Origin of the sequence: Shewanella sp. MM_2022_3 (assembly GCF_022557375.1) — a bacterium.
Taxonomy (GTDB): domain Bacteria; phylum Pseudomonadota; class Gammaproteobacteria; order Enterobacterales; family Shewanellaceae; genus Shewanella; species Shewanella xiamenensis.
In genome coordinates this window covers 1-57,671 of record NZ_JAKZGV010000016.1, presented here as the reverse complement: position 1 = coordinate 57,671, position 57,671 = coordinate 1, and the positions used below count along the sequence as shown (strand labels likewise).

The 57,671-nt window shown below is 47.9% G+C and carries 44 protein-coding genes (1 of these 44 running past the window's edge); 16 read left to right on the top strand and 28 right to left on the bottom strand.

Going from position 1 to position 57,671, the window contains the following annotated elements; translation table 11 throughout:
- From lpxB to rpsB, 14 genes are all read right to left on the bottom strand, one after another.
- Positions 1-604 carry the 5' portion of a lipid-A-disaccharide synthase gene (gene lpxB / locus MMG82_RS10880; protein WP_037429558.1) on the bottom strand. Its footprint begins 554 nt before the window's first position, so only the first 604 of its 1,158 coding nucleotides appear in the window; the start codon lies at positions 602-604; its stop codon lies beyond the left edge, outside the window.
- Between the two features lie 133 nt (positions 605-737).
- Positions 738-1,508, bottom strand: a complete 771-nt coding sequence (gene lpxA, locus MMG82_RS10875; protein ID WP_037416761.1) for an acyl-ACP--UDP-N-acetylglucosamine O-acyltransferase — start codon at positions 1,506-1,508, stop codon at positions 738-740.
- The gene (fabZ, locus tag MMG82_RS10870; RefSeq protein ID WP_241406843.1) at positions 1,505-1,966 is read right to left on the bottom strand and encodes a 3-hydroxyacyl-ACP dehydratase FabZ; all 462 of its coding nucleotides are present in this window, start codon (positions 1,964-1,966) and stop codon (positions 1,505-1,507) included. The genes lpxA and fabZ overlap by 4 nt, the downstream gene beginning before the upstream one ends.
- Before the next feature lie 32 nt (positions 1,967-1,998).
- Positions 1,999-3,024 carry a UDP-3-O-(3-hydroxymyristoyl)glucosamine N-acyltransferase gene (gene lpxD, locus MMG82_RS10865; RefSeq protein WP_047534654.1) on the bottom strand — a complete coding sequence of 342 codons (1,026 nt, stop codon included), beginning with the start codon at positions 3,022-3,024 and terminating at the stop codon, positions 1,999-2,001.
- A gap of 3 nt (positions 3,025-3,027) precedes the next feature.
- Complete coding sequence (locus tag MMG82_RS10860; RefSeq protein WP_037416754.1) at positions 3,028-3,525, bottom strand: OmpH family outer membrane protein; 498 nt, start codon at positions 3,523-3,525, stop codon at positions 3,028-3,030.
- A 65-nt stretch (positions 3,526-3,590) separates the two neighbouring features.
- Positions 3,591-6,071 (bottom strand): outer membrane protein assembly factor BamA, encoded by a 2,481-nt coding sequence (bamA, locus tag MMG82_RS10855; RefSeq protein ID WP_037416752.1) that lies wholly within the window; start codon positions 6,069-6,071, stop codon positions 3,591-3,593.
- A 31-nt stretch (positions 6,072-6,102) separates the two neighbouring features.
- Complete coding sequence (rseP, locus tag MMG82_RS10850) at positions 6,103-7,473, bottom strand: sigma E protease regulator RseP (RefSeq protein ID WP_037416749.1); 1,371 nt, start codon at positions 7,471-7,473, stop codon at positions 6,103-6,105.
- A 51-nt stretch (positions 7,474-7,524) separates the two neighbouring features.
- Complete coding sequence (gene ispC, locus MMG82_RS10845) at positions 7,525-8,715, bottom strand: 1-deoxy-D-xylulose-5-phosphate reductoisomerase (protein WP_037429564.1); 1,191 nt, start codon at positions 8,713-8,715, stop codon at positions 7,525-7,527.
- A gap of 4 nt (positions 8,716-8,719) precedes the next feature.
- Positions 8,720-9,577, bottom strand: coding sequence for a phosphatidate cytidylyltransferase (locus MMG82_RS10840; RefSeq protein ID WP_069454609.1), 858 nt, complete (start codon positions 9,575-9,577; stop codon positions 8,720-8,722).
- Between the two features lie 20 nt (positions 9,578-9,597).
- The gene (gene uppS / locus MMG82_RS10835) at positions 9,598-10,425 is read right to left on the bottom strand and encodes a polyprenyl diphosphate synthase (RefSeq protein ID WP_037416741.1); all 828 of its coding nucleotides are present in this window, start codon (positions 10,423-10,425) and stop codon (positions 9,598-9,600) included.
- A gap of 82 nt (positions 10,426-10,507) precedes the next feature.
- A complete protein-coding gene (frr, locus tag MMG82_RS10830; RefSeq protein ID WP_037416738.1) occupies positions 10,508-11,065 on the bottom strand; it encodes a ribosome recycling factor in 558 nt (185 codons plus the stop codon).
- Positions 11,066-11,095: 30 nt separating this feature from the next.
- Positions 11,096-11,824, bottom strand: a complete 729-nt coding sequence (pyrH, locus tag MMG82_RS10825) for a UMP kinase (RefSeq protein WP_037416734.1) — start codon at positions 11,822-11,824, stop codon at positions 11,096-11,098.
- Between the two features lie 70 nt (positions 11,825-11,894).
- Entirely contained in the window at positions 11,895-12,746 is an 852-nt protein-coding gene (tsf, locus tag MMG82_RS10820; protein ID WP_037429566.1) for a translation elongation factor Ts, read from the bottom strand.
- A 119-nt stretch (positions 12,747-12,865) separates the two neighbouring features.
- Positions 12,866-13,594, bottom strand: a complete 729-nt coding sequence (gene rpsB, locus MMG82_RS10815; RefSeq protein WP_011071784.1) for a 30S ribosomal protein S2 — start codon at positions 13,592-13,594, stop codon at positions 12,866-12,868.
- A 309-nt stretch (positions 13,595-13,903) separates the two neighbouring features.
- Between rpsB and map the strand changes: the two genes are divergently transcribed.
- From map to dapD, 3 genes are all read left to right on the top strand, one after another.
- A complete protein-coding gene (gene map, locus MMG82_RS10810) occupies positions 13,904-14,701 on the top strand; it encodes a type I methionyl aminopeptidase (protein WP_037416730.1) in 798 nt (265 codons plus the stop codon).
- A gap of 82 nt (positions 14,702-14,783) precedes the next feature.
- Positions 14,784-17,369 (top strand): bifunctional uridylyltransferase/uridylyl-removing protein GlnD, encoded by a 2,586-nt coding sequence (gene glnD, locus MMG82_RS10805; protein ID WP_047534636.1) that lies wholly within the window; start codon positions 14,784-14,786, stop codon positions 17,367-17,369.
- An 18-nt stretch (positions 17,370-17,387) separates the two neighbouring features.
- Positions 17,388-18,212: a 2,3,4,5-tetrahydropyridine-2,6-dicarboxylate N-succinyltransferase gene (gene dapD / locus MMG82_RS10800; protein ID WP_037416726.1), complete on the top strand. Its 825-nt coding sequence runs from the start codon at positions 17,388-17,390 to the stop codon at positions 18,210-18,212.
- Between the two features lie 71 nt (positions 18,213-18,283).
- On the opposite strand, the gene MMG82_RS10795 is transcribed toward dapD, so the two are convergent.
- The 4 genes from MMG82_RS10795 to MMG82_RS10780 all read right to left on the bottom strand — a co-directional run bounded on the left by MMG82_RS10795 (position 18,284) and on the right by MMG82_RS10780 (position 23,329).
- Positions 18,284-20,212, bottom strand: coding sequence for an HD domain-containing phosphohydrolase (locus MMG82_RS10795; RefSeq protein WP_047534633.1), 1,929 nt, complete (start codon positions 20,210-20,212; stop codon positions 18,284-18,286).
- Positions 20,213-20,402: 190 nt separating this feature from the next.
- The gene (gene purU, locus MMG82_RS10790; RefSeq protein ID WP_156143151.1) at positions 20,403-21,275 is read right to left on the bottom strand and encodes a formyltetrahydrofolate deformylase; all 873 of its coding nucleotides are present in this window, start codon (positions 21,273-21,275) and stop codon (positions 20,403-20,405) included.
- 156 nt (positions 21,276-21,431) lie between these two features.
- On the bottom strand, positions 21,432-22,913 hold the full coding sequence (locus MMG82_RS10785; RefSeq protein ID WP_047534631.1) for a PTS transporter subunit EIIC: 1,482 nt from the start codon (positions 22,911-22,913) through the stop codon (positions 21,432-21,434).
- Entirely contained in the window at positions 22,865-23,329 is a 465-nt protein-coding gene (locus MMG82_RS10780; RefSeq protein WP_047534629.1) for a flavodoxin, read from the bottom strand. The genes MMG82_RS10785 and MMG82_RS10780 overlap by 49 nt, the downstream gene beginning before the upstream one ends.
- A 127-nt stretch (positions 23,330-23,456) precedes the next feature.
- Here MMG82_RS10780 and MMG82_RS10775 point away from each other — a divergent pair, with 127 nt between their 5' ends.
- A complete protein-coding gene (locus MMG82_RS10775) occupies positions 23,457-23,630 on the top strand; it encodes a hypothetical protein (RefSeq protein WP_052183963.1) in 174 nt (57 codons plus the stop codon).
- An 88-nt stretch (positions 23,631-23,718) separates the two neighbouring features.
- On the opposite strand, the gene truC is transcribed toward MMG82_RS10775, so the two are convergent.
- Together truC and MMG82_RS10765 are read right to left on the bottom strand one after the other, a co-directional pair.
- Positions 23,719-24,555, bottom strand: coding sequence for a tRNA pseudouridine(65) synthase TruC (truC, locus tag MMG82_RS10770; RefSeq protein ID WP_047534626.1), 837 nt, complete (start codon positions 24,553-24,555; stop codon positions 23,719-23,721).
- Positions 24,542-24,862 (bottom strand): YqcC family protein, encoded by a 321-nt coding sequence (locus tag MMG82_RS10765; RefSeq protein ID WP_047534624.1) that lies wholly within the window; start codon positions 24,860-24,862, stop codon positions 24,542-24,544. The genes truC and MMG82_RS10765 overlap by 14 nt, the downstream gene beginning before the upstream one ends.
- A gap of 147 nt (positions 24,863-25,009) precedes the next feature.
- Here MMG82_RS10765 and MMG82_RS10760 point away from each other — a divergent pair, with 147 nt between their 5' ends.
- Positions 25,010-26,023 carry a DUF3549 family protein gene (locus MMG82_RS10760; RefSeq protein ID WP_037416706.1) on the top strand — a complete coding sequence of 338 codons (1,014 nt, stop codon included), beginning with the start codon at positions 25,010-25,012 and terminating at the stop codon, positions 26,021-26,023.
- Entirely contained in the window at positions 26,020-26,406 is a 387-nt protein-coding gene (locus MMG82_RS10755) for a DUF3301 domain-containing protein (RefSeq protein WP_047534621.1), read from the top strand. Before MMG82_RS10760 ends, MMG82_RS10755 begins: the two co-directional genes overlap by 4 nt.
- 1,831 nt (positions 26,407-28,237) lie before the next feature.
- On the opposite strand, the gene MMG82_RS10750 is transcribed toward MMG82_RS10755, so the two are convergent.
- Together MMG82_RS10750 and MMG82_RS10745 are read right to left on the bottom strand one after the other, a co-directional pair.
- The gene (locus MMG82_RS10750) at positions 28,238-28,543 is read right to left on the bottom strand and encodes a DUF962 domain-containing protein (RefSeq protein WP_037416696.1); all 306 of its coding nucleotides are present in this window, start codon (positions 28,541-28,543) and stop codon (positions 28,238-28,240) included.
- On the bottom strand, positions 28,536-29,174 hold the full coding sequence (locus tag MMG82_RS10745; protein WP_037416694.1) for a GNAT family N-acetyltransferase: 639 nt from the start codon (positions 29,172-29,174) through the stop codon (positions 28,536-28,538). The genes MMG82_RS10750 and MMG82_RS10745 overlap by 8 nt, the downstream gene beginning before the upstream one ends.
- 145 nt (positions 29,175-29,319) lie before the next feature.
- Between MMG82_RS10745 and MMG82_RS10740 the strand changes: the two genes are divergently transcribed.
- Entirely contained in the window at positions 29,320-29,553 is a 234-nt protein-coding gene (locus MMG82_RS10740; protein WP_037416690.1) for a DUF2789 domain-containing protein, read from the top strand.
- A gap of 39 nt (positions 29,554-29,592) precedes the next feature.
- On the opposite strand, the gene MMG82_RS10735 is transcribed toward MMG82_RS10740, so the two are convergent.
- Positions 29,593-29,991: a DUF3192 domain-containing protein gene (locus MMG82_RS10735; RefSeq protein WP_047534614.1), complete on the bottom strand. Its 399-nt coding sequence runs from the start codon at positions 29,989-29,991 to the stop codon at positions 29,593-29,595.
- A gap of 147 nt (positions 29,992-30,138) precedes the next feature.
- On the opposite strand from MMG82_RS10735, the gene MMG82_RS10730 reads away from it, so the two are divergent.
- A complete protein-coding gene (locus MMG82_RS10730; RefSeq protein WP_172588835.1) occupies positions 30,139-30,522 on the top strand; it encodes a hypothetical protein in 384 nt (127 codons plus the stop codon).
- Positions 30,522-31,295 (top strand): Zn-ribbon-containing protein, encoded by a 774-nt coding sequence (locus MMG82_RS10725; RefSeq protein ID WP_172588834.1) that lies wholly within the window; start codon positions 30,522-30,524, stop codon positions 31,293-31,295. The genes MMG82_RS10730 and MMG82_RS10725 overlap by 1 nt, the downstream gene beginning before the upstream one ends.
- A gap of 85 nt (positions 31,296-31,380) precedes the next feature.
- Here the strand turns inward: MMG82_RS10725 and syd are convergent, their stop codons facing one another.
- Positions 31,381-32,031, bottom strand: coding sequence for a SecY-interacting protein (gene syd, locus MMG82_RS10720; RefSeq protein ID WP_241406842.1), 651 nt, complete (start codon positions 32,029-32,031; stop codon positions 31,381-31,383).
- A gap of 59 nt (positions 32,032-32,090) precedes the next feature.
- Here syd and queF point away from each other — a divergent pair, with 59 nt between their 5' ends.
- Positions 32,091-32,951, top strand: coding sequence for an NADPH-dependent 7-cyano-7-deazaguanine reductase QueF (queF, locus tag MMG82_RS10715; RefSeq protein ID WP_037416675.1), 861 nt, complete (start codon positions 32,091-32,093; stop codon positions 32,949-32,951).
- Between the two features lie 47 nt (positions 32,952-32,998).
- On the opposite strand, the gene MMG82_RS10710 is transcribed toward queF, so the two are convergent.
- Positions 32,999-33,943, bottom strand: a complete 945-nt coding sequence (locus MMG82_RS10710; protein WP_241406841.1) for a LysR family transcriptional regulator — start codon at positions 33,941-33,943, stop codon at positions 32,999-33,001.
- Positions 33,944-34,065: 122 nt separating this feature from the next.
- On the opposite strand from MMG82_RS10710, the gene MMG82_RS10705 reads away from it, so the two are divergent.
- Complete coding sequence (locus MMG82_RS10705; RefSeq protein ID WP_241406848.1) at positions 34,066-36,057, top strand: alkyl sulfatase dimerization domain-containing protein; 1,992 nt, start codon at positions 34,066-34,068, stop codon at positions 36,055-36,057.
- Positions 36,058-36,121: 64 nt separating this feature from the next.
- Here the strand turns inward: MMG82_RS10705 and MMG82_RS10700 are convergent, their stop codons facing one another.
- Together MMG82_RS10700 and MMG82_RS10695 are read right to left on the bottom strand one after the other, a co-directional pair.
- Positions 36,122-36,667 (bottom strand): hypothetical protein, encoded by a 546-nt coding sequence (locus MMG82_RS10700; protein WP_241406840.1) that lies wholly within the window; start codon positions 36,665-36,667, stop codon positions 36,122-36,124.
- A gap of 147 nt (positions 36,668-36,814) precedes the next feature.
- Positions 36,815-37,807, bottom strand: coding sequence for a 4'-phosphopantetheinyl transferase superfamily protein (locus tag MMG82_RS10695; RefSeq protein ID WP_241406839.1), 993 nt, complete (start codon positions 37,805-37,807; stop codon positions 36,815-36,817).
- 368 nt (positions 37,808-38,175) lie between these two features.
- On the opposite strand from MMG82_RS10695, the gene MMG82_RS10690 reads away from it, so the two are divergent.
- The 5 genes from MMG82_RS10690 to pfaD all read left to right on the top strand — a co-directional run bounded on the left by MMG82_RS10690 (position 38,176) and on the right by pfaD (position 57,056).
- Positions 38,176-39,045 (top strand): transcriptional regulator, encoded by an 870-nt coding sequence (locus tag MMG82_RS10690; RefSeq protein ID WP_241406838.1) that lies wholly within the window; start codon positions 38,176-38,178, stop codon positions 39,043-39,045.
- Complete coding sequence (locus MMG82_RS10685) at positions 39,042-46,955, top strand: type I polyketide synthase (RefSeq protein ID WP_241406837.1); 7,914 nt, start codon at positions 39,042-39,044, stop codon at positions 46,953-46,955. Before MMG82_RS10690 ends, MMG82_RS10685 begins: the two co-directional genes overlap by 4 nt.
- Positions 46,952-49,324 carry a PfaB family protein gene (locus tag MMG82_RS10680; RefSeq protein ID WP_156143177.1) on the top strand — a complete coding sequence of 791 codons (2,373 nt, stop codon included), beginning with the start codon at positions 46,952-46,954 and terminating at the stop codon, positions 49,322-49,324. The genes MMG82_RS10685 and MMG82_RS10680 overlap by 4 nt, the downstream gene beginning before the upstream one ends.
- An 8-nt stretch (positions 49,325-49,332) precedes the next feature.
- The gene (locus tag MMG82_RS10675) at positions 49,333-55,260 is read left to right on the top strand and encodes a beta-ketoacyl synthase N-terminal-like domain-containing protein (RefSeq protein WP_241406847.1); all 5,928 of its coding nucleotides are present in this window, start codon (positions 49,333-49,335) and stop codon (positions 55,258-55,260) included.
- Positions 55,261-55,388: 128 nt separating this feature from the next.
- Entirely contained in the window at positions 55,389-57,056 is a 1,668-nt protein-coding gene (gene pfaD, locus MMG82_RS10670) for an eicosapentaenoate synthase subunit PfaD (protein WP_047536312.1), read from the top strand.
- A 342-nt stretch (positions 57,057-57,398) separates the two neighbouring features.
- Here the strand turns inward: pfaD and MMG82_RS10665 are convergent.
- The coding region (locus tag MMG82_RS10665) for a hypothetical protein (protein WP_241406836.1) at positions 57,399-57,671 on the bottom strand (273 nt) is incomplete at its 5' end.

Below are 57,671 nucleotides of genomic sequence, written 5' to 3'. Positions count from 1 at the left end.
CGCGCGAACCAGGTAAAATCGCGAGATATTCAGCCTCAGGATCTAACTCCAGCAATTGACGCGCACTTGCTTTATCACTCTCAAGCGGAATGTCGTCGGCTAAGGTATGACCGACAAAGGTACAAGGCACTTGATGCTTATCGTAGAAGGCTTTCTCGAAGGGCAATAATGACAGCACCATATTAGTCGCCTTGGCGATTTTAAAGATCCGCTTAGGCCGCCATGCCCACACCGAAGGACTCACATAGTGAACGGTTTTAATCCCCTGAGCCTTTAATTTAAGCTCCAGACCGATATTGAAATCCGGCGCATCAATACCGATAAAGCAATCAGGCTTAAGCTCGGTGATGGACTTAATTAACGAAGCTCGGACATGGAGCAGGCGTGGCAGGCGCGATAGCACTTCAACTATCCCCATCACGGCTAATTCTTCCATCGCGAACAGGGATTCGAAGCCTAAGGCTTCCATACGAGGTCCACCAATACCAACAAAACGGGCATTGGGATGTGCTTTTTGCAGCGCGGCCATCAAACCCGCACCTAAAATATCGCCGGAGAGTTCTCCGGCGACCATTGCAAACACTAATTGAGATTTTTTGCTCATAAACCAATCATATCTGACAAGTGAATGGCACCGCAGCGATAACCTCTGCCATGGCATTTTCTAACGCAGAATGTCACGAGCAGTGCCTATGAATGGCATAGTCTAGAGTCGAAACTCTTAACGCATCATGCCGCTAACGAATAATGCCGCGACCCGAAGATTTGACAAACTCAACGAGCAACTTAACTTGCGCGTCATTTTGTGCATCTTCGGCAAGTGCCTCAACCGCTTCTTCAACCGTCAGGCTGCTACGGTATAAGGTTTTATAAGCGCGGCGCACCGCTAATTGAGTTTCCTTAGAGAAGCCTCGGCGCTTCATACCTTCGCTGTTTAAGCCGCGAGGGATAGCTGGTTGTCCCGCAGCCATCACAAAGGGTGGTACATCCTGTAATAATAACGAACATCCCGCAGTAAAGGCGTGGGCACCGATATGCACAAACTGGTGAACGCCAGTCATGCCACCGAGAATCGCCCAGTCACCGACATGCACATGGCCTGCGATAGACGCATTATTGGCCATAATTACGTTATTGCCGACCACGCAGTCGTGGGCAATGTGCACGTAGTTCATAAACAGGTTGTTTGAACCAATACGGGTTTCGCTATTGTCTTGAACCGTTCCACGGTGAATAGTGACATGCTCACGGATAACATTGTTATCGCCAATGATAAGGCGTGTAGGCTCACCTGCGTATTTTTTATCTTGGCATTCTTCACCCACAGAGGCGAATTGAAAAATACGGTTGCCTTTACCTATCACCGTCGGCCCCTTCACCACCACGTGGGAGCTTAACCAACAATCGTCGCCAATCTCGACACCCGCGCCCACATAACTCCATGGGCCTATGGTGACATTTTTACCAATTTTTGCATCGGGATGCACAAACGCTAATGTATCTATCACTGATTAATCTCTCTGCGGGCACACATGATTTCAGCGGAACAAACCACTTCACCATCCACTTTGGCCTCACCATAGAAAACGCCAATCCCGCGGCGCTCTTTAATCATTTTGACTTCAAAATGGATTTGATCACCGGGTTCGACTACACGTCTAAAACGTGCATTATCGATACCCGCAAAATAATACAACACACCAGGTGGCACATCGTCACTCATGGTCTTAAAAGCAAGCAGACCAGTGGCCTGCGCCATGGCTTCTAAAATCAGCACGCCGGGCATCACAGGCTGGATCGGGAAATGCCCCTGAAAGAAGGGCTCATTAATCGTCACGTTTTTAATCGCATGGAGACTCTCACCGGGGGTGAAATCCAGTACGCGATCGATTAATAGGAATGGATATCTATGGGGCAGATACTTAAGGATCTCCGAAATATCCATAGTGTTCATTTGATTAGACACGAACCTAGTTCCTCAAAATTGCCTTAGGGCAATTACTCTGGTGTATTTAAATTTTTTTCCAACGTCTTCACGCGCTGGAACAGTTCATCCAATTGACGGAAGCGAACTGTGTTTTTACGCCACGTTTTGTTATCCATAGCAACCGTGGCTGATGAATACAAACCAGGCTCACGCATATTACCAGTAATGTTGGTCGCGCCAGAAATATGCACACCATCGGCAATGGATAAATGGCCAGCAATGGCACAATTTCCACCAATAATACAGTACTTACCAATAGTGACACTGCCCGCAATCGTGGTACTGCCTGCAATAGCTGTATTTTCACCAATAATATCGTTATGGGCGACCTGCACTTGGTTGTCGATAATCACACCATTGTGGATTTCGGTATGGCCTAATGCACCGCGGTCAATCGTTGAATTAGCACCGATTTCGACGCGATCACCAATGCGCACACCACCCGTTTGGGGGATCTTAACCCACTGTCCGCGCTCATTAGCGTAACCAAATCCATCGGAGCCAATAACGGCACCGGAATGAATAATACAGTCTTGGCCTAAATGGACATTGTGATACAGGGTGACATTGGCCCATAAACGGCTATTTGAGCCTATGATGGAGTCTTGTCCAATCACAGTACCCGCACCAATTTGTACATTTTCACCGAGGATAACATTGGCACCAATCACCACATTAGCACCAATTGCCACACCTTCACCTAACTGGGCAGAAGGGTCAATTTGCGCTGAGGGATGAATACCCATCGCTGCCTTGGGCGTGGTATCTAACAACTGCGCCACACGAGCAAACCCCACATAGGGATCTTTTACAACTAACGCAGTGCCAGGATAGTCCTGCGCATCTTTAGCCGACAATAACACCGCGCTCGCTTGAGTTGACTCAAGCTGAGCACGGTATTTGCTGTTGGCTAAAAAAGAGATTTGTCCCGCTGTGGCATGTTCAAGCGTTGCAACACTGTTGATCACTAAGGTTTCATCGCCTTGGACAACGCCATCTAATATCAGGCTTAGCTCTTTTAAAGTCACACTCTTCATCAATTACTTGCCTTTGCTTAAGGCTTCAACCACTTTGCCACTGATGTCAGCATTTGGCTTAACATAAATGACTGCACCACGCTGTAAAACTAAATCGTATTTTTCTTTTTCAGCGATAGTGTTAATGGCTTTTTGAACCTTAACTAACAGTTTGTTTTGCTCTTCGCCTTGGCGACGACGTAAGTCCTCATCCAACGCCTTACCTTTCAACTGATATTCAGATTTTAGCGCTTCCATTTTACGAACCAGCTCAGTTTTTTGCGTGTCATTCATTAACGCGCCATCACGTTGCTGCTTCTCCATCAGAGAGCGCATTTCTTCTTGCATTTTCTGAACTTCAGACATGCGATCACCAAACTCTGACTTCAGAGACTGCATGATTTGCTCACGTTGAGGTAACTGCTCAAACACAGCGCCCATATCAACTACAGCAATATTTTCCGCCTGCGCAGCTAAAGGTGCACCTAATAAAGCTAACGTCACCAGGGCACGGTTTACCATCTTGTTCAAAATAGACTCCTTGTTACCTTTGTTATATTCAGCAAAACTTGCCGAGTGTATGCCTTTTAAAAAGTTTTGCCAATATTGAACGAGAAGATCTCTGTTTGATCGCCTTCGTACTCTTTAATCGGCCATGCCAAGCTGAATACCATAGGGCCCATTGGTGATAACCACTGTAAGCTTACCCCCCAAGATGCTCTTATACGCGCAGGGTCACTGTAGTCTTGTAACTTATCAAACTCTTCAGCGGGTAAGGTTTGATATTTCGCAAAGTCAAACTCGGTATCCCACACGTTACCGGCATCGAGGAAGAAGCTGGTACGTACAGAGTTGGTATAAGCCTCATCCAAGAATGGCGTCGGTACAATAAACTCTAAACTCGCAGTTGCGATAGCGTTACCACCGATTGAACGGCCAGAGCTTACCTGAATACTGTTTGGATCGCCCGGTAAACTACAACCATCGCCCGATGGATCCGGCGCACAGGGTTCACTTCCACGGAAAAGATAGAAGGAACGCGGACCTACGGAGTTAGACTTAAAGCCACGCAGTGAGGTGCTACCGCCTGAGTAATAGTTTTCCCAGAATGGAAGGATCTGGTCATTATCGTTAAATTGACCATAACCATTACCATAGCCTAAACGACCACGTGCCAAGACCACAAAACTTTGACTGCGGTTGAGAGGGAAATAGTAGTTGGTATCGAAGTCAGTCTTGAAGTACTGCAGATCTGATCCAGGTACAGTCATCTTACCGCTTAAACGCTGTGATGAACCGTCTGTTGGGAAGGTTCCTCGGTTTAAGGTACTGCGATACCAACCTAAACTCAGCTCAAAGTTATCAAAACTTAAGTCTGCATTTGGATCATCTTCACGGTAAATATTGTAGAAACGCAACGCCTGTTCATAGGCAGAGATTTCTGAAATCGTGTTATGACGATAACCAATACCGCCGTTGATACGGTTGTATTCGTTAATCGGGAAACCAGAGTTTAGCGCTACCCCATAGGAGCTGTTTTTATAGCGTTCAAGGTTGGCTTCGTTTGCATCGAACTCGTTCCAGTAAACACTACCACCTAAGCTTACACCATCTTTAGTCCAATACGGATCGGTGTAAGATAAGTTGACGTTTTTAGAGTACTTGTTGGTACTTAAACTCACACCCGCTTGGTTACCCGTGCCGAGGAAGTTATTTTGCTGCACACCAAACTGTAGGCTTAGACCTGATTCAGTACCATAACCGACACCGGCGTTAAATGAGCCAGAAGGCTGCTCTTTCACCTTAACAGCTACATCGACTAAATCGTCAGTACCGGGCACTTGAATGGTCTCGGTATCGACGGTCTCGAAGAAGCCTAAACGGTTTAAACGGGCTTTAGATTGCTCAACTTGCGCTGAGTTTAACCAAGCACCTTCCATCTGACGCAGTTCGCGACGCATCACTTCATCTTTAGTGACAGTATTACCGGTAAAGTTGATGGAGCGAACATACACGCGCTTACCAGGTTTGATATTGATGTTTAAGGTCACTTCCTTGGTCTTATCATCAATTTCAGGGTAGGTTTTCACTTCAGGGTAAGCGTAACCGAAACGGCCTAAGTATTTGCTGTACATCTCTTCGGTGAAGGTCACATCACCGCCGTTGTACATATCGCCCGCCTTGATAGGCAGAATCGATTTCATCAACTCTTCACGACCCATCAGATCGCCCGTGAGGTTAACGCCTTTTACCTTGTACTTCTCACCTTCATTGACGTTGATAGTGATGTACAAGCCTTTACGGTCTGGGGTCATCGCCACTTGAGTCGAGGTAACTTCAAAGCGAATATAACCCTTGTTGTGGTAATAGGTTTTAATCGTCTCAAGGTCGGCCTGAAGCTTTTGCTTCTGATAGCGACGCTCACCAAACAGATCCCACCAAGCCACATAATCTTTCAGTTCTAACATGCCGATAAGCTCAGCATCGGTGAACTCATGATTACCGACCACGTTAATTTGGCGGATTTCGGCCGCTAAACCTTCAGTAAATTTGAACTTAAGTTCGACACGGTTACGGGGCAAGTTAATCACCTGCGCCTCGACTTTGGCGCCGTATTTGCCCACGCCGTAGTAGAAGTCTTGTAATCCCTTCTCGATGCCAGTCAGCATTGTGCGGTCTAAAGATTCGCCGACTTTAACGCCTGAGCCGTCCAGACTTTCCTGTAACTGCTCATCTTTAATGTCTTTGTTGCCTTCAAACGTCACAGCACTGATGGTTGGTCTTTCGGTGACTTTGACAATCAACACGCCGCCATCATGACTGACTGAGATATTCTCAAAGTTAGTTGAGGCATACAGGCTTTTAATGGCTTGCTGAATTTTTAACTGATCTACAGTGTCGCCCACTTTCACTGGTAAGCTTAACAAGGCAGCACCCAGTGCGACTCGCTGCAAACCTTCAACTTGGATGTCGGTCACTTCAAAGGGTTGGAAAGTATCCGCCAACACAGTCCCTGAAAACGACGCACCGACGAATAACATCGAGGCAAAAAGTTTATTCAATCTCATAGAGCACTTCTAATTATTAGTCTGTCCTTGCTCAGAGTCGGGCAAAATCATTGAAGAGCGCAATGCTCATCAACATCAGCAGTAATGCTGCCCCAAATCTGAATCCTATTTCCTGTACCTTTTCAGATACAGGCTTACCAGTTATTACTTCAACGAAGTAATACAGCAGGTGTCCCCCATCGAGCACAGGCAATGGCAGCAAGTTAATGATGCCTAAATTGACACTGATAAGCGCGAGGAAACCGAGAAAGTAAACCAAGCCATAGTTTGCACTATTGCCCGCACCCTGTGCGATTGAGATAGGTCCACTTAAGTTTTTCACTGACACATCGCCAGTAAATAATTTGCCAATCATCTTAAAGCTCACGACAACAAGTTGCCATGTTTTATCGGCTGCGATAGCAAAAGATTCGATTGGCCCATATTCCAGCTGTAATCGCATATTCTCAGGCCATTGTGCCTGAGCCGGGCTCACCCCAAGCACGCCGACATCTTTGCCATCACTATTTTTAACACTTGCTGGTGTCACAGAGATGGCAAATTGCTCGCCATTACGGCGCACGGTTAACTCCACAGGCACATTGGCAGAATGCTGAATAATGTCAACAAAAGCTTGCCAATCGGTATATTGCTGGCCATTGATAGCCACTAAGGTATCACCGACCTTCAGATCACTCTTAGCCGCTGCACTGCCTTCACTGATGAGCGCAATTTGTGGCTCAATCGCAGGGCGATACACGCCCAAGCCCAGTGCCGTGATCGGTGACTCTTTCTCAGGGTCGAAACGCCATTGACGGGTGTCTAAAGTGTAAGTACGAGTATCGGTATCAAGTCCCTGTAAACCGTTAAGAGGCGCAAGGGATAGTGTTAAACTATCATCACCAATATGGCCAACAAGCGCCAAATTGACTTCTTCCCAATTCCGTACCGGCTGACCTGAAATCGCCGTCACTTGCATCGGCTCAGTGACTTGGATTTGTGCCGCCGCAGTGCCAGGTGTCGTTGAGGTAATGACTGGCTTTAGCGATGGCACACCAATTAAATACATAAAATACAGTGCGATAATCGCAAAAATAAAGTTCGCAATGGGGCCTGCCGCCACAATTGCTATACGTTGCCACACGCTTTTACGGTTAAAGGCCTGATCTTTTAAGTTATCGGGGACATCTTCAACACGCTCATCGAGCATTTTGACATAGCCACCTAACGGGATCATGGCAATAACATATTCAGTACCATCTTGACCGACTTTGCGCCAAATCGCCTTACCAAAACCAATAGAAAAACGCTCAACTTTCACACCACAGCGGCGCGCAACATAGAAATGGCCGTATTCGTGGGCAGTAATTAACAGCCCAAGTGCTACGATAAAAGAACCTAAGTTCCACAAAAAATCTAACATTCCACTCCTTACGTCATCAGTAAATCCACTCAAGCCTCGTCAACAAGAGGCCTAAGCAAATTTCGCTAGTAATTCACGGGCATATATCCGTGTTTGTGCATCGAGGGCGATAATATCTTCGATGCTGGTCATCGCCCGTTTAGGCACCGACGATAAACAGGCTTCGTTCACCTTGGCGATATGGGTAAACCCAATCTTGCCTTGTAAAAACGCCTCCACAGCGATTTCATTGGCCGCATTGAGTACCGTAGTCGCTTCTTGCCCTTGGGCACAAGCGGCAATCGCTAAAGCCAAACAGGGGAAGCGATTAAAGTCTGGCTCACAAAAGCTTAACTGTCCGACTTTGAAAAAATCCAAAGGTTCAACACCGGAGCGAATTCTTTGCGGATAGGACATACAATGCGCAATTGGCGTACGCATATCCGGGTTACCCATCTGCGCGATCACACTGCCATCGCGGTATTGCACCATAGAATGAATAACACTTTGCGGATGAATAACCACCTTTAGTTGATCTTTTTGGGTATTGAACAACCAGCGCGCTTCGATAAACTCCAAGCCCTTATTCATCATAGTGGCGGAGTCGACCGAGATTTTCGGACCCATTGACCAGTTTGGATGTTTGCAAGCCTGTGCTGGCGTCATTGCCGCAAGACTTGACAGCTCGGCGGTTAAAAATGGACCACCAGAACCGGTGAGCAAAATATGGGAAATACCTGACGCCGCTAAATCACAGCGCCCTAAATTAGCCTGCACTTCTTCGGGTAAGCATTGGAAAATCGCATTGTGTTCACTGTCAACCGGCAACAACGTGGCGCCAGAGCGTTTCGTTGCCTCAATAAACAGCTCGCCGGACATCACCAGCGCCTCTTTATTGGCGAGCAATACCCGCTTACCCGCCTTCACCGCAGCCAGCGTCGGGACTAAACCCGCCGCGCCGACAATCGCAGCCATCACGGTATCAACCACTGAGGAGGTGACTAAGGCAATAAGCTCATCCTCACCACTTGTGACTTGGATATTAAGCGCCGCGGGTAATTGCGTCTTGAGTGCTAATGCAGCATTGGGGTCGACCATATGGGCGACCTGCGGGCGATGGGCTAAACACAGGGCGAGCATCTTGTCGACACTCGCATTCGCCACTAAAGCATACACTCGATAGGCTGAAGGGTTGGCCGAAATCACACTTAAGGTACTGGCACCAATAGAGCCTGTCGCACCCAAAATCACCATATTTTGCATAGCGTTACATCCAAAATGCAATGTAGATTAGGGTAAACACCGGCAAGGCTGCTGTCAGGCTGTCGATGCGGTCGAGCACGCCGCCATGTCCAGGCAAAATCGTGCCCGAATCTTTAATGCACGCAGCGCGTTTAAACATACTCTCTGATAAATCGCCAAGGGCTGAAATCAGTGCCACAAAAATGGTCACCGCAACCACTAAGCCTAACTCCTGCTCAGGGGATATATACATAACACCCGCGACAACCACGAGCGTAGTCACTAGGCCACCGAGCAAACCCTCTAAGGTTTTAGCAGGGCTAACTGCGGGCATAAGCTTAGTTTTACCGACAGCTTTGCCCACAAAATACGCCCCAGAATCCGCAGCCCAAACGATCAACATCACCAATAATACTAGCGATGCCCCATAGTAAGGCGATATTTGCGAACTAATCGATTTAAGGGCAATCAGTGCCACAAAACAAGGTACTAAAGTCAATTGTCCAAACATGGACTTTAGCATCGGACTCTTTTGCCACAATTTGGCGCTTTTAGGATAAGTGACCACCAGCAGCAGTGACACCATCCACCACAAAGTACCTATGGTAACCACGGCAAGATAAATGGGATGAATTTGCCCCCTAAGCCAAATGGTGTCGGCGGGAACAATTAAATTAAGAGCGATCAGTAAAATACCGACCGTGCAAGTAAAACTCCATTGGGTAACATCACATTGACTATCGATGATCCTGCCCCACTCCTTAGCGGCGATCAGAAACACGGCGATCAAGGCCCAAGCAAAGTACTCAACGGGGAGTAAATAGATTGCTCCCAAAACTAATGGAATCAACCAAATTGCTGTTATTATACGTTGTTTTAGCAAAAAAAATCCCTCATGACGTTTTACAATGCGCGCATCTCATCAATTTGACTTCCGGTCAAACCAAAACGGCGCTGGCGACTGGCAAACGTGGCAATCGCTTCATGAAAAGCCTGTTCATCAAAATCAGGCCAAAGGGTGTCCAAAAACACCAACTCAGCATAGGCAGCCTGCCAGAGTACAAAATTGCTGATCCGGTAATCCCCACCCGTACGGATCATTAAATCAACTTCACTCTGATTTTGCATGCACAAATGTTCACTCAAGGCTTCTTCAGTGAACTGACTGCTGGTCATTTCGCCAGTTTCAACCTTTTCAGCTAACTTTTGCGCAGCTTGCAGTATGTCCCAACGACCGCCGTAATTGGCCGCCACATTCAATATCAATCCCGTATTGCTCGCAGTTTTCGCTTCTGCGGCACGAATTTGCTTTTGTAAACGCGCAGAAAAGCGACTGATATCGCCGATGATATTCAATTTGACCTGGTTTTTATCGAGTAACTTAATTTCCCGCTGCAATACGGTAAAAAACAGTTCCATCAATAAGCTGACTTCTTTATCGGGTCTACGCCAATTTTCGCTAGAAAACGCAAATAGCGTCAGCGATTGTATCCCTAACTGGCTGGCCGCGCTCACCGCACGTCTCACCGCTTTAACCCCAGCCTTATGCCCCATCACTCGTGGCTTGCCCTGGATTTGGGCCCAACGTCCATTACCATCCATAATAATCGCAACATGCTTAGGTAATGACTGTTTAACGAGTTCGGGTAATATCTCCGGTAAGCTTGTCTGAGCACAAGCATCCGCCTCAGTCGGCCTAGATTGCGGATCAAATTCCACTGTGGATGACATCTAATACAACCCTTTAAAATAGACAAACGCCGTGTAGTATACCCCTACACGGCGTAGCAACTCTAGCTTATAGCGCTTGAGATTAGACTTCCATCAACTCAATTTCTTTGGCCGCTAAAATCTCATCGACCTTCTTAATGTGAGCATCGGTGAACTTTTGTACTTCCTCTTCGAAGCGGCGAACATCATCTTCAGTGCATTCTTTGGCTTTTTCGAGTTTCTTCACATCAGAAATCGCATCGCGACGTACGTTACGAATCGCCACTCGACCACCTTCGGCCTCAGCACGTACTACTTTGATAAAGTCTTTACGACGCTCTTCCGTCAGTGCGGGTAATGGGATACGTAAGGTTGCACCCGCTGACATAGGGTTTAACCCTAAATCAGAGCTCATGATCGCTTTCTCAACCGCTTGGATTGCACTACGGTCAAATACGGTTACTGACAAAGTACGTGCATCTTCAACACCCACGTTCGCCACTTGGTTCAGTGGTGTCATAGTGCCATAGTAAGATACTTGGATTGAGTCCAGTAGGCTTGGGTGTGCACGACCAGTACGTACTTTAGCCATTTGGTTTTTGGTCGCGTCAACGCATTTACCCATGCGCTCTTGAGCATCTTTTTTAATATCTGCAATCACGTTAAATGTCCTTCTTGGTCATTGAATAACTTATTTCGCTTTGATCATTGTGCCTTCTTCTTCACCCATGACCACTCGGCGCAGGGCGCCAGGTTTATTCATGTTGAATACTAGGATTGGCATGTCATGGTCACGTGCCATAGTAAAGGCTGCTAAGTCCATTACTTTTAATTCTTTATCCAGTACTTCAGTGTACGTTAAGTCATCGTACTTCACTGCTTCTGGATTTTTCATCGGGTCGTCAGAATAAACGCCGTCAACTTTAGTGCCTTTTAGCACGACTTCTGCTTCGATTTCAATGCCGCGTAAGCAAGCAGCAGAATCGGTAGTGCAGAATGGATTACCAGTACCCGCAGCAAAAATCACCACACGGCCTGATTTTAATAAGCTGATCGCCTCAGCCCAATTGTAGTCGTCACACACCCCTTTTAATGGGATAGCCGACATCAGACGAGCATTAACATAGGCACGGTGCAGGGCATCACGCATGGCCAAGCCGTTCATAACCGTTGCCAGCATACCCATGTGATCGCCCACCACACGATTCATGCCCGCTTTTGCTAAGCCTTCACCGCGAAATAGATTACCACCACCAATGACCACACCCACCTGAATGCCTAACTCTACCAGCTCTTTGACTTCTTGAGCCATGCGATCTAACACTTTAGGATCGATGCCGAAGCCTTCGTCGCCCATCAGTGCTTCGCCACTTAATTTTAGAAGAATGCGTCTAAATGCAGGTTTTGGATTGGTGCTCATAATTTTTATATCCTGGTCATAACAAGACCGCAGCCATTGCTGCGGTCTTGGGGGTATTTAGCGTTGGCGATTAAGCCTTTTTAGAAGCAGCGATTTGAGCAGCAACTTCAGCTGCGAAATCTTCTTCTTTCTTCTCAATACCTTCACCCACTTCTAAACGAATGAAGTTAGTGACTTTCGCGCCTTTCTCTTTCAAGAATTCGCCAACAGTTTTCTTTGGTTCCATGATGTAAGCTTGACCAGTCAGAGAAATCTCACCAGTAAACTTCTTCATACGACCAACAACCATTTTCTCTGCGATTTCAGCAGGTTTGCCTTCATTCATAGAGATTTCGATTTGCAGAGCTTGTTCACGAGCGACTACGTCAGCTGGAACATCTTCTGGGTTAACGTATTCTGGCTTAGAAGCGGCAACGTGCATTGCGAGGTGCTTCAGAGTTTCGTCATCAGCATCACCAGTTACCACTACACCGATACGCTCACCGTGACGGTAAGAAGCTAATTTAGTGCCGTCGATGTACTCAACGCGACGAACGTTGATGTTTTCACCGATTTTAGCAACTAGCGCAACACGGGCTTCTTCGAATTGGGCTTTTAAGTCTTCTAAAGTCACTTTAGACGCTGCAGCAACGTCTAAAACAGCGTTAGCAAAACCTAAGAAGTTTGCATCTTTAGCAACGAAGTCAGTTTGGCAGTTTACTTCTAACAGTACTGCGAAACCTTCACCGTTTTTGATCAGGATAGTACCGTCAGCAGCGATGTTACCTGCTTTCTTAGCAGCTTTAGCAGCACCAGACTTACGCATGTTGTCAATTGCTAACTCCATGTCGCCGTTGGTTTCTTCTAACGCTTTTTTACAATCCATCATGCCTGCGCCAGTACGCTCGCGCAGTTCTTTAACTTGGGCAGCAGAAATTGCCATTGTTAAATCCTCTCTAAAAAATCGACTAATTTGCAGATATAAAACAGGGGCCGAATGGCCCCTGTTAACCAATCAAAATCTTGGTTAATAAGGGTGATGAAACTCATCCCGCCTTATTATTATTCGGCTTCTACGAAACCGTCTTGCTCAGCTTGAACAGCTAAATCTTGACCACGGCCAGCGTTAGCTGCTGCAGCAACAGAAGTAGTGTACAGGCGAATAGCACGCATCGCGTCGTCGTTACCAGGAACGATGTAGTTAACACCATCTGGCGCAGAGTTAGTATCAACAACTGCAACAACAGGGATACCCAGGTTGTTAGCTTCTTTAATAGCGATATGCTCGTGGTCAGCGCCGATAACGAATAATACGTCTGGCAGGCCGCCCATGTTCTTAATACCGCCTAAAGATTTTTCCAGCTTTTCAAGCTCACGAGTACGCATCAGCGCTTCTTTTTTGGTCAGCTTGTCGAAAGTACCATCTACTGATTGGCTTTCCAGTTCTTTCAGACGTTTGATTGACTGACGAACGGTTTTCCAGTTAGTCAGCATACCGCCTAACCAACGGTGATCAACATAGTACTGATCACAAGAAATAGCAGCTTCTTTGATCGCTTCGCCAGCAGCACGTTTAGTACCAACGAATAATACTTTACCTTTCTTTGAAGCAACGTTGCTGATGAAAGCCAGTGCTTCATTGAACATTGGCACAGTATGCTCAAGGTTGATGATGTGAACGCCGTTGCGAGCACCGAAAATGAATGGCTTCATTTTTGGGTTCCAGTAACGGGTTTGGTGACCGAAGTGGACACCGGCCTGGAGCATATCGCGCATTGAAACTGTAGTCATTTCTATTACCTTAAAATTTAGGGGGTTAGACCTCCACGTATCCCATGTCTTCGACCCCGCAGTTAACAGCTGAGGGCACCCCGAAGAATGTGTCGACACGTGTGTGATTTAGTATTTAGATAAATTGCCATGTATAATGGCCGCCATCTTTAGTTTTGCTATCGCCCAAAAGCAGATAAAGCTGAGCTTGGGTAATTCATCAAGACTTAAACATAACGGCGCGCTTTATACCATAAATAGCCCTAAAGCACAAATTTTTGCATTAGGTTGATCGCGCCAATAGACACCGAAGACACAAGAGAAAACGCAATGAGTATAGTCATTAAGACAGCAGAAGAAATCGAGAAAATGCGCGCGGCAGGTAAACTGGCTGCACAAGTATTAGAAATGATCGCCCCTTATGTTAAGGCGGGGGTCACCACTAATGAATTAAACGATATCTGCGCCAAATATACCGAAGAGCAAGGCGCGATTTCTGCCCCGCTCAACTACCATGGTTTTCCTAAGTCGATTTGTACTTCGTTAAACAACGTCATTTGCCACGGTATTCCGAGCGATCGCGTTCTCAAGGATGGCGATATTCTCAATATCGATATCACCGTCATTAAAGACGGTTACCACGGCGATACCTCTAAAATGTTCTTAATCGGTGAAGTCAGCCCTAAGGACAAACGTCTGTGCCGCATCGCTCAAGAAAGTCTCTATCTTGCAATCCGTAAAGTGCGTCCGGGATTAAAATTAGGTGAAATCGGCAATACTATTGAAAAATTCATCAAAGCCAGCAAAACAGGCCTTGAGAAATATTCCATCGTGCAAGATTATTGTGGCCACGGTATTGGCGCGGGTTTCCATGAAGAACCCCAAGTGATGCATTACCGTAATGGTGACAACACCATTTTACGCCCAGGTATGTGCTTTACCATTGAACCGATGATCAACGCGGGTCGACACACCACTGTGCTAGATCGCGATGATAATTGGACGGTGACCACTTCCGATGGTAAAAACTCAGCCCAGTGGGAACACACATTATTAGTGACCGAAACCGGTGTTGAAGTGCTGACGCTGCGCGATGAGGAAGATTTTCCGCGGATCATAAATCACTAATGACAATTGTTAAACTATCCACCAGGTCATATTGGAACTTGGTGGGTAGCAAATATTTTAACGCATCCAAACAAGGGACTCGATGAATACAGCGCTGCTAGCTAAACAATCATTAATCGAACAGAATCAAACGCTTTTAGCAAGGTTCAAGGCCAAAACCCCGATTGAAGAGCTAGTGACTCAGCGCTGTCAGTTTGTCGACTCCCTTATAAAACAGGCCTGGTTGCAACACGGCCTAGATCAATACCCCATCGCCCTGATTGCCGTTGGTGGCTATGGTCGCGGAGAGTTACATCCGCACTCTGATGTCGATTTGCTATTCCTCTTCGAGGGCGAGTTAGCTGCGGTAGCGGAAGCCGCGCTCAGCGAATTTATCGCCTTTTTGTGGGATGCTAGTCTTGAGATTGGTCATAGCGTCCGCACCCTTGATGATACATTACGCCTTGGGCGAGACGACATTACCATCGCCACTAATTTGCTTGAAGCGCGCTTACTTTCAGGGCCTGAAAGCCTGTTTGACCAGCTCTACGATGCCATTCGTCAAAGCGACTTTTGGACCTCAAGTCAGTTCTTTATCGCCAAGCGCGATGAACAAACGGCCCGCCATGCCAAGGCGAGTGCCTTCGATCTTGAGCCCAATATCAAAAGTTGCCCTGGTGGCCTTCGGGACATTCAAACCATCGCCTGGGTTGCCATGCGTCACTTTGGCGCCTCACGCCTAGAAGAACTGGTGCAATACGAATTTTTAGAACCCGCCGAATTAGAAGAGTTGCTCGAGTGTCAGCACTTTCTGTGGAAGTTGCGTTTTGCCCTGCACATGACTGTCGGGCGTGATGAAAACCGCCTGCTGTTCGATGTCCAGCGCCAAGTGGCTGAGTTGATGGGATACGAAGACGCGACCCAACTTGCTGTTGAGCAGATGATGAAACGTTACTATCGCACGGTGCGCCGCGTGATGGAACTCAACGAAATGCTGCTGCAACTGTTTAAGCGGGCAACTCTTGGTCAAACGAAAGCTTTAGAAATTCAAGCGATTGACAATAACTATCAGCGCCGTGGTGCCTTTATCGAGGCCCTAAGTGACGATTTATTCGACAGCGGTGAAGAAATTGTACGTTTGTTTGTCCATGTCGCGAAAAACTCTAATATTAAAGGCATTTATGCGCCTACCCTACGCTCACTGAGACGTGCTCGCCGAGCACAGCAGCAACCCTTGCAAGAAAATCCTCAGTGCCGCCAAGCCTTTATGGAGATCTTAAAACATCCACGCGGTATTGCAGCCTTATCGCTGATGCATAAACACGGGGTGCTGTCGGCCTATTTGCCCGCATGGCGCAATATCGAAGGCCAAATGCAGTTTGACCTGTTCCACGCCTATACGGTGGATGAACACACCCACAGATTGCTCCTCAATATCGAGCGCTTCTCGCAGCCAGAACAGAAAGAAGAGTTTCCTTTAGGCTCAGTGCTTATCAATCAGTTACCGAAAAAAGGTTTGTTAGTACTCGGCGCGATTTTCCACGATATCGCCAAGGGCCGCGGCGGCGATCACAGCAAGCTTGGCTCAAGCGATGCCCTCGCCTTCTGTAAACTTCATGGCTTGAACGACCACGATGGCCGCTTAGTCGCTTGGTTAGTTGAAAATCACTTAGTAATGTCGGTAACCGCCCAGCGCCGTGATATTTCCGACCCCGATGTGGTGGCCGACTTTGCCAGCAAGGTGCGCGATGCGGTGCATTTAAGTTATTTGTACTGTTTAACCGTGGCCGATATCTGCGCCACCAACGAAAAGACTTGGAATAACTGGAAAGGCTCACTGCTGCGCGACTTATATTTTTCAACCCAAAGGGTGCTCGCTCGCGGCAAAGAAAAACCCGTTGATATTCGGGCCCGAGTACGCGAATACCAAGCCAAGGCGAAAAAAGAACTACTGCGGCGCGGCATTAAAGAAAAAGATTTAGATACCCTTTGGCAACGCTTTAAGGCCGACTACTTTTTGCGCCACCAGCCCAATCAAGTCGCTTGGCATGCTGAAGCCATCCTCAAGCATAAGCAGTTGGATGAGCCCTTAGTGCTCGTTTCAAAACACACGACCCGCGGCGGCACAGAGCTGTTTGTTTATTGTCAGGACAGACCTAAGTTATTTGCTACCGTAATGGCGGTGCTTGATAATAAAAACATTAACGTCCACGATGCTAACATCATGACATCAAAGGACAATTATGCTCTAGACACCTTTGTTATCCTCGAGCAAGACGGCGAACCCGTCAGCCAACTCTCGCGCATACAAAGTATCCGTAAAGCCCTTGAAAAAGCGCTCGCCAGTGATAACCCCAAACTGCCACGCTTTAGAAAACTGTCGCGCAAGATGAAACCTTTTAATGTTCCTACTCAGGTGAGTTTCCTTGAGAGTAACCGTCATGGTACAAGTATGATGGAACTCATTGCCTTGGATACGCCGGGATTATTAGCTAAAGTGGGCGATATTTTTTATCGCTGCAACACGACGTTGCTCTCCGCCAAGATCACAACCATCGGCGAGCGAGCGGAAGACTTTTTTATTTTGCAAACCAATGATGGCTTGCAACTCAATGAAAACCAAGAGCATACGCTCAAGGAAGCCTTGATTAGCGCACTGAGCGCCATCAACACAGAGTCAACCAATTAACCACAACGGGAGAAGTAAATGGAGGCTTTACGCCAACGTATTGAGGCCGCTTTTGAAGCGCGTGCCGACATCACACCAAGCACTGTTGACGCTAGCGTGCGTAACGATGTGCAACATGTCATCAATATGCTCGACAAGGGTGAACTGCGCGTCGCTGAAAAAATCGACGGCCAATGGCATGTTCATCAATGGTTGAAAAAGGCGGTGTTACTGTCATTCCGTATTTTTGATAACGCAGTTATCGATGGCGCCGAAACCAAATATTTTGACAAAGTGCCGTTAAAGTTTGCCGAGTATGACGAGGCCCGCTTTAAAGCCGAAGCCATCCGCGTGGTGCCTTCAGCCACTGTTCGTAAAGGCTCTTTTATCGGTAAAAACACTGTGTTAATGCCCTCTTACGTCAACCTTGGCGCCTACGTTGACGAAGGCACTATGGTCGATACTTGGGCGACTGTGGGCTCATGCGCGCAAATTGGTAAAAACGTGCATTTATCGGGTGGTGTAGGCATTGGTGGGGTATTGGAGCCGCTGCAAGCTGGCCCGACTATTATCGAAGATAACTGCTTTATCGGCGCACGCTCTGAAATTGTCGAAGGCGTTGTGGTAGAAGAAGGCTCGGTGATATCCATGGGCGTTTATATCGGCCAAAGTACCCGTATTTATGACCGTGAAACGGGCGAAATCCACTATGGCCGCGTACCAGCTGGCTCTGTAGTCGTATCAGGTAACCTGCCCTCAGCATGTGGCAAATACAGCCTATACGCTGCGATTATCGTCAAGAAAGTGGATGCAAAAACCCGCGGCAAAGTGGGGATCAACGAACTGTTACGTATCGTCGATTAATCGTTTCGCTACATTGCGGGATAACAAAATGCCAAGCAGCCTGCTTGGCATTTTTTATCTACTGAGTTCCGTTAAATTAAACGCTCGACATCCTGGCGTAACTTATTCGCCATTGCTATTGCACGCCAGCCGATTACGCCTATTGCATGTTGCGCCTTATTCACAACCACCAAAAACTCAGAGTCAGACTCATTAAGTTGCTGCAGCGCATCTTCTGAAGTCGCTACATCACTAATTAAAGGAACAGAATGCTCCATGATTTGATGAGCTTTTTTACGCAAAAAAGCCCTATCCTGTTCTCGCTCGGCTGCACTGCCAATGAGGGGGCTGAGCCAGTAGTCCAATAATCTTTGGGTGATAACGCCAATGAGGTGATGTTCTTCATCCTGTACAACAGCCACCTTAGCATGGGCGTGAGCAAGTAGTCGTTTAATGTCGGCTAACTCATGGTCCAAAGTGACTGTCACTACCGGGTCTAGCGCGGCAGAACCGATATGATCGCTAATACTAATTTCACGGTTAATAAGTACCTCTAAACAGGTTTCAACTATATCAGGATCAAATAAGGTCCCTTTACCCGCCCGAAGCACTTCTGTCATCTTCGCCAATCCCAATGAAGGACGATAGGGTCGGTGTGATAGGATTGAATCAGCAACATCGGCAACGGCAATAATTTTAGCCTCATAAAGAATCGCTTTGTCCTTTAATCCCAAGGGATAACCCGATCCATCAAGCCGCTCATGATGCTGTAATATCATTTGTTTAATCGGCCAGGGAAATTCGACATCCTCAACAATTTCCGCTCCATGTTGTGGATGAGTTTGAATTAAGGCGTATTCTTCTTTGGATAATTTTGAAGGTTTAGTCAAAATCTGTGATGGTATTGCAAGCTTTCCTATGTCATGCACCAGTGCACCAATTTTTAGCCCCTCTAAACGCTGCGGCTCAAGCCCGAGCTTTTCACCTATAAGATAGCTTAATTGGGCCACCGACTTTTGATGCCCCGCGGTATAGGCATCCTTAAGCTCTAATGCCTCGGAAATGGCGCTGATAAGCTGAGTTAACGATTGGGATAATTGCTCCTTTTGCGCCTTAATAATTTTCGACTGCCGCGATACTGCCCGCAAACTGCGGGGAAGCTCAATCGAATGCCATAAAATACTCGCAAAAGTGAGCAATGAGCGGGCATCTTGACGACTGTAGGGGTCACTTCGCCCAACGACGCAAATAATTCCCATCAACCGATTTCGAAATAAAATGGGCACCGCTAAATAGCGTTCCTCAAGCAGTAATTTATCGAATACTCCCTGAGCATTCGCGGGCCTACCTAGGCTATTTTTAATGATGGGCTTAAAGTTTTGAGCGCATTCAAGCCAGACAAGACTTTCAGTTTCAGGAGCTTGAGTCTCTTCTTCGACAATTTCTGGCAGGTCAATCTTAGATTGAGGATATTGGGTTCTGGCCGCCAAGCTAAGCAATTTCGATTTTTCGTTATGTAAAAGAATAAACCCATACCGACTACTGCTGAGTGCGACAGATTTGGCTACCGCAACCCGGAAAACATCCTCAGGTGAAGACCTAATCACTTCTTCAATATGCTGCAACCAAACATCGCTCGCTTGGATTACACGGCGATAATCTACGTGCAATTCTTTAATTTTGGGATCTTTAAAATTTATCTCAGATAAGATCAAGTACCATCCATTTTCAGGAACTGCATGCAAAGCGAAATGCACATTTGCGCCATTATTGTCCTGTAACTGGAAGCCTATATAGCCACCGCTACGATGCTCAATATCTGCACATAAATCAGTATCAAAAGCACTGAATAACTGGCAAATAGGTTTATTAATGATTTGCGCTGCTGAGCGGTTACAGCGCTCATAAAAGGCTTGGCTCATTTTCTGAACACGAAACTCTTTATCGAGTTGTGCCCAAGACAAATGCAAACCATCGGGGAGATCCATCGTTCCGACAATTAGACCGCGATTTGTTGACATCCGACCTCCATCCTTGATTAAAAATAGGAATGTAGACTCAAAAACTCATTAGGACATAAACAAAGTAAAAATCCTATTAAACATAAGGATAGCAAAGCGAATATAAGCCGCAGACTAAAACTGAAACATAAGATCCCCATCACGGTACGCGCAGGAGTATGTTGGGGATACTCAAATCAAATTTTACACCCTAAAACACTATGGTTTTATTGCCGTAAACCACCACTTGCTCATTTAGCACTAATTGCAGCGCCTTGCTGAGAACACTTTTTTCAACATCTCGGCCCGCTTTGGCCATTTCGAGTGCGCTGTAACTATGATCAACGGGGATCACATCCTGTTTGATAATCGGCCCTTCATCGAGGCAGTTGTTCACAAAATGCGCCGTCGCACCGATAATTTTCACCCCACGTTCCCAGGCTTGGCGGTAAGGAGCTGCACCAATAAAGGCAGGTAAGAAAGAGTGATGGATATTGATGATACGGTTTGGATATTCAGCAACAAAATCCGGCGTCAGCACCCGCATATACTTGGCAAGCACCAGATAGTCTGGCGTGTATTGCGACACCGCGGCCAATAACGCCTGCTCATGTTGAATTCTGTCGAGTCCTTCGTGGCTGACGAGATGAAAAGGAATATCAAACTTTTCAACAAGTTCTCTAAGTACATCGTGGTTGCCCACTACGGCGGCAATCTCAACATTTAAACCGCCATAATACGCTTTCATCAAGAGGTCGCCGAGACAATGCGCTTCTTTAGTGACTAATATAACAATGCGTTTCTTACCCGCACTCACTAAGGTCATATGATTTGGAACGGGTAATACTTGACGCAGATCCTGCAATAATTGCTCGCTGTTAAAGTGCCCCTCAAGCTCAGTGCGCATAAAAAATCTTCCCTGCGCATTATCCACAAATTCACTGTTTTTGATGATGTTAAGCTGATGGTTAAAGCAAACACTGGTGATTTTGGCGATAAGCCCTTGGGCATCGGCGCAATCTGTCATCAGGATTTTACGTGCTAAGGCGGGTTGTGCGTTGGATACTACATGCTGTGACTGCAAAATCTGATCTCCTCTATGGTCCCTCACCTGAGTGTGCCATAGCCAATCCGCCGATACAGCATGAAAAGCTAACTTTTTGTGTTAAAAAGTGAATTTATTGTGAGTTAACTTTATTAAACACAATAAATCAGTGATTAATTTTAATAAGCTGCAATGCTAACGCCGTGTATCTAAATAACGCTGCAACACTTTACGCAGAGTTTCAGCCTTAGTGCCATAGACCACTTGCACACCTTTCCCCATCACAATCACTCCCTTTGCACCTAGCTGACTGAGTCGAACTTTATTAACTAACTCAGGGCTATGCACACTCAAACGTAATCGCGTTAAACAGGCATTGAGTTCAACGATGTTATCGCGACCACCTAATGCCGCAATAATTGCTCTTAAGCTCTCTTTGGAGCGATTGGCGTCATAGGATTCAAGCCGCCCTGGCGTTTTTAAATTAAATGCCAGAATACTTCCCCTAAACAAAATGTAATAAATCACCGCCGTAAGCGGCCCCAAGACTGCAAACCATCCCGTATTGCGGGACAGGGAAAATAGCAAAGTGAAGTCAACCAGTCCGTGGGAAAATACAATACTATGGTGAATATCAAGCATAATGCAGACAGAGTAAGCCAAGCCCGCCAGCATGACATGGATAAGAAACAAGATAGGCGCCACAAACATAAAGGCAAACTCAATTGGCTCAGTCACACCTGTTAACCAACTGGCTGCCGCTGCGGAAAGCATAATACCCGCCACACGATTTCGCTCCGAGGCATCAGCGCAGCGCCAAATGGCCAGCGCCGCTGCTGGTAATCCCCACATTTTAATCAGGTAGCCCCCCGCTAAATTCCCTGCTTGCGGATCACCCGCTAAATAACGCGCCACTTCACCGCGTACCACTTCGGCGTCCTGCAACTGATATTGGCCAACTTCTAAATAAAATGGTGCATTCCAAATATGATGTAGCCCTAAGGGAATGAGTAAACGCTCAAGCGCACCATAAACACCAAACGCAATTGCAGGCTTTTGGTAAACAGCCCAATCAGAGACTCGCTCAATCAATAAGGAGATTGATGGCCATACATGGGCGAGTACATAACCTAACCCCATAGCCAACGGAATGATCAATAAAGAGGCGCTACGCCGCCCTTCGAAAAAGGAAAAAATCGCTGGCAGGCGAATATATTGGCTCCAACGCACAGCAAAGCAAGTCACGCCGCCAATCAGCATGCCGCCAGCAATCCCAGTATCTAAGGTATCCATGCCAAGAACTGACTGAGTTGGCAATTGGTATAGGTCAGCTAAAGCAGCCAAGGTTGCTGTCAACACGCCATAGCCAAACACCGCGGTAAATGCAGCAATCCCTTGATCTCGACAAAAACCAATCGCCACTGCCACCGCAAACAAAATCGGCATAATCGCGAAGATCAGCTTACCCACAGCCAGCATTAATACATTAAGTACTTCAGGCATAAAGGGGATTGGGCTTACCGTCAACCCCAGCATAACCCCAGCCGCGGGTAAAATGGCAATAGGGATTAACAGCGCTTGGCTTAAGCGCTGAGCAAATTTAAACCACTGCTGAGTGACCAAATGGCCTAAGCGGCGCGCTCGGATTTGACGATTTGGTTCCAGCTTTGCAGCCATTTTATCGCTTCGACCTCAGGTTCCATGGTTTCACAGGCGTCAATATCGAGACGCTCCACAACGGCTTTTGCGCCTAATTCACTCAGCAATGCATCCACTGACTTGCCTGCACCACAAAAGGTATCGTAACTTGAATCTCCCAGCGCAATAACACTGTATTTCAGCTCTGGCAAATAGGGAGCTGTTGTTTGGAGATGATAAAACCAAGGCTGGATATCATCGGGTAAATCCCCCTGCCCGGTGGTTGAGGTGACAACCACTAACAGCTCATCCTGTGGTGGTGTAAATTGGCTAATTTCATTCGGTTGCCACAATCTGGCTTCATAACCAAGTTCTGTCAGCGCTTTTTCTAAGGTTTCGGCGGTAAATTGTGCGCTACCATACACAGTGCCAAAGATCAGATTAACTTTTTTCATGATATACTCCGTCCCACATGCGTAAACGCAACTCAGCTGAAGTTACTTTATTGTTATGCTTTAGGGCAAGCAACAAGGTAAAATTTTATAAATTAAATCAAGTTATTGAGCATGAGGAACTAAACTGATGCGACAGAGCAATAGGCAAAAACACCTCAAGCACCAACATAAAAGCACTCAAATTAGACGTAAACATTACTTTCATGCCGCCCAGCAAAACCTGCAAACGCCACTTAAGCCCACCACGGGATTTTCAAGCTTAGTCACCTTAATGCAACAACTAAAGCTAGCGAGTCGTTAAGCTGTTAACATCAGGGCCAACAGCAAGTAAACAGGCCACACGATCTTAGTCACGCAAATAAACACGTGGCGACCTAATACATTTCAGCTTAACCCGCAATCAATATGCTGGGTGTGGAAGATAATGCGCTATCATCCCAACCTAGGCGAGCAAAAACGGTTTCCCATTCTGGCTCAAGCTCTGTTTCAATGCTTAAGCGCTCATGGGTTATCGGGTGAGTGAAGGTTAATTTTTTCGCAATCAACCATAGTCGATTGATGTCAAAATGGGTTCTAAAAAATGCATTTTGCTTACCATCACCATGGGTGGTATCACCAATAATCGGATGACGTAAGTGCGCCATATGGCGTCTTAGTTGATGCTTGCGCCCCGTTTTAGGACTCAGTTTAACTAAAGCAAATCGACTCGTTGCATAACGTCCTGACGGATAGGGGATTTCAGCATTGAGTAGCGGTTCATATTGAGTCACCGCTTCTTGGGCTGCTTTATCTTGATTTGAGAACTTATCCGCCACTTCATCCAATTCAACCTTGAGCGCATAATCCAATACACCACTCTCGTGCATATTGCCACGCACCAACGCTAGGTACTGTTTTTCGATACTATGGTCGGCAAATTGTTCGCAAAGCGCGTTAGCCACTTCACTATTTTTGGCAAATAACAACACGCCAGAGGTCGGTCTATCTAAACGATGTACCGGAAACACATGACACCCCACCAGATCGCGTGTTAATTGCATCGCAAAAAAACGTTCACGGCGTGCCAAATAACTGCGATGTACCAGCAATCCCGCAGGTTTGTGGATAGCAACGAGATGATCGTCTTGATATAAAATGTGCAGTTCAGGCGCGGCTTCTACATCATCACTATCGGTATTCAATTGCTTACTCTCTGGCATATCTAACCAGATATCATCTTGGTTCATTTAACAATATATCCAATTCATTTAAGACACCGATTAAGGGTGCTAATGTCGCCTGCTCAGACCACACATGTTCAGCCATAGGCGCAATGGCAATTTGGCTAGGCAAGGGTTGTCCAGCATCGATCAATGCTTGCATTCGCGGGATAAAGATAAACTGCAGCCATTGTTCAAACGACATAAGATCGCAGGCAAACGGCGCAGTACTGGCCATCGCTTTATCACTTGGCGCATTGGCCGACCAAAGTCCAACACGTTGGAGCTCGTGAATAATTTGGGCTAATTTTATTTGAGTTTGGCTGTAAAGCATCAATGTAACGTCCTTTAGCTCGCGGTCAATAGAAGATAACACTCAGCGACAGGGGGCGATAAAAGTGTGGCAATCATACCATCGTGAACAACTTCCCCCTATAATGTCGCCAATTTATTGAGCCTTTTTGATTGATATAGCAGCCAAATGACTGAAATTACTACGCTTAGCCAATTTTTAACGACAGCCAAAACCCAATTCCAAGTCTATGAACTGGGTCGAAGGGTACAGCACATCGATATGTTGGCCTTCCATCAAATCGAATCTCTAGCCACACCTTATCCCTACCCTATTCAAGGCCATGCACAGTTTGCCATTGTTTTTTGGAATGAAAGCCAGCAGCATTTTATTTGGTTCCTCAAGCTTCCTTTAGATGAGCAAGGTCTACTCTCGCCTGCACCCCGTTCACAATTTATTGAAATGGTGCTCACGGCACTGGGACAAGATCCAACTCAGCCATTAACCGATGAACAGCAGGATCGCCTCGCCAATAATCCATTTAGTTTTAAACCTAGCCAAGAGAAACTAGCGTTATTCAACGCCTTAGTGCGTAAGCAATTAGGGTTAAAGGCATCAATCCAATATGAATTTGCCATGCAATACTTATCAGGCCAAATTGCTCCGAGTGAATGGCAACATATTGGCCTGCAAGGTTTGAGTGATGTTTGTGTCCGTCTCAATGAATTAGATCATGAGCAACATATCCTTGCCAGTTTTGACCATGCCGCCATTGAAGTGCAAATCGCTCTATGCCAGTGCCTCGAACATCTACAGTTGACTGAGGCTATTGCGGAGAAGATCTTTAGTAAGTTCATCAAGGCACCTAATGAGTACCAATCCTATTACATGCGAGCATTAGCATCACAGTCTGAATTAAGCCAACAAGCCTTAGCCCACTTACAGCATACAGACCAGCTTGATGCAAACGCCCTCATCAGTATTGCAGGTCGAAATTGGTCGATACTAAAGCAAGAGCTGAGTCGCAGTATTTACTTAGAAGCACTTGCACTTCAGCCGCAAGCCTTTTTTAATCAGGTCTTTGCTGATATTGTGGCTATTCCTAATTTACGCAATCACTTACTGCGTGAATTACGAAATCCCAATCGTAGTGTTCAACTATCACAAGCCATTGGTGGCTTGTTTAAGGCTGCAAGTAAATGATGTCAGATCTTCTGTTAATTATTGCGCTGATTGTCGTTGCCGCTTTCTTTTGGCAACTTCGTCAAATGGCAGAATTAAGCCGTATTTTTGCTGAAAAAGAATGCTGTAGACAAAAAGTACAACTATTGGCGATCGCAATGGAAACCGCTCGTCCTAGCCTTGGCGGCACTACCGGGATCTGTTGGAAGGCAAAGTATCTGTTCGAGTTCAGCACAGATGGTATAAATCAATATCGTGGCCATATATGGATGCTAGGTAAAAAAATTCAAAAGATTGAATGGCCTATATTCCCAGAACCCGAATGGCAAGAAGCACCGACGACGAAAGGTAAATTTGGTGGCTGTGGGAGCCAAAGTAGTTGTAGCTCGGGCAAGTGTCATTAAGTCACTGCCGTTGACCTTTGAGCTGAATTGATAACGCCAAGCCGTATTGATAACACTCAGCCATAGCGCGGCTCAACATCTGCATCATCTGTATGAATACCAAAAAGAAAGGGCGTGATCCTAAGATCACGCCCTTCTGTTCTTTGTTAAGCTATCCCGCTATTTTCGTGCTCCCTGCACCATCCATGCGTCAACTTGCATCCTGCATCATCCCTGTTCAATCCTTGATATCTCCCTGTACTCAAGTACATCCCTATTTCTTGGCGTTCCTTTTACCAAGCTTGCTCTTTCCTGAGCGGTTCCAGCATCATCCATGAAATAGGTTAAGTTGCCTCCTTTCTGCTGCACTCCTTGTGCCATCGCAATCCTGTGCAACTAGGCTATCTATCCGTGATAGTCTATCCTTCCGTGGTTCGTAACGCTTTCATCCTGAAAGTCTTTCCTTACCATTCCGTGAGTGTTAATCCATTAAACACTGTCCGGCCATCCTGACCGCTAACATCCTGTTGTCTCTCGCTCCCTCTGCAAATGAATCTTAGGATAGTCATGATGAAATTTGCGCTAGTTAAAATAAAAAGATAAACCGCAATAATAACGACATAATTAAAAGCAAAAGCTAACACACTGATTAAACTATATTTGATGGAATATGACGGTTTTTATCAGTCAAAAAACTTACAAATTACTTACATACTTGTGAGACATATCTCACAAAGAAACTGGCAATTTTAATCCTCTCAACTAATTTAGTTTGCTTGCCAAGAAAGACTCAGAACCAACCAAGCTGTAAATCGCCGCATAAAGGAGCAATAATCGACAATCTCTTTTATCCCACTACCGTTAAAATTATAAAAATGGACATTTTGACACAGAATTATGAACAGCCTCTAAGCGACGCCAAGTTCCATATACTTTGGTTAGTATCAACCTCTAGAACCAAGCAACTCAAAAGTATCATTGCGCATTGTTATCAATGTATAAGCGGGTTGATATTACAATCTTGATAAGCTGTGAACTGGGTGATTGGACGGATTTGCAATTCAATATTTATAAGATGCCTAGATACAAGCTGCAGCTTCAAAAGACAAAAAAGAAAAGGGCGTACTGTGTACGCCCCATTTATTCTCTGTAAGCCATCCTGCTTATTTGTGCTCCCTGCACCATCCATGCGTTTACGTGCATCCTACAGCATCCCTGTATCCCTAATCCTCCCTGTGTTATGGCTTAACCATAACACTCAATCCTTTGACCCGGAAATCCTATTCCGGCACCAGTCACATCCTATGACTCATTCCATAATGCATCCTGCTCAATGCCTTCCATAGACGAGTACAAGCTGTTCACCCTTATACTTATCCCTTAACTCGATACATCCTGCACCGAGTACATGCTTAATCCTTAAGCTTGTCCTTTATCATCCTGAAACCTGTCGTCCTAACAAGTATTATATCCTGTATCATCCTTGACAAAGCTATCCTGCTTTTCCTTAGCCTATCCTTGGTTTATGACAGTTTTCCTACCGCCAGAGGTTCAAATCCAAGAACCTAAATTAGTTGCTTCTTGCGTCCGTTTCGCCCGTATTGCAATCCGTGCTATCCATGTGTTTTGGCGACAAATAAATTCTACGTGAATTCTGTCTTTGTTGTTCCCCCATAAGAACAACAACCCGGGAAAATCTCATTCAACCAGCAAAGTGGAATTTATAACAAATTGAAATTAAATAACTTTTAAAACTACAGATTATAAAACAATCAAAAAGAAAACATATTGTCTTACAGGCTTTGTAAGCGATCTCTCACACGCTTGTCAGCTTCTTACCGGAATATCAGATTCAATACTTTACTTTTCCCAAAAGAATTTGGACAAACATCACCCAATCCCCCATCAAGCTGTACAAAGGATATTGAAAGGTCGCAGGTCGATTACGCTCAAAGACAAAATGACCAACCCAAGCAAATCCATATCCCACAAGCGGGATCAGCATCAACAACCACCATGCGGCAGTGATAAATGCAGCCCCTAATAAAAACAATACCAGAATACTTCCAATAAAATGTAGCCGCCGACAACGACTGTCTTGATGCTGGGAGAGATAGAAAGGATAAAACTCAGCGAAAGAGCGATAACGTTTATTCATCTTGTTGGCCTGTATAAAAAAGTAATTGCCCAGCCACACCACCAATAGTCAATTCACCCAAGAAAACAAAATCATGTTGTTTAAATAAATGCATATGAGCTTCCTGCGAGGTGAATACCCCAATACCTTCAAGATTTGGCTGCTCATCGCACCAACTCACTACCGCTTGAACAAGTTGATGGCCCAGCCCTTTACCTTGCTCGTTTGGCGCTAAGGCAATAAATTGCAAAATCCCACAACGCTGGCTGGGTAACAGTTCCAAAATAATCGATTCCTTTTTCATCATAGCTTGGGTCGATTGCCACCCCGTACCCAGCAACATTTTGAGCCGCCAGTGCCAATAGCGACCTTCTCCGAGTGGCACTTCTTGGGTGACAACGCAAGCAACCCCCACTAAATGAGCACCATCGAAGAGTCCGATTAAGGCCTGCTTTTGTTGCCATAGAGTATTGAGTTCTTCGCGAATTGCGGCGCGTAATTTTTGTTCGTAGGCAAATTTATCCGCGGTGGATAACGCATTAATGAAAAAGGGATCATCATGATACGCATTGTAGATAATTGAAGCGGCCAAGCGTAAATCTTCTGCGGTGAGATAAACGGCACGATACTCATCCAAGGTTTTATTGTCCATTGTTAGAATTCCTTGATTTAGATCACACTCTTATGAGTCTTTATCAATGTATCAAGGAAACAAAAAAGTGCAAATTTTAATCATCGATTGCATTTCCTAAAGAGATGCATAACCTAGATAAAAAGCTAACCAAGGGAGAGATCGAATGGATACTACGCCAATTGATTTAAGCCATCTATTTGAACAACTGGGATTAGAGAGCCAACCCAATGCTATTGCGCAATTTATTGCGACTCACAAGCTGGCAGCACAAATACACTTAACTGAAGCGCCTTTTTGGACACAAGCGCAAAAGAGTTTTCTCACCGAAGCGTTAGAGGCTGATGCACAATGGACCGAACTGATTGAGCAGCTTGATGCTCAGTTAAGAAAGCCCTAATTTTTTAGGGCTTTCAAGTATATTTTGGGGCAGTTGGGGTTAAATCTTTTGATACGCAGTGTCGCCCCAACCGACTAAAACATGGTTACTCAACACTACAGGCGTACATTCATCCTTAGTGGTTTTACCATCGCTATGGGAGTGCTGAGTGCGATAAAAGAGGACCAACACTTCTTTGTCTGCTTGTCCTGCGCTTTGTTGTAAATAGGACTCGCTAAAGTCTGCTGCTCCCATTAGCGTCATCACTTGGTCTTTGCTCATGCCAAGGCTGAGCTTAGTCAGATTAGTGCGGTTTTTATCCTGTGTTTTTTCCCAAGATTCGCTGCTATCCCACTTAGATTCACCATCGCCGACATTGACCACACAACCGCTAAGACCTAAGCTTGCTAACCCTAAAAACGTGACCGCGATGAGTTTGCGATTAATATTTGCGTTCATATTATGACTTCCTGTGTACTTGTTATAAAAATTGTTAAAAAGCAAAATCAATGCCAAACAGCAATACATTGATTTATAATAACTAAAATAACCACATCACAGTAAGTTAGTGAAAAACACGATATACATTAAGGAATTTCACTTATTATGAGTCCCATTGACCAAGTGTTAGCAGCAGCCTGCGCACTCGAAGCCAGCGGTAAAACACCAAGCCTTGCCCTGATAAAAAGCCGTGTCGGTAACAAAATCCCTATGCCAATATTAATCCAAGGATTACAGCAATTTAAATCGGTACCTAAAGCCGAGCGGGAACGTTTAGCGGCCCAATCACAGCCCGTGGTTGAAGAAACACATACAGCCGAAGCTTCGCCACTCACAGTCGCCACATTGGCGCAACAGTTAGCCCAGTTGCAACAAGGCATTGAACAGGCCCTCGCGTTAAAAAACAACGAGATCATGCAACTCAGAAATGAACTTATCGAGCTGAAACAACGTGTCAGTCAACTCGAATCCCAAGGAAAATCCGCTTAATGTTTGTCACCGAATTGCGCTTTGAATGCTTTGCCGATACAACCATCAGTGCGGCAGAACGTGCCATCAATCAATTACTCGAAGCCTATCGCGCTAATGGTCAAATCCTCGGCCGCGAATTTGCCGTAGCCTTTAATGAGGGCGAATTTCGAGTACGTCTACTCACGCCGGAAAAAAACAGTTTGGCCCATCGTTACCACAGCCCTTGGGTGAAAAAAGCGCTGGCGGAATTAACCGAGGCTAAACTACTGGCGCCACGTGAAAAGTTTATCGGTCAGGATATTAATTCTGAGGTCAGTAACACTGAGCCGCCCAGCTGGCAGCTGCTCTACACTAGCTATGTGCATATGTGTTCCCCCCTGCGTAGTGGTGATAACTTATTGCCTATTCCGCTGTATCAAATCCCTGCGACCTTTAATGGCGATCATAAGCGAGTTATCCGCTGGCAAACCGAGTGGCAAGCCTGTGATGAGTTACAAATGGCGGCCGCCACTAAGGCAGAGTTTGCAGCGCTAGAAGAAATATCGAGCCCAAACAGTGATTTATTTAGACGAGGTTGGGACTTACGTGGCCGAATCGAATACCTTACTAAAATTCCCACTTACTATTATTTGTATCGCGTCGGAGGGCAGGATCTGCAATCTGAGCTGGCACGCCCCTGCCCGCGTTGTGGCAGTCACACCTGGAAGCTCGATGAGCCATTATTGGATATGTTTCACTTTCGCTGCGAACCTTGCCGCATAGTGTCTAACTTGTCTTGGGATCATCAATAGCCTTGCCTTATTGAAGCGTAAACTCGACAGGCTAGATATGCATGTCGAGTTTACTATCTTTAGGCCTTGCTGCATTTCAACGCGCTTAACGCTTACCAATCAGGTTGTGCCACATTCGTTTAAAGCTGGCAAAAATCCCAGGATGCTCGAGCGCTGGCATAGGCAATTCTTCATGTTTCACGGGCGGCGCGATACGTGGCGATAACGCCTCAATAAACGCCGCTAAACTGGGCGCCAATTGGGTAGAGGGAAGCTCGCCGGGGATTTCCACCCATACACTACCATCGGCATTATCCACCGTTAGCATCTTATCGCCCTCATCAAGCAAACCAATAAACCAGGTGGGCGGTTGCTTAAGTTTTTGCTTCATCATTAAGTGACCGATGATATTTTGCTGCAACGCGTCAAAATCCGCCTCGTTCCATACCTGTAGTAATTCTCCTGTGCCCCATGGTGAATCAAATAGCACGGGCGCCGCAAAATACTCACCATAGAAGTAATTGATATCAGACCATAATTTAAGTTCAAGTGCATGCTCAACATTCGCAAAGCTGCCTACTGGTTCACGTTTAATAGGTAACCAGCTCACCGCCTCATCGGATGATTCATCAAACTCTCCTTGAATGCACAAAGATGGCTCACCTCGCGGGTAATATCGCGGTAATTCGCCTAAAGTTGATAGGTAAGACTGATGATAGTTTTGCAAAAATTTATCGAGAGCAAGCAGACAAGACACTTAAGCACAATCCAATTTCGGGTATAATGTGCGCCTATTTTGACATGGAAACAGTATTGATGACACAGAATCACGATCCCTATAGTGATGCAAAAGAACTTGCGAGCTTAACTTTAGGTAAAGCTACTGATTACCAAGCCGAGTATGATGCATCGCTGCTGCAAGGGGTTCCTCGCTCACTTAACCGTAACGCTATCAACCTGACTGCGGAGAGTTTACCTTTCCACGGAGCCGATATCTGGACGGCCTATGAGCTGTCTTGGCTAAATGCAAAGGGTAAACCTATGGTGGCTATCGCCGACATTCAGCTAAGTCATGCAAGCCAAAATCTGATCGAGTCAAAATCCTTCAAACTGTATTTAAACAGTTTTAATCAAACCAAATTCGACAATCTCGATGCGGTGCAAAAAACCTTAGTTAAAGATCTAAGTGAATGTGCCCAAGGCGATGTTAACGTTAAGATTATTGAGCCTAAAAGTTTTGGAATTCAACGTGTCGTCGAACTGCCAGGCACTTGCATTGACGATCTGGATATTGAAGTCAGTGATTATGATTTTAATCCTGATTATCTTGAAAACAGCACAGATGAAAAACAGATTGTCGCTGAGACACTCAATTCTAATCTATTGAAATCAAACTGCTTAATTACCTCTCAACCCGATTGGGGCAGTGTGATGATCCGTTATCAAGGGCCAAAAATCGATCGCGAAAAATTACTGCGCTATTTGATTTCGTTCCGCCAACATAATGAGTTTCACGAACAATGTGTCGAGCGAATTTTTGTCGACCTAAAACATTACTGTCACTGTGCTAAGTTAACTGTATACGCCCGCTACACCCGTCGTGGCGGCTTAGACATTAACCCCTACCGCAGTGACTTTGAGCATCCGGGTGAAAGCCACAGGTTAGCCAGACAGTAATAGATACCTTCTTACAACAATAAGATAAACACGCAAAAAGCGCTGATTCACTCGCTACGAGCCTGAACCAGCGCTTTTTCATTTGTTGTCATGGTACTGGCACTGAGTAATAAACGTCGTAACCATTGATGGCTCGGGTTTTGGGTATATTTACTGCTCCACACCATATATAAATCAATTGGTCTTGTTTTTAGTGGCATAGGTAGTATTTGTAGGCCAAACATTTCAGCGTATTGACTGGCATAACGTAAAGGGGCGATACCTATCGCCTCACTTTTACCTACGGTTGCAAACATACTTAATAGAGAGGACTGTTCACTGTACATCCTGCGCCTTGGTAACACGCCTTCAGTAAACAAATCCCCCGCCGTCAAATTAAAACGCCGCAAATTTAAAAATACGTGTTTTTCCTCAAAATACTGTTGATGAGTAATGGCTCCATGAATACGAGGATGCTGCTTACTGGCAATACAGACTAAACTTTCAGTAAAGAGTAATTTGCTTGAGAGCAAAGTTTGCTGCGCGGGTTTAATATCGATCGCCACCGCAACCCGCTCAAGCAAGATATCGCGATATAACTCAGCCTCCTGTGGCGGCGACTCACGAAAAATCACTTCGATATCCGCATCCAACAATAAAGCTTGCACACCTGCTTGCAGCGTTTCAATAACCGACTCATTGGCATATACATAAAAGCGCCGCTGGCTTGAGCGGGGATCAAAATGCTCAAACCCAAGTAATACGGTTTCGATATCGGCCATGGGTTGCTCAAACTTGCGATACATCTCTCGAGCTACTGCGGTTGGTTCAATTCCACGCCCAACCCGAGTAAACAGCGACTCTCCGACCCATGCTCTCAATCGGCCAATGGCATTACTCACGGAAGATTGGGTTAAATCTAACTCCTGCGCCGCTTGGGTAAACGAACGTGTACGATAAACCACCATAAAAACACGTAATAAGTTTAAATCTAACGGCTTTTGTGTCGGCATAAGGAAAAAACTCATTCACAAGATAAATATTACAACCCAAGCTAACTCGAGTTATCTAAATATACAAGCTGGCTATACTCAAACCATCAACGACACAATCCCACTTATTGGTAGGTAAAATGATGCAAAAATCTTTGATGACAATCAGTATTCTCGCCAGCTTCTCCTTAAGCGCAGTCGCCGCTGAACACGAGCATGAGCACATCAGCCTGCACTATCAAGGCAAGCCTGCTACCAAACAAACCATAGAGGTAAACAAGGCCACAGCAGCCACCCTTAACTTTGCCGATAAAAAAGCCTTTGAAGCGTTTTCGAAGAATCTTATCGCCGAACTCGATGAACCTACGGCAGCGATTTTACGGGCCGATTTCAGCTTTATTGGCGATAAAACTCCTGACACAGTTAACCCGTCACTGTATCGTCAAGCCCAGCTGAATATGGTGTCTAACGGCTTATACAAGGTCACCGACGGCATCTATCAAGTGCGCGGCACCGACTTAGCCAACTTAACCCTTATCCGCGGTAAAACAGGCTGGATCCTGTATGACGTGCTACTCACCAAAGAATCGGCAAAGTTGTCATTGGAATTTGCGCTTAAACATTTACCTGAGGGCAATGATTTACCTGTGGTCGCGATGATTTATTCCCACAGCCATGGAGATCATTTTGGCGGTTCCCGCGCCATTAAAGACATGTTTCCAAACGTCAAAGTCTATGGCTCCCATAACATCACCAAAGAAATTGTTGACGAAAACGTCCTCGCAGGAAATGCCATGAGCCGCCGCGCCGCCTATCAATACGGCGCCACATTAGAGCGAAACGAACAAGGCATTGTCGATGCCGCACTTGCCAAAGGCTTATCCAAAGGCGAAGTCACCTATGTAAAACCCGATATCACCCTTAACAGCAAAGATAAATGGGAAACGCTGACTATCGATGGTATCGAAATGGTGTTTATGGATGCCTCGGGCACAGAAGCTGCGTCGGAAATGGCCACCTATATTCCCTCAATGAAGGCCCTATGGACGGCTGAACTCACCTACCATGGCATGCACAACATTTACACCTTACGTGGGGCAAAAGTACGGGATGCCATCAAATGGTCTAAAGATATCAATGCATTGCTAACACGCTTTGGTGATGATGCGCAGGTACTGTTTGAAGCCCACTCCGCGCCCGTGTTTGGTAATACGGATGTCAACGCCTACTTAAGAATGCAAAGGGATAACTATGGCCTAGTCCATAATCAAACCCTGCGTTTAGCCAATAATGGTGTGGGTATTCAAGATATTGGCGATGCGATTCAAACCACAATCCCCAAAGCCGTGCGCGATACTTGGTACACCAATGGTTATCACGGCACTTATAGCCACAATGCTAAAGCCGTGTACAACATGTATTTAGGCTATTTTGATATGAATCCGGCCAACTTAAACCCATTACCCACAAAGGACGAATCCGCCAAATTTGTTGAGTATATGGGCGGCGCTAACGCCGTGCTTAAACATGCCAAAACCGACTATGCCCAAGGCGAATACCGTTTTGTAGCCACCGCACTCAATAAAGTCGTGATGGCAGAACCTAATAACACAGAAGCCAGACAATTACTTGCCGATACCTATGAACAACTGGGTTATCAAGCCGAAGGCGCTGGCTGGCGCAATATTTATCTGACGGGTGCCCAAGAGTTACGCGCAGGAGTCCAGCCCGGTGCACCTAAATCAGCCTCAGCTGATATTTTAGGTGAAATGGATATCTCAACCCTGTTTGACTTTCTCGCCGTCAAAGTCGATAGCATCAAGGCCGCAGAGCTTGGGCTGTTAAGGCTTAATGTGATTAATCCTGACACTAAAGAAACGCTCTATGTAGAGCTAAGCAATGGTAATTTAAGCAATATTCAAGTTGATAAACCGATGGAGGCTGATACTAATCTTTATATTGATAAGCGTTATATTACCGGTATTTTACTCGGTAAAACGACCCTTAAAGACTTGCTGGCTAACGGCAGTGCCAAACTGGAAGGCGATAAAACCGCTTTCGGTAAAATTATGTCTACCTTAGTCCAGTTCGATGCCAACTTTGAAATTGTCCCACTACCACCGAGTACCAAGTAGATAATTCAACGCCCTGAATATTCAGGGCGTTTTTATAGGATGAGGATGTGAAATTCACACAAGATTAGTTTGTAGAAGTCGTTGCAGGAGGAGTGGCTTTACACTCCAGTAATAACTGCTGAAAATGCGCGCCTAAATCCTGCTGAGCAAATTGCTCACTGGCGAGGGCCATTTGCTTAAGGCTTTGTATGGCTTGCTCGACGCCCTGCTGTTCGATCAAACTTTTAGCATAGGCCGCCGCATCCGCGCCCTTTTGCAGCAAGCTTGCCACTTGATCAAAACTCACCTCTTGTTCCATTAGCTTCTGTAGGTCGCCGAGTAATTCTGTCACCTTGGCCGACTCCACTAAGGCGCCTTCGACATTCACTAACTTACCTAAGGGATCTTGCGTCAGTTTCTCTGTCACGCAGGCCGACACTGTGCCCGCCGCCGCACTTTGAGCCACAACATCGAGTCCGCGGCTACGAATTTGCTCAACTACTTGCTGCAGTTGCGGATCTTGAGCAAGCCATGCCTGCTCTAATTGCTGTTTTTCATCGCCACCAAAGTAGCCACAGCCACCGAGCAGCAGCAAAGTGCTAGTCGACAAAAGGCATTTGAATTTCATCATTAACAACCTTATCAGTGAGTTCTCTTACATGACTATAGCGAGCGAGGTTTAATCTAAAATGAATAATCAAGGAAGGAATAACAAACTCAGCTAAAAGAACCGTAATCTAAATTCAAAGTGACTCATTGCAAGCAAAAGCCTTATCCGCTACTGAGTACATTTGACGACTGAGCATGCCGCCAGTAATCCGGTGATACTGGTTAGCTGCATGGAAATCGCCACATTCCCCAAGCTATGACTATGCATTAAGATCAAACCAAAACGATATTCATCATTGAGCCGACCAAAGTAACCCTGCCAATGCTGTACACCAGAGGTTGTGGCATCGAGTGCTGATCCAGGTTCAATTAGCAGCTTAATATTGGAATAAAGCTGAATATGTGAGGGGAGTTGAAGATAAGAGCGGTGCTTAGCTTGGCTTGGTGAAGCAACGTTCTGCCACTGATTAAGCTCAACCCAGTTACGGGGTTCGGCGGCTTGCAGCGCGCCATCATCAACCGCCAGCAAACTGTTTGGTGCTAAGTCAAAGGCAAAGGATTTCAGTGACTGTGCAAGGCCCAAACCCGTAGCCTTGATGTAGGATTCCTTTAGCGCCCAAAGATCAAAAAAGCGCTGCCGCTGCGCATCTTCACCTTCAAGGGCTAATAAGCCTTCGGCTTCAATCGGGGAAAAATAATGATTAAGGATCGGGTAAATATTAGTGCTGGCGCGGGAGCGCTCGATATCCACTCCCAAGCCTAGACGGGGCTTCGCTGTTATAACGGCTGCGTCCGTATCATCATCTTGCGCTAAGGCAATCAATAACCAGTCGCCACTGTGGCTTAAGTTAAACTCCATGCCAGTACACAGAAACTGCTCATGGCTGAGGCCGGGTTTGCCCTTTTCACCGTATTCAAAACACCAGTCCTGCGGCGCAATCAGTCGTTGGGAGGAGTAAGGTGAGGCTCCACCACGAGATTGCAGTCCTTGGGATAAGACGCAGCGCAGCGCCGCTCGCACCAATAAGCCATTCATTTGTGCCTTGGGTGCCCGGTAACGCGCCACTTTAGCGCGCTCGTCCTCACTCAAGAGCGCCATACAGGCACTCGTGCTAGCCGCATCCATTTCGGTTAATGGTATAAAAAAAAGCTCAATATTCATTAATTTATCCCAACAACACCTGAGTTTAACGGCAGCCCTATTCTACTCAGTTCTGCTCGGCTGACGAACAATATCTGAACCTTACCAATAACCAACTGAATTTTAAAAACTATTTTTGATGAAATTGCATTTAGCTGCTTTGTTCGAAAACAATTTGATCATTAAAAAACCATTTCAAGTCCCATATGATTGTATCGAGCAAAAACCTAGGGTAATCTGCATCACCACTGTGTACTGTAAAACACCCAAAAACACGGGTTTTAAGCCTCTTTTAAGCATGAGTGTTGACTCAGTTAAAATGGCAATATCATGCAGTCCCGATAGATTATGTGGGTGAAAATAATAATGATGGGACCGCACTAACAAGTATGAGTTTTCCAAAAGTCGACACTCAAGTTTCTGATAACGCTCGCATAAAGAAATTGAGCACAGAGAAAAAGTCTCGCCATAACGCGGCAAGGCACCGTAATGCCACCACCACGCCGGAAATGCGCCACTTTATTCAGCAATCTGAATTGAGTGTCAGTCAGCTCGCCAAAATTTTAAATATTACCGAAGCCACAGTGCGTAAATGGCGTAAGCGCGAATCGATTAACGACAGCCCGAATACCCCGCATCACCTCAATACCACACTCACTCCAATTGAAGAATATGTGGTGGTGGGACTGAGGTATCAGCTAAAACTGCCACTCGATAGGCTACTTAAAGCGACGCAAACCTTTATTAATCCCAATGTATCGCGCTCAGGCTTAGCCCGTTGCCTTAAGCGTTACGGAGTATCGCGCCTCGATGAGTTTGATCAAGAACTCGTTCCTAAACAGTATTTTAATCAATTACCGATTACCCAAGGCAGCGACGTACAAACCTATACGGTTAACTCCGAAACCTTAGCAAAAGCACTCGCACTGCCAAGCACAGATGGCGACACCGTAGTGCAAGTGGTGTCATTAACGCTGCCACCGCAATTAACCGAAGCCGAGCCTAAATCAGTGCTCCTTGGTATAGATAGCAAGACAGATTGGATTTATATCGATATTTATCAAGACAGTAACACCCAAGCGGCCAATCGCTACATCGCCTATGTGCTGAAGGATGGGCCGTTTCATCTGCGTAAATTGCTGGTGCGCAACTACCACACATTTTTAGCCCGCTTTCCTGGTGTGCAAACCCCAAAAGCCATCGCTAAATCCCTTAATAAGGCAACAGCCAGCCGCTTTGCCAGTGGAGACTCTTTATGAGCCATACCCCATCACAGCCTCAATTATCAACCGATGAAAAAGCCGATAAGAGACTGAATAAACGATTAAAAGATATGCCAATCGCCATCGTTGGCATGGCGAGTATCTTTGCGAACTCCCGCTATTTGAATAAGTTTTGGGATTTAATTTGCGACAAGATTGATGCCATCACCGACGTGCCCGAATCCCACTGGTCGATTGATGACTATTACGATGCGGATAAGTCCAAGGCCGATAAGAGCTACTGCAAACGCGGTGGGTTTATGCCTGAGGTCGACTTCAATCCGATGGAGTTTGGTCTGCCGCCTAATATTTTGGAACTCACCGACAGCTCGCAATTGCTCTCACTGGTCGTCGCCAAGGAAGTCCTACAGGATGCCAATCTGCCAGACGACTACGACCGTGACCGCATCGGCATCACCCTAGGGATTGGCGGCGGTCAAAAACTAAGCCATAGCCTCAACGCACGCCTGCAATATCCTGTGCTGAAAAAAGTATTTAAAAGCAGTGGCCTGAACGATGAAGATAGCGAACTACTGATCAAAAAATTCCAAGATCAATATGTCCACTGGGAAGAAAACTCTTTCCCCGGCTCCCTTGGCAACGTGATTGCCGGACGCATCGCCAACCGTTTCGATTTAGGTGGGATGAACTGCGTCGTCGACGCCGCCTGCGCAGGCTCGCTTGCCGCCATGCGTATGGCGCTCACCGAACTGACCGAAGGTCGCAGCGACATGATGATCACCGGCGGTGTCTGTACCGACAACTCGCCTTACATGTATATGAGTTTCTCAAAGACACCCGCCTTTACCACCAACGAGCAAATCCAACCCTTCGATATCGACTCTAAGGGCATGATGATTGGCGAAGGCATCGGCATGGTCGCCTTAAAACGCCTCGACGATGCCGAGCGCGATGGCGACCGTATCTATGCGGTAATCAAAGGCGTTGGCGCATCATCGGACGGTAAATTTAAGAGCATTTATGCGCCGCGCCCCGAAGGCCAAGCCAAGGCATTAGAGCGCGCCTATGATGACGCTGGCTTTGCGCCGCACACCGTTGGCTTGATTGAGGCCCACGGCACAGGCACAGCCGCAGGCGATGTGGCCGAATTCAATGGCTTAACCTCAGTATTATCTAAGGATAATGAGCAGTTACAGCATATCGCCTTAGGCTCAGTTAAATCTCAGGTCGGTCATACTAAGTCCACCGCGGGCACAGCGGGTGTAATTAAGGCTGCATTGGCGCTGCACCATAAAGTCTTGCCGCCAACGATTAACGTTAGTCAGCCTAACCCAAAATTAAACATTACCCACTCGCCCTTTTATCTTAATACCGAGGCGCGCCCTTGGATCCAACGCAGTGACGATACGCCGCGCCGCGCAGGGATCAGCTCCTTCGGTTTTGGGGGCACTAACTTCCATTTAGTGCTCGAAGAATATCACCCCGAGCACGCGCGCGATGACGCCTATCGCCAACGCAGCGTGGCACAAAGCTGGCTGTTTGCCGCCGCCGATAAAACCGCGCTGCTGAGCGAGTTAAAAACCGCGCTGCAGCAAGCAACTGCGGCCAAAGCAGAACTTTCTGATGCCCATTTTGTTGCCTTTGCAAAAGCCTACGCCCTGCGTGAACTAGCGCCGCAATCGGCCCGTCTTGGCTTTATCGCCAAAGACTATGCCCAGTTACAGACTCTGTTAACCCAAGCGATAGCGCAGCTAGAATCCAATAGCGCCGAGAGCTGGCAGTTACCCTCAGGGATAAGTTTTCGCGCCAAGGCCTTAGTCAATGAGCAAACCAAGGTCGCGGCCTTATTTGCCGGCCAAGGCTCGCAGTACCTGAATATGGGACTGGAAATTGCCAACAACTTCCCCGAGCTTCGCCGCCATATCCACGCCAGCGATAAAGTGTTTAGCGACCGTGGTGAGGTTGCGCTTTCAAGCGTGCTGTACCCTATCCCCGCCTTCGATGATGAATCGAGAAAAGCGCAGGAAAGTGCGTTAACCAATACCCTTTATGCCCAAAGCGCCATCGGCGCGCTTTCAATGGCGCAGTACGCCCTATTTACTCAGGCAGGTTTCGCCCCAGATATGCTCGCAGGCCATAGTTTTGGTGAACTCTCGGCTCTGTGCGCCGCTGGCGTGATCTCAATGGATGACTACATCAAGCTTGCCTTTGAACGTGGACAGGCGATGGCGCAGTCACCACAAGATGCCAACTCAAGTCGTGATGCTGGCGTCATGTATGCTGTTATTCTTAAGCAAAAACAGGATATTGAGGCTATCAACGGTTGCCTTGCGCAGTTTGAAGGCGTCAAAGTTGCCAACTACAACTCACCCACTCAGCTGGTGATTGCAGGCGCTAGTGCCGCCACCCAACAGGCGGCTAAGGCCATTAGCGAGTTAGGCTTTAAGGCGATTGCCCTACCCGTTTCCGGTGCCTTCCACACGCCATTGGTTGCCCATGCGCAAAAGCCCTTTAGCGAAGCCATTGATAAGGCTCAGTTCAACACGCCAAAGATTGCCCTGTATGCCAATGGCACTGGTCAACTACACCCTACCGATGCCAACGCCATCAAAGCGGCCTTTAAAGATCATATGTTGCAATCGGTGCACTTTAGCGAGCAGCTAGAGGCTATGTATGCCGCAGGCGCACGGGTGTTTGTCGAGTTCGGCCCGAAAAACATTCTGCAAAAGTTGGCAGAAAATACCTTAGCTGCGCAGTTAAACGAGCTTTGCCTTATCAGCATTAACCCGAATCCCAAGGGCGATAGTGACAGCCAACTGCGCAGCGCTGCGGTGCAACTGGCGGTTGCGGGGGTAACACTGGGGGAAATCGACCCTTATCAAGCCGAATTGATTGCGCCAGCAACGCCTTCAGCCATGAATATCAAGCTCAACGCGACCAACTACATCAGCCCAGCGACCCGCAACAAAATGGTCGATTCGCTGCAATCGGGCAAAATTACCAGCCAAGTGCAGTATGTGGATCGCCTCGTTGAGAAAGTGGTTGAAAAAGTCGTTGAAAAACCAGTGATTGTCGAAAAAATTCTAGAAAAGGTTGTCGAAGTGGAAAAGCCCGTGGCACAAAATAGCAATAATATTCAACAGCAAACGCCTGCACAGCCAACCAGCTTTACCACTGGACAGGCGAATCAAGATGCCCTGAGCGCCTTTTTTGCCGCCCAAACCCAGGCCGCGCAATTACATCAACAATTTTTAGCGATCCCGCAGCAATACGGCGATACCGTCAGTGCCCTGATGGCAGAGCAAGCCAAAATGGCAAGCCTTGGCATCGCCATTCCAGAGAGCCTGCAACGCTCGATGGAGCTGTTCCACCAGCATCAGGCACAAACCCTAAAGAGCCATGCTGAATTTATGCAATTGCAGACCAGCAGCAGCCAAGCGGCATTAGCCCTACTCGGCCAAATGCCTGCGCCTCAGGTTCAAGCCCCCATTCAAGCTGCACCAGTGGCAGTTACAGCGGCAACGCCTGTCGTTCCAGCACAGGCACCTGTGGTTCAAGCGTTAGCCGCAGAGCCAAAAGCGAGTGTTGCGCCTGTGAGTGAGCCCCAAGTTCAGCAACCCCAAGTAGCACACCCACAAGTGCAAACTGTGGCGACAGCAACTAACGCGCTTTCCGAGAAGTCAGTTGTGCAGCAAATCGAGCACGCTATGCTCTCTGTGGTCGCCGATAAAACGGGTTACCCCGTTGAAATGTTAGAACTTGGCATGGATATGGAAGCCGACCTTGGTATCGATTCTATTAAGCGCGTGGAAATTCTAGGCACAGTACAGGACGAATTACCCAACCTGCCAGAACTGAGCCCTGAGGATTTAGCCGAATGCCGCACCCTAGGGGAAATTGTGGCGCTGTTTAGCCAAGCGACTTCTGTAACAGCTGCAACCTCAGTTAGCCATGCGACACCAAATGCAGTACTCGCAAGTGCAGTAGCTGCAAGCGCGGCGGTTTCTCATGACGAAATTGAGCGCACTATGATGGCGGTCGTGGCCGATAAGACTGGCTATCCCGTGGAAATGCTGGAACTTGGCATGAATATGGAAGCCGATCTGGGTATCGATTCTATCAAGCGCGTGGAAATTTTAGGCACGGTACAGGACGAGTTACCCAACCTGCCAGAACTCAGCCCTGAAGATCTCGCCGAGTGTCGCACCCTAGGGGAAATCGTGGCGCTGTTTAGCCAAGCGACTCCAGTAACAGCTGCAGCCTCAGTTAGCCATGCGACACAAAATGCAGTACTCGCAAGTACAGTTGCCGCAAGTGCGGTGGTTTCTAATGATGAAATTGAACGCACTATGATGGCGGTGGTAGCCGACAAGACGGGTTATCCCGTTGAAATGCTGGAACTCAGCATGGATATGGAAGCTGACCTTGGTATCGATTCTATCAAGCGCGTGGAAATTTTAGGCACAGTACAGGACGAGTTACCCAACCTGCCAGAACTCAGCCCAGAAGATCTTGCCGAGTGCCGCACCCTAGGCGAAATTGTGGCGCTCTTTAGCCAAGCAATTCCTCTAGTATCAACAGCCGTAACAGCTGCCGCCACTGTTAGCCATGCGACACAAAGTGCAGTCGCTGCAAGTGCGGCGGTTTCAAATGATGAGATTGAACGCACTATGATGGCGGTCGTAGCCGACAAGACTGGCTATCCCGTTGAAATGCTGGAACTTAGCATGGATATGGAAGCCGACCTTGGTATCGACTCCATTAAGCGCGTGGAAATTCTAGGCACAGTACAGGACGAATTACCGAACCTGCCAGAACTGAGCCCAGAAGATCTCGCCGAGTGCCGCACCCTAGGGGAAATTGTGGCGCTTTTTAGCCAAGCAGCTCCTGTAGTATCGACAGCCGTAACAGCTGCAGCACCAGTCAGCCATGCGACACAAAATGCTGTACTCGCAAGTGCAGTAGCAGCAAGCGCGGCGGTTTCTAATGATGAAATTGAACGCACTATGATGGCGGTCGTGGCCGATAAGACCGGCTATCCCGTTGAGATGCTTGAGCTAAGCATGGATATGGAGGCCGACCTTGGGATCGATTCTATTAAGCGCGTGGAAATTCTAGGCACGGTACAAGACCAACTGCCGAACCTACCAGAACTGAGTCCTGAGGATTTAGCCGAATGTCGCACCTTAGGTGAAATTGTCGCCCTCTATGCTGGTTCGCAATCATCAAGTGAGGCGCAACAGCAAAACCATGCTGCGCCAATTCAAGAGGCAATTGCAGAAACCGTCGAGGACACCATCGACCTGCCGCCCCATAGTGAGGTGATGCTAAAAAAGTTGCCAGCGGCGGCTGAGTTAGCGCGCATCATAGCAACTAGCGATGTTCAACTGACGGCAAACAGTTACGTCGTTATCGGCGACGATGGCCACAACGCGGGTGTGATTGCCGAAAAGCTTCACGCCCAAGGGGTTAAGGTTGCGGTTGTACGCTCACCTAAAACGGTTGTGGCCAGCGCATCGCCACTCGATAGCCATATTGCCAACTTCACGCTGAAGGCGATTGATGATGAAAGCATTTGTGAGGTCATCAATCAGATTGAAGCGCTTGGCCAAATCGCTGGTTTTATTCATCTGCAGCCACAGCATAAGTCCGTTGCCGATAAAAGTGCTGGCCTAGTGCTGGCAGACGAAGCCAAAGCCTCGGTCGAGCAAGCCTTCTTGTTCGCCAAACACTTACAACCGCTGTTAACTGAGCGCGACTACTGCCGCTTTGTCACTGTTAGCCGTATCGACGGTGGTTTTGGCTATATTGGCATGGATGAGTCGGCAGGTGCCCTCATCAGTCAGAGTGAACTCAACCAAGCGGCGCTCTCTGGACTCACTAAAACCTTAAATCACGAGTGGCCAGGAGTGGTCTGCCGCGCGCTGGATATCGCGCCAAACTTGGACGCTAAAACGGTCGCCAATGCGGTAGTGCAGGAATACTACCTCCAAGATGCGCCAGTCGAAGTCGGTATTGATAGCGAGCTTGAGCGCACCACCTTAGTTGCAGGCAATGCTGTGCTTCGCCGCAGTGGCGCCTCTCTCTCGTCTGCGGACAAAATCCTCGTCACGGGCGGCGCTAAGGGTGTTACCTTCGAGTGCGCCTTAAGTTTAGCGAAACGCTGCAAGGCACATTTTATCCTCGTGGGTCGTAGCGCCCATCAGGGGATCCCCGCTTGGGCTCTGGGTAAAAATCGCAACGAACTCAAAGCCGCTGCCATCGCACATCTGCAAAGCCTGGGTGATAAACCCACACCAAAACAAGTGGATGCCTTAGTTTGGCCAGTACAAAGCAGCCTTGAAATCAGCCATGCCTTGCAAGCCTTTGAAGCGGTTGGCGCCAGCGCCGAATACTTAAGCCTGGATGTTAACGATCCTGCCGCCATTGCCAGCATTATTGCACCTATCAGCGCCCTATCGCCCATCACGGGGATTATCCACGGCGCGGGTGTACTTGCCGATAAACATATTCAAGACAAAACCTTAAGCGAACTTGAGCGGGTTTATGGCACTAAGGTGACCGGACTTAACAATCTGCTATCGGCACTGGATCTTAGCCAGTTAACGCTTATCGCCCTGTTCTCTTCGGCGGCAGGTTTTTACGGCAATACCGGCCAGAGCGACTACGCCATGTCTAACGACATTCTCAATAAGGCTGCGCTGCAACTCGCGCAGCAATTGCCACAAGCCAAGGTGATGAGCTTCGACTGGGGTCCTTGGGATGGCGGCATGGTCAATCCTGCGCTGAAAAAGATGTTTATCGACCGTGGGGTCTATGTCATTCCACTCAAAGCCGGTGCCGAGTTATTTGCCAGCCAATTATTGAGTGATACGGGAGCGCAGCTGTTGGTCGGAACCGATATGCAGGGCAATACCGCTAATACTGTTGAAGCTGCATCAGCAAAAAAGCCTGAAGCGGATCTAACCACGGCGTTAGATCCGCAGCCTATGGCCCAAACGGTGCCGCAGAGTATTCGCGTCATGCGCAGCCTCGACCCTAAACGCATGAGCTTTATTGAGGATCATTGCATCAACGGTCATGCGGTGTTGCCAACGGTGTGCGCCATCGATTGGATGCGTGAGGCCGCCAAGGCCCATTTAGGTAAGGCGGTGAGTGTCAGCGATTATCGACTACTCAAGGGAATTATCTTCTATGAGGTACTACTTGCCCGCGATGCGCCTATTGAGCTCGAACTAATGCTCACGCCGCTTGCCGACGCTACACAGCAATCGACTGAGGCGTTAACCGCGCTGATAAGCTTTGAAGGTCGCCCGCAGTATCAGGCAGTGTTAGTGGCGCAGACGGATGATACGGCAGACGTGCAGCGTTTCGAGGTTGACGAGTTACATTCTCTGATGCAGGAGATGGCACAGCAACCCGCTATCGCGAACCGTGAGTCGCTCTACAGTGATGGCACACTGTTCCATGGCCCAAGACTGCAAGGTATAAGCGAAGTGCTCGCCTTTGATGATCAGCAGCTTATCGCTAAGGTAGCACTGCCAACGGTGGCCTTAGATGACTGCGGTGAGTTTGCGCCAAATCTTGAGGATAAAGGCACACAACCCTTTGCCGAAGATCTGTTATTGCAGGCCATGCTCGTGTGGGCACGCCTTAAATATCAAGCGGCAAGCTTACCCAGTGCCATTGGCGAGTTTGTGTCCTATTCGCCCTTAGGTTTTGGCGAGAAGGCGGTATTGGTGCTGGATGTGCTCAAGCATTCGTCCCGTTCACTTGAAGCCAATATTGCCCTCTACCACCAGGATGGCCGTCTAAGCTGCGAGATGAAGCGAGCAAAAGTCACGATCAGCAAGACGCTTAACCAAGCGTTTTTGGCCAATAAACCTCAGCAACAAACGATAGTGCAGGCAGCAGTCCAAAGCACGGCCGAGGTAAGTGTTAAGTGACACTCGACCCAAGCGCAAATGCCGCATTAAGCAATGCGGCACTAAACACTCCACATCCCAATACCAAGCCACTGCGAATAGCCGTATGGCTTGGTGATGGGAGGATACAGAGTGTGCTTAGCCATGCACAAACCGATGTCAGCAAGCTGCAGCAGTTGATGGCTTGTCGAATTCAGCTCAATGTGGAAGATAAGCCACTAATTAATGAGCCATCTGATGAGCCAACACTGGTCGCCTTGATCACAGAGCAACTCGCCCATATTGCGCAAAAACAACTTATTGAAATCCGCTTTGAATATCAGCAGCAAGTCCGTAGCCTGTACCTGCTCGATGGCCTGCTTGCTGCCCAGTTACACCTGCATGCCGAGGCTTATATTTCAGCATTAGCGCAAATCCAAGCTGAAACAGCTGAAGAAACAAATACTATCAATACAAATACAGTCGAGCGCTGCTTAAACAGCGCTTTTACCTTGGCGAAACGCGATTGTACTCAGGCGGTTAATGGCTACGCGGAGGTTGGCAATCTTGCCCGTCAGTTGAATGTATTATCTCAAGCGGTTGAGGCGTTAAGTCATCGCAGCCTTAAAGGCATTGAACCAATGCTTGATGCGACTAATGCAGCGCAACTGGCTGAACAGCACGCTGAAAAGCCAGTAAAAAACGCGGAGAACGGCTATTGGTTTACCAAGCCCCATCAGGCAAGGGTGTTAAGCCTAAATCTCTTGAGTAATCCCTTGGGTAATCTCTTGGATAAAGCCCCTCAAGCGAGCACCGCCCAAAGCCTTATCTTGACCCAAGGCACTCGGCTTATCCCTCAGCAATTACTCAATGCCAACAGGCTGTTTATTCCCATCAGCGGCAATACACTTGAGTCTTTAACGGTACAGTTATCACAACTGATTGATTCATTAGATTTATCGGCAAACTTTCCCGATACAGATTGGCTTTGCAGCCAAGGCCGTGATTGGTTTAAGCGCTATCAAGCAAAGGATGAATTGGCTTTAGTACTGATGGCGGACTCCCTTGAGGAGTTAATGCAAGAAGCTAAGGCGATGCGCGCTTATATTGAAAAGACGCAACAGACTCCTGCGCCAACTCCAGCCCAAACGCCAGCGACCAATCTAGTCTTTAAGACCCCGGCGGGCAGTTATTTTGCGGCCTCGCCCCTTGGTGATAAAGGCTTAACCTTTGTCTATCCAGGGGTTGGCACAGTTTATCCGAATATGTTCAGCGACTTACACGGCTATTTCCCTGAACTTTATCGCGAGCTTGAACGCGAAGGGAATTTAGCCGCCATGTTGCAGGCCGAGGCGATTTACCAAGGCGCTGCTTATGCGAAAACCGCAATTAATGTAAGCGTAAAAGATGCAGCAGAGATGAGCTTAAGTCAGCTTGCGATTAGCGGTGTTGGCGCGAGTTACCTATTTACTCAGCTGTTGACTCAAGTCTTTACTATCCAACCGCAACTCGCTCTGGGCTATTCCATGGGTGAAGCGGCCATGTGGGCAAGTTTGGATATCTGGCAAACGCCACATGCCCTGATTAACGCCACCCAAAACAGTGCCATCTTCAATCAGGAGATTTCAGGCCCACTGCTTGCGGTGCGCCGCGATTGGCAGTTGAGTGAAGATGCACCGCTAGTATGGAATAGCTTTTTAGTGCGAGCCTCTCGCGCCGAAATTAATGCCCTACTGGCTGATTTTCCACGGGTTTATCTAGCCATCGAACAGGGCGATACCTGTATTCTCGCGGGCTGCGAAGCAAGCTGCTTACAACTCCTTAAAAGGCTGAATAAGCGTGGCATTGCCAGCAATAAAGTCACCGCCATGCATACCCCGCCCTCGCAGTCACAGCACAGTGCTATCCAAGGGTTTTATACCTTGGGCTTAAAGGCGAATGCCTGTGAGACTCAGGTGCGTTTCATTAGCGCAGCGCAGCAAAGTACAGTCAGCATCGACAGCCAAAGCATTGCCAAGAGTATCGCCGACACCTTTTGTGCGCCGCTGAATTTTACCGCGCTGATTAACGCCGCGTATCAACAAGGTGCGCGCTTATTTGTTGAAGTGGGCGCCGATCGGCAAACCAGCACACTTATCGATAAAATCGGCCGCCAACTAGAGTTGGGCGCCGATGGCGTTCAAACACAGGAACAACCGATATTTGCCATGGCATGCAATGCCAAGGGCAGCGATACGATCACCAGTTTACTCAAATGCTTAGCTCAACTTATCAGCCATAGAGTGCCACTCTCCCTTGCGCCGCTAATGCCTCAATCGGCGGATAAGGCTACAGCAAAAACGATAGCGCCACATTCTGCCAGCGCATTAGGCCATTATTCAAACGTATTCCAAGAAGGAGAACCCCTTTGAGTTCTCAAATGCATGCTCACCCGACTCTGCAAGACAGCACCGCTGTGCCAAACGACCAGCGCCAAAGCTCAAAGGCGATGCCAAAGATTGCCATCGTCGGCCTTGCCGTCCAGTATCCCGATGCCGACACACCGGAGCAGTTTTGGCAAAATCTGCTGGATAAAAAAGATTCCCGCAGTCAAATCGATGCGGTCAAACTCAATGCCAATCCAGCGGATTACCAAGGTGTTCAAGGCCAAGCCGACCGTTTTTATTGCGACAAGGGCGGCTATATCCGCAACTTTCGTTTTGCCCCACAGGGTTATCAGTTGCCGCCAGCGGCCTTTGAAGGGCTCGATGAAAGCTTTTTATGGGCATTAGATTGCAGTAAAAAAGCCCTGCTGGATGCGGGTGTGGATTTAACGGCACCATTACTTGAGCGCACAGGGATTGTAATGGGCACGCTGTCGTTCCCGACCGCAAGCTCCAATGAATTGTTTTTACCGATTTACCATCAAGCGGTTGAAAAGGCATTAAAAACCAAGCTTAATCAACCCGAATTTGCCCTCGCGCCCTTCGCCAATGCGTCGATGGCGGGCACGCAACAAGCCGCCAATGGTGCCATTGCCCACACTGCGTCTAAATTGTTAAGTGATGCCCTCGGCCTTGGCGGCGCACAGCTCAGTCTCGATGCCGCCTGCGCCAGCTCTGTCTATGCCCTCAAATTAGCCTGCGATTATTTAACCACGGGCAAAGCCGATATGATGCTCGCGGGCGCCGTATCGGGCGCCGATCCCTTCTTTATCAACATGGGATTCTCGATTTTCCACGCCTATCCAGACCATGGGATTTCGGCGCCTTTCGATAGCAATAGCAAAGGCTTATTCGCAGGTGAAGGCGCTGGCGTATTAGTGCTTAAGCGTTTAGAGGATGCCGAGCGCGATGGCGATAATATTTATGCCGTGGTCAGTGGTATTGGCTTATCGAACGATGGCAAGGGCCAATTTGTCTTAAGCCCCAACAGTAAGGGCCAAGTGCAAGCCTTCGAGCGTGCCTATGCCGCCGCCAACACCCACCCGAGCAATATCGAAGTGATTGAATGCCATGCCACCGGCACGCCGCTGGGGGATAAGGTTGAGCTCACCTCGATGGAGCGTTTTTTCGAAGATAAACTCGGCGGCACTAAGGCGCCGCTGATAGGTTCGGCCAAATCCAACCTTGGGCATTTGCTCACCGCCGCCGGCATGCCTGGGATCATGAAAATGATCTTCGCCATGCGCTCAGGCCATCTACCGCCAAGTATCAATTTAACGGCGCCGATTTCATCACCTAAGGGGCTGTTTAGCGGTAATAATCTTCCCACACAGCGTCAGGCTTGGCCCGATAAAGCGGGCAACGATCGTCGCCATGCGGGGGTGTCTGTATTTGGCTTTGGTGGCTGTAATGCCCATCTGTTGTTGGAGTCCTATCAACCGACAGCGCACAGAGCCGAGAAGCAAGCCAACAAACCAGTTTATCAGCAGCAAGCATTAACCGTTATCGGCTTGGCGTCGCACTTTGGGCCTTTGGCCTCCATCAATGCGCTGGATAAGGCGCTATTAAACCAAACGGATGCCTTTATCCCGCTGCCCGCTAAGCGATGGAAAGGCTTAGATAAACACCCCGATATCCTTAATCAGTTTGGCCTAAATCGCGCGCCCAAAGGCGCCTATATCGAGCAGTTTGATTTTGATTTTCTGCGCTTTAAAGTGCCGCCCAATGAGGATGACAGGCTTATCTCCCAGCAATTGTTGTTGATCAAAGTCGCCGATGAAGCGATTCGCGATGCCAAGTTAACCGCTGGCAGCAAGGTCGCGGTGTTAGTGGCAATGGAAACCGAGCTTGAGCTGCACCAATTCCGTGGCCGCGTGAATTTGCACACCCAACTTGCGGATAGCTTAAAGAAACAAGGCGTTCACCTCTCCAATGATGAATACCTTGCCCTCGAAGCCATCGCCATGGACAGCGTGCTCGATGCCGCCAAGCTCAATCAATATACCAGCTTTATTGGCAATATTATGGCGTCGCGTATCGCCTCGCTGTGGGATTTTAACGGCCCGGCGTTTACCATTTCAGCCGCCGAGCAATCGGTCGGTCGCTGTATCGATGTGGCGCAAAACCTACTGTCCCAAGAGGCCCTCGATGGCGTAGTGATTGCCGCTGTGGATTTAAGCGGCAGTATTGAACAGGTGATATTGAAAAACGCCGAGGTCGCCGTTGATCTCGATGCCGACAGCGCGAATCCACAGTGGAAGGTGGGTGAAGGCGCGGGCGCTATCGTGCTGACCAGCCAGCAAGCGAGCAACAGTCAACAAGCGAGCAACAGTTCACAGGCAGCTTACGGCCAAATTCGTGCTCAAGCATTTGGCACACATCATCAGCTGCCTAAGCTGCTTGATTCGCTGATAACCGAAACGGCTATCGCCAATCCTTCAGTGCCAGCTGCCATTCATATGGTTGAGCAATGTATTGCCCCAGAAGAGCAACTGCCAGCGGAGCAGTTATTAGCGCAGCTTAATCTTATGGGGACGTCATGCAATCGAGTCGCCAATACCCTTGGGCATAACTTTACCGCTGCGGGTATGGCCAGTCTTCTGAGTGCCCTGTTAAGCCTAAAGAACGGGTCTGCGGGTTCGGATAAAAACGTCGATAAGCAGGCATTAATCTCTACTCAAAGCCAAGGAGTGAGCTCACTGCTGTTGTTAAGCCAAACTGCAACGCAGGCGGCGCACCTAAAGCAGCGCCTTGCGCAAGATTTAACCTTGAGTGAGCAAAAACATTTAATCAAACCAGTGACGCTCGGTGGCCGCGATATCTATCAACATATTGTGGATACGCCACTGCCCGCACTTGCCGCCATCCAAGGCAAAATGCGCCTGTTACAGCCTGTAGCACCACAGGCGACACAAACTAAGCCCATAGTAGAAGCAGCACTTGATATCACGGCAAAAAACGCCACCCCATTTGCCACACCATTAGCAGTAGAGAGCGGTATGTCATCTAACGCACCACACCAATATTCGGCGGCGCCCTTGGCGCAGGATAGGGCGTCGCAGGATAGCGCGGCACTGTTACAAAACCAGCAATTGTTGCAAAACCAGCAGCTTGCACGCGAGGCGCACTTAGCCTTTTTACAGAGCCGTGAGCAAGGGCTCAAACTGGCCGATGCGCTGTTAAAAGCACAATTATCCCAGACAACACAAACGGGGTCTGTTACAACCCATGTTGTCACCAGCGCCAATGCCGCTCCCGCTGCGGCGCAACAAGCGGTATCCGTCCCAGAACGAAAACCAGAGTTAAAACCAGATCACGCGAATGTCGCTCCCTATACGCCACCCATTCCTGCGGCTAAGCCCTGTATTTGGAACTATCAGGATCTGGTGGAATACGCCGAGGGCGACATTGCCAAGATCTTTGGTGCCGATTACGCCATCATCGACAGCTACGCACGCCGGGTGCGTCTGCCAACTTCGGATTATCTGCTAGTCTCGCGGGTGACTAAGCTCAACGCGCAAATGAACCGCTATCAGCCGAGCACTATGACCACAGAGTACGACATTCCCGTGGATGCGCCCTTCTTGGTCGATGGCCAAATTCCGTGGGCGGTGGCAGTCGAATCGGGTCAGTGCGACTTAATGCTGATCAGCTACTTAGGTATCGATTTTGAAAACAAAGGCGAGCGCGTCTATCGCCTGCTCGACTGCACCCTCACCTTCCTTGGGGATCTGCCCCGCGGCGGTGATACCCTGCGCTACGATATCTCCATCAACCACTTTGCCCGCAATGGCGATACCCTGCTGTTTTTCTTCTCCTACGAATGCTTCGTGGGCGATAAGCTGATCCTCAAGATGGACGGCGGCTGCGCGGGATTCTTTAGCGATAAAGAACTGGCCGATGGCAAAGGGGTGATCCGCACCGAGGCCGAAATTAAGCAGCGCGAGCAAGCACAAATTGCACTGGCCAATGAATATGCCCGAAACGGCAATCAGCCACGCTTCGCGCCGCTACTTAACTGCGCGCAAACGGCCTTCAGCTATGGCCAAATCCATCGTCTACTGCGCGCCGACATTGGCGGCTGTTTCGGCGGTGAACATGCGGCCCATCAGGCGAAGTTTGGTCTCCAGCCTTCACTGTGCTTCGCCTCGGAAAAATTCCTGATGATCGAGCAAGTCAGCAAGCTCGAAGTGCATGGCGGCGCTTGGGGCTTAGGCTTGATTGAAGGTCACAAGCAATTAGCCCCCGACCATTGGTATTTCCCCTGCCATTTCAAGGGCGACCAAGTGATGGCCGGCTCCCTCATGGCCGAAGGTTGTGGCCAGTTGCTGCAATTCTTTATGTTGCATATTGGTATGCACCTTGGGGTTACTAACGGTCGTTTCCAACCCCTTGAAAACGCATCGCAAAAAGTACGCTGCCGCGGTCAAGTATTGCCACAATCTGGCACGCTCACCTATCGGATGGAAGTCACCGAAATTGGCATGAGCCCTCGCCCCTATGCCAAGGCGAATATCGATATTCTGCTCAATGGTAAAGTGGTGGTGGATTTCCAAAACCTCGGGGTGATGATTAAAGAAGAAGCGGATTGCACCCGCTATTCGCAAAGCCATTCTTCGCAGAGTAGTGATACCCAAGCAGCAAATATCGACAACCAAGCGGAACAAGCGCCGCTGATGGCGCAAATCCCAGATATGGCCGCTCCCGTCAATAAAGGCGTTGTGCCGCTTAAGCATGTAAGTGCGCCGATTGCGCCAGCAGGCTCTAAGTACGCCAACCGCGTGCCCGACAGCCTGCCGTTTACGCCTTATCATTTGTTTGAGTTTGCCACTGGCGATATTGAAAACTGCTTCGGCCCCGATTTTAGTATTTACCGTGGCTTAATCCCGCCGCGTACGCCCTGCGGCGATCTGCAACTCACCACCCGAGTGGTGGCCATTGAGGGCAAACGTGGCGAGCTGAAAAAGCCATCCTCCTGTATTGCCGAGTATGAAGTGCCCAGCAATGCTTGGTATTACGCTAAAAACAGCCACCCGAGTGTGATGCCTTACTCAGTGCTGATGGAAATCTCATTGCAGCCCAATGGCTTTATCTCGGGTTATATGGGCACGACCTTAGGCTTCCCGGGGCAGGAATTATTCTTCCGCAACCTCGACGGCAGTGGCAAGTTACTGCGCGAAGTGGATTTACGCGGTAAAACCATAGTCAACGATTCGCGCCTACTGTCCACCGTGATAGCTGGCAGCAATATCATTCAAAACTTTAGTTTCGAACTGAGCTGCGATGGCGAGCCCTTCTACCGTGGCAATGCGGTTTTCGGTTACTTTAAGGCCGATGCGCTCAAAAACCAGTTGGGTATCGACAATGGTAAAATTACCCAAGCGTGGCATCTTGAGCGCGGTATTAAAGCCGACAGCCAAATCAATCTGTTAGATAGAAATGGTCGCAGTTTTGTGGCGCCGCAGGGCAAACCACACTACCGCCTCGCGGGTGGTCAGCTGAACTTTATCGACAAGGCCGAGATTGTAAAAACTGGCGGTAAGAAGGGTCTGGGATACTTGTACGCCGAGCGCACTATTGACCCGAGCGATTGGTTCTTCCAGTTCCATTTCCATCAGGATCCTGTGATGCCAGGCTCCCTCGGCGTCGAGGCGATCATCGAATTACTGCAAACCTACGCCATAGACCAAGACCTAGGCGCAGGCTTCAATAATCCGAAATTTGGCCAGATCCTGTCAGAAATTAAATGGAAGTACCGTGGTCAAATTAATCCATTAAACAAACAGATGTCGCTGGATGTGCATATCACCAGCATTGAAGATAAAGACGGTAAACGCATCATCAAGGGCGATGCCAACCTGAGTAAGGATGGCCTGCGCATTTATGAGGTAACCGATATCGCAATCTGCATCGAAGAGGCATAGCGCTAGCGCCTAACTTGCGGCATTAGCCAAAGTTAGCTTAAACAGCACACAACAGCCGCAGTGCAAGGGAATAACCCCACTGCGGCAAACAAATTCAGGCCCCAAACACCTAAAAGTGAATAGCCCAAATGACGAATACCACACTCGATAATAACGCTCTCGATAATAACAAGCTCAGTCCTTGGCCGTGGCAGGTTGATGAAGCCGCCATCAGCTTCGATATCGATTCCCTTGGCAAAAAACTTAAAGATCTCAATCAAGCCTGTTACTTAGTTAATCATGCCGAAAAAGGCCTAGGCATTGCCCAAAGCGCCGAGGTGGTCGGTCTTGCTGAACCACAGTCCAGCAATGATTTACACAAAAGCAATGGTTTGCATCCTGTGAGTGCCTTCGCCCCCGCCCTTGGCACCCAAAGCTTGGGCGACAGTAATTTTCGCCGCGTGCATGGGGTAAAATACGCCTACTACGCGGGCGCCATGGCTAACGGTATCGCCTCGGAAGAGTTAGTTATCGCCTTAGGTCAGGCGGGCATTCTGTGCTCCTTTGGCGCGGCGGGGTTAATTCCATCGCGCGTTGAAGCCGCGATTAAACGCATTCAAACAGCATTGCCCAATGGCCCCTACGCCTTTAACCTCATTCATAGCCCGAGCGAGCCAGCGCTTGAGCGTGGCAGTGTCGAACTCTTCCTTAAACATCAAGTACGTACGGTTGAAGCCTCGGCCTTCTTGGGCTTAACACCGCAAATCGTCTATTACCGCGCAGCAGGCCTGAGTCGCGATGCCAACGGCGAGATTGTGATTGGCAACAAAGTGATAGCTAAAATCAGCCGCACCGAGGTGGCGACCAAGTTTATGGAGCCCGCCCCCGTTAAGATGCTGCAACAATTAGTGAACGAAGGGCTTATCAGCGAAGACCAAATGCTAATGGCGCAATCTGTGCCCATGGCCGATGACATTACCGCCGAAGCCGACTCTGGCGGCCACACCGACAACCGCCCTCTGGTCACGCTATTGCCGACCATTTTGGCACTCAAAGATACTATTCAAGCCAAGTACCAATACAAAACGCCGATCCGAGTGGGCGCAGGTGGTGGTATCGGCACGCCCGATGCGGCGCTGGCGACCTTCAATATGGGCGCGGCCTATATTGTCACTGGCTCAATCAACCAAGCCTGTGTTGAAGCAGGTGCCAGCGAACATACCCGTAAGTTACTCGCCACCACCGAAATGGCCGATGTGACTATGGCGCCCGCCGCCGATATGTTCGAAATGGGCGTTAAGTTACAAGTAGTTAAGCGCGGCACCCTATTCCCGATGCGCGCCAATAAACTCTACGAGATTTACACCCGCTACGACTCGATTGAGGCGATTCCGCCAGAGGAAAGACAAAAGCTTGAAGAGCAAGTGTTTCGCGCCTCATTAGATGAGATTTGGGCAGGCACTGTGGCGCACTTTAATGAGCGCGATCCTAAGCAAATTGAACGCGCGCTGGATAATCCAAAACGCAAAATGGCACTGATTTTCCGTTGGTATTTGGGTCTTTCGAGCCGCTGGTCGAATACGGGCGAAGTTGGCCGCGAAATGGATTACCAGATTTGGGCAGGCCCCGCCCTCGGCGCCTTTAATGCTTGGGCAAAAGGCAGTTATTTAGATGATTACCGCGAGCGCAATGCAGTGGATTTGGCGAAGCATTTAATGCAAGGCGCCGCCTACCAAGCACGGATTAACCTGTTGTTATCCCAAGGGATAAGTATTCCAGTCAGCCTGCAACGCTGGAAACCACTACAACGCTGCTAATTCGCTTTGCTAAACCTTATCGAGCGGGTTAAGTGAAAACTTAACCCGCTTTTTTACATTCATTTTTTGGGCTTAAAACCGATTGGAGTTCCGTTTCCGCTCTGCATTGTCACTTCAGTGGCACGCCGTAAACCCATCCTAGGGGCTCAACGGAAAAATCCATTTTTCCGATGGCCCACTCTGTCACAGAACGTAGCGCGACAATCCTCGCCTGCAAGCTATGGCGTTTAATGGAGCTAAATCGATATAAAATGAATCTATCTGTCATATCATTATGAATAACATCAAGCCTAGCTTTTTGTTAAGTGCCTAAGCTTTTTATGAATTAGAATCCTAAAAAACTTAATTACATAACCCCATATACTCATAAGTCAGATCTTGCACCTCGTTTTTATCTGTGAAGCATCCATATCCTGAATAGCCACGTATAGGCGTCCGCAAGCGACAAATTTTCCCACCGCCCTCATCTAGAACACCTGCCCAATGGCCATATATTTCATCATTAGACAGAGGAGTTTGTGTAGTGGCTTGAGTTTTGTTTAGTTCAAAAAATTGCACTAGGCATGGATCAACCTTATCCCCATAAAATCGCACTGAATTATCACTACCTGATGG

Excerpts from the sequence above, each read along its gene's own strand:
- MMG82_RS10740 (WP_037416690.1), top strand. The coding sequence starts at position 29,320 with ATGGATACTACGCCAATTGATTTAAGCCATCTATTTGAACAACTGGGA.
- dapD (WP_037416726.1), top strand. The coding sequence starts at position 17,388 with ATGGAGGCTTTACGCCAACGTATTGAGGCCGCTTTTGAAGCGCGTGCC.
- MMG82_RS10775 (WP_052183963.1), top strand. The coding sequence starts at position 23,457 with ATGCGACAGAGCAATAGGCAAAAACACCTCAAGCACCAACATAAAAGC.
- MMG82_RS10860 (WP_037416754.1), bottom strand. The coding sequence starts at position 3,525 with ATGGTAAACCGTGCCCTGGTGACGTTAGCTTTATTAGGTGCACCTTTA.
- rseP (WP_037416749.1), bottom strand. The coding sequence starts at position 7,473 with ATGTTAGATTTTTTGTGGAACTTAGGTTCTTTTATCGTAGCACTTGGG.
- MMG82_RS10705 (WP_241406848.1), top strand. The coding sequence starts at position 34,066 with ATGCAAAAATCTTTGATGACAATCAGTATTCTCGCCAGCTTCTCCTTA.
- MMG82_RS10780 (WP_047534629.1), bottom strand. The coding sequence starts at position 23,329 with ATGAAAAAAGTTAATCTGATCTTTGGCACTGTGTATGGTAGCGCACAA.
- MMG82_RS10785 (WP_047534631.1), bottom strand. The coding sequence starts at position 22,913 with ATGGCTGCAAAGCTGGAACCAAATCGTCAAATCCGAGCGCGCCGCTTA.
- MMG82_RS10695 (WP_241406839.1), bottom strand. The coding sequence starts at position 37,807 with ATGAATATTGAGCTTTTTTTTATACCATTAACCGAAATGGATGCGGCT.
- uppS (WP_037416741.1), bottom strand. The coding sequence starts at position 10,425 with ATGTCATCCACAGTGGAATTTGATCCGCAATCTAGGCCGACTGAGGCG.
- bamA (WP_037416752.1), bottom strand. The coding sequence starts at position 6,071 with ATGAGATTGAATAAACTTTTTGCCTCGATGTTATTCGTCGGTGCGTCG.
- MMG82_RS10735 (WP_047534614.1), bottom strand. The coding sequence starts at position 29,991 with ATGAACGCAAATATTAATCGCAAACTCATCGCGGTCACGTTTTTAGGG.
- MMG82_RS10685 (WP_241406837.1), top strand. The coding sequence starts at position 39,042 with ATGAGCCATACCCCATCACAGCCTCAATTATCAACCGATGAAAAAGCC.
- truC (WP_047534626.1), bottom strand. The coding sequence starts at position 24,555 with ATGAACCAAGATGATATCTGGTTAGATATGCCAGAGAGTAAGCAATTG.
- ispC (WP_037429564.1), bottom strand. The coding sequence starts at position 8,715 with ATGCAAAATATGGTGATTTTGGGTGCGACAGGCTCTATTGGTGCCAGT.
- MMG82_RS10730 (WP_172588835.1), top strand. The coding sequence starts at position 30,139 with ATGAGTCCCATTGACCAAGTGTTAGCAGCAGCCTGCGCACTCGAAGCC.
- rpsB (WP_011071784.1), bottom strand. The coding sequence starts at position 13,594 with ATGACTACAGTTTCAATGCGCGATATGCTCCAGGCCGGTGTCCACTTC.
- lpxD (WP_047534654.1), bottom strand. The coding sequence starts at position 3,024 with ATGAAGAGTGTGACTTTAAAAGAGCTAAGCCTGATATTAGATGGCGTT.
- MMG82_RS10750 (WP_037416696.1), bottom strand. The coding sequence starts at position 28,543 with ATGAATAAACGTTATCGCTCTTTCGCTGAGTTTTATCCTTTCTATCTC.
- MMG82_RS10675 (WP_241406847.1), top strand. The coding sequence starts at position 49,333 with ATGCATGCTCACCCGACTCTGCAAGACAGCACCGCTGTGCCAAACGAC.
- MMG82_RS10710 (WP_241406841.1), bottom strand. The coding sequence starts at position 33,943 with ATGCCGACACAAAAGCCGTTAGATTTAAACTTATTACGTGTTTTTATG.
- MMG82_RS10700 (WP_241406840.1), bottom strand. The coding sequence starts at position 36,667 with ATGATGAAATTCAAATGCCTTTTGTCGACTAGCACTTTGCTGCTGCTC.
- MMG82_RS10690 (WP_241406838.1), top strand. The coding sequence starts at position 38,176 with ATGAGTTTTCCAAAAGTCGACACTCAAGTTTCTGATAACGCTCGCATA.
- MMG82_RS10755 (WP_047534621.1), top strand. The coding sequence starts at position 26,020 with ATGATGTCAGATCTTCTGTTAATTATTGCGCTGATTGTCGTTGCCGCT.
- MMG82_RS10725 (WP_172588834.1), top strand. The coding sequence starts at position 30,522 with ATGTTTGTCACCGAATTGCGCTTTGAATGCTTTGCCGATACAACCATC.
- pyrH (WP_037416734.1), bottom strand. The coding sequence starts at position 11,824 with ATGAGCACCAATCCAAAACCTGCATTTAGACGCATTCTTCTAAAATTA.
- MMG82_RS10760 (WP_037416706.1), top strand. The coding sequence starts at position 25,010 with ATGACTGAAATTACTACGCTTAGCCAATTTTTAACGACAGCCAAAACC.
- map (WP_037416730.1), top strand. The coding sequence starts at position 13,904 with ATGAGTATAGTCATTAAGACAGCAGAAGAAATCGAGAAAATGCGCGCG.
- tsf (WP_037429566.1), bottom strand. The coding sequence starts at position 12,746 with ATGGCAATTTCTGCTGCCCAAGTTAAAGAACTGCGCGAGCGTACTGGC.
- queF (WP_037416675.1), top strand. The coding sequence starts at position 32,091 with ATGACACAGAATCACGATCCCTATAGTGATGCAAAAGAACTTGCGAGC.
- glnD (WP_047534636.1), top strand. The coding sequence starts at position 14,784 with ATGAATACAGCGCTGCTAGCTAAACAATCATTAATCGAACAGAATCAA.
- MMG82_RS10795 (WP_047534633.1), bottom strand. The coding sequence starts at position 20,212 with ATGTCAACAAATCGCGGTCTAATTGTCGGAACGATGGATCTCCCCGAT.
- pfaD (WP_047536312.1), top strand. The coding sequence starts at position 55,389 with ATGACGAATACCACACTCGATAATAACGCTCTCGATAATAACAAGCTC.
- MMG82_RS10745 (WP_037416694.1), bottom strand. The coding sequence starts at position 29,174 with ATGGACAATAAAACCTTGGATGAGTATCGTGCCGTTTATCTCACCGCA.
- MMG82_RS10765 (WP_047534624.1), bottom strand. The coding sequence starts at position 24,862 with ATGCTTTACAGCCAAACTCAAATAAAATTAGCCCAAATTATTCACGAG.